This window comes from Duganella sp. CF402 (assembly GCF_900109645.1).
Taxonomy (GTDB): Bacteria; Pseudomonadota; Gammaproteobacteria; order Burkholderiales; family Burkholderiaceae_D; genus Rugamonas.
Window position 1 is genome coordinate 222935 of record NZ_FOBG01000001.1, and the last position, 55131, is coordinate 278065.

Here is a 55131-nt window from a genome sequence, read left to right on the forward strand (position 1 = left end):
ATATGCAGATCCTGTCGCCGTCGCTGTGCGAGGCCCTGAAGGGCAAGGCGATCAATATCCACCACTCGTTCCTGCCGAGCTTCAAGGGCGCCAAGCCATATGCGCAGGCGCACCACCGTGGCGTCAAGCTGATCGGCGCCACCGCCCACTTTGTCACCGGCGACCTGGACGAAGGCCCGATCATCGAGCAGGACGTCGAGCGCGTCGATCACTCGATGGATGCCGAGACCTTGTCCGCCATCGGCCGCGACGTCGAGTGCGTGGTGCTGGCGCGTGCCGTGAAGTGGTTTGTCGAACACCGCGTGTTGCAAAACGGCGCGAAAACCGTCGTATTCAAGTAAGAGATTTTTTAGATGGCCCTCAAAGCAACAATTTACAAAGCAGAACTCTCGATTGCGGACATGGACCGCAATTACTACGAAACCCACCAGCTGACGCTGGCGCGCCACCCGTCCGAGACCGACGAGCGCATGATGGTGCGCCTGATTGCATTCGCGATCCACGCCAACGACGCGCTGACCTTCACCAAGGGCTTGTTCGACGTCGAAGAACCGGACTTGTGGCACAAGGATTTGACCGGCGCCATCGAGCTGTCGATCGAGGTCGGCCAGCCGGACGAAAAGGTGATTCTGAAGGCCTGCGGCCGTTCCGAGCACGTCTATGTGTACAGCTACGCGGCCACCAGCCACATCTGGTGGAAAGGACTGGCCAACAAGGTCGAACGCTGCAAGAATCTGACTGTGGTGGACTTGAACGCGGAAGCCACCGAGCAGCTGGGCAAGATGGCACAGCGCACCATGCAGCTGCAATGCACCATCCAGGACGGCCAGATCTGGCTGACCGATGGCACGACCACCGTCGAAGTCGCGCGCGAGGTTTTGAAGTCCGAACGCTAATCCAGGAGTCAGTGATGAAAAAGTGTCTCACCGTGCTGGCGCTGCTGGGCGCCGTTGTTGCCACTGCCGCGCAAGCGCATGTCACCCTCGACCAGCCGACCGGCTACGTGGGCACTTATCAGAAACTGGCTTTCCGCGTTGGCCACGGCTGCGACGGCAAGGCCACCACCGGCCTCACCGTCACGCTGCCGGAAGGCGCGTCGCACGCCAAGCCCATGCCCAAGGCGGGCTGGAAAATTTCGGTGACCGATAACGGCGCGCTGCATGAGATCAGCTGGAAGGGCGGCTCGCTGCCCGATGCTTATTTCGACGAGTTCGTCATGCAGGTCAAGCTGACTGGCGAGCCGGGCAAGCTGTACTTCCGTATCGTGCAGGAGTGCGGCAAGGTCAGCGTGGCGTGGGATGAAATCGCCGGCGAAAAAATGAAGGCGCCCGCGCCGGTGCTGGAAGTCTTGCCTGCACCGGCCGGTACGCCGCATCATACCCACTGATTATTTTACGACCGCGCCGCCTTTCATTACCCACTGGACTTGCTCCAGTGTCTTCACATCCTTCAGCGGCTCGCCATCCACGGCGATGAGGTCGGCGTACTTGCCGGCCTCGATGCTGCCCACCTTGTCGCTCCAGCCCAGCAGATCGGCCGCGTTGACGGTGGCGGTGCGGATCGCCTGCGCCGGCGTCATGCCCAGCTTGACCAGCACGCCGAACTCGCGCGCGTTCAGGCCGTGCGGATAGACGGCGGCATCGGTGCCGAAAGCGATCGGCACACCGGCCTTGATGGCCTTGCCGATGTTGACGCGCGCGGTCGGCAGTACCACCTTGGCTTTTTCCAGCAGTGGTTTCGGCAGCTTGATCGCTTCGGCGTTTTCAATCAGCCAGTCGCCCAGGTAGAGCGTCGGCACCAGATAGGTCTTGTGCTCCTTCATCAGCTTGATGCCTTCCTCGTCGATGTAGGAACCGTGCTCGATCGAATCGACGCCGGCCAGCACCGACAGCTTGATGCCATCGCCGCCGTGGGCGTGGGCGGCGGTTTTGCGGCCGAGGCGGTGGGCGTCGCTGATGATGGCCTTCAATTCTTCCAGCGTGTATTGCGAGGTGCGCGGATCGTCGCCGAAGGACAGCACGCCGCCGGTGGCGCAAATCTTGATGACGTCGGCGCCGTACTTGATGTTGCGGCGCGTGACCTTCATCGCCTCATCGGCGCCGTCGGCCACGCCAAGCGCAGTGAGCTTGTACTCGGGCGCGTGCATGGTGTCGTCGCAGTGGCCGCCGGTGATGCTGAGCGGCGGGCCGGAGGCGAGGATGCGCGGGCCGGGCACGTCGCCGTCGTTGATGGCGTCGCGCAGGCCGATGTCGGTGTAGTTGTCGGCGCCGACGTCGCGGATGGTGGTGAAGCCGGCGCGCAGCGTGACCAGCGCATTCTTCGCGCCCTGCAGCGTCATGCGCGGCACCGACTTGGCGATCAGGCTGTAGCCGGCGTCTTCCGGCGCGCCGGTGATGTGGGTGTGGCTGTCGATCAGGCCGGGCAGCAGGGTCTTGTTGCCGAGGTCGATGACCTGGGCGCCGGCCGGGATGGCCAGCTTGCTGCCGGCGGCGGTGATGCGGTCGCCGCTGATCAGCACCACGGCGTTGTCGACCAGCGTGCCGTTGCGCACGTCGACCATGTGGGCGGCCTTGACGGCAATGGTGGCGGGATCTGCAGCATAAGCGGCGGCGCAGGCCAGCATCAGAATAGACGAGGTAATCGCTTTCAAATAATTCTCCTTGCAGTTTTATTGAGGAGAGCCAAACCCAGCTCGTCACCTAGCGTACTCGGCAATGACACTGGCCGCTACAATATTTTTTCATGAACTCCCGTGGCGACACCATCTACAAGCAACTGTTCTCCCACCCGGAACTCGTGCGCGACCTGGTGGCGAGCGCGCTGCCGGCCGGCTGGGCGCAGGCACTGGAAGTGGAGGCGTTCGAGCGGGTCAACGCCAGCTATGCCAGCGAGCAGGGCAAGGCGCGGCACGAGGACGTGGTGTGGCGTGCGCGCATCGGCGGCGAATGGGTGTATGTGTACATCCTGCTGGAATTCCAGTCGCGGTCGGACAAGTGGATGGCGCTGCGGATGCAGGTCTACATTGGCTTGCTGTATCAGGACCTGATCGCGCAGCACAAGCTGAGCAAGCGTGGCAAGCTGCCGCCGTTGCTGCCGATCGTCTTCTACCACGGTCGTCGCCGGTGGCACGCCGCCACAGAATTGGCTGAGTTGATGCTGCCGTCACCCGATGGGCTGGCACAGTTCCAGGCGCGGCAACGCTACCTGCTGATCGACCAGCACCATGACTGTGAGCGAGGCAATATCGTCGCGCTGTTGCTTCGCTTGCTGGCCGCAGATACCCGGGTTGCCGCGGATGCCGCTGGCGCGGCATTTTCCGCGCGCATCAAACAGCCGGACCTGGCGTCTGCACGCGCGAGTCTGGAGCAGTGGTTCCTGCTCACCTTGCGTGACGACTTTGACGACACTAGTATGAGTGATGAGGAGGACCCAATTATGCGAACGGAAAAAAAGCCACGGCTAGGCGAACTTTTTACTCCCGAACTTATTCACCGGATGCTGCAACCGCATGAGGAGAGTCTGCAGGAGGGTATAGAGCAAGGAATGCAGCAAGGAATGCAGCAAGGAATGCAGCAAGGAATGCAGCAAGGAATGCAGCAAGGAATGCAGCAAGGAATGCAGCAAGGAATGCAGCAAGGGGAACTGCTGGCGCTGCGCGATGTGTTGAATGATTTGCTGCTTGGCGAGGTGCCGGTGGAAGCTGCGCCCAAAATCGCGGAGGCTGACAGTGGTCAGCTCCGCGCCTGGATCAAGTCCTTGGCTACCGGCGCCAGCCCCCGGCAACTGTTTGCCGAGGGCTGAGCAGCGCTTACACGCCCACCATCGATACTGCCTTGGTGTTGAGGTAGGCTTCCAGCGCTTCCGGACCGCCCTCCGAACCGTAGCCCGAATCCTTCACGCCGCCAAACGGCAACTCGGCGCTTGGCGTGGCGGGCTGGTTTATCCACAGCATGCCGACTTCCACATTGTGCATCAGCTGGTGCGCGTTCTTGATCGAACGGGTGAAGGCATAGCCGGCCAGGCCAAATGGCAGGCGGTTGGACTCGGCAATCGCCTCATCCAGCGTATCGAAGCCGCGAATCGCCGCCACCGGGCCGAACGGCTCGTCATTGAACACGCTGGCATTCAGCGGCACATCGGCCAGAATGGTCGGGGCGAAGAAGTTGCCCTCGCTGCCCACGCGCAGGCCGCCGGTCGCCACCTGGGCGCCCTTGGCGCGTGCATCTTCCACGAACTGCGTCATGGCCGCCACGCGGCGCGGATTGGCCAGCGGCCCCAGCGTCGTGCCTTCGACCAGGCCATTGCCCAGTTGCAGACGCTCGGCATGCGCCACCATCGCGCGGGTGAATTCGTCCTTGATGCTGTTGTGCACCAGGAAGCGGGTCGGCGAAATGCACACCTGGCCGGCGTTGCGGAACTTGGCCGCGCCCGCCGCTTCCACCGCCAGGTTCACATCGGCGTCTTCCGCCACGATCACCGGCGCGTGGCCGCCCAGCTCCATCGTCACGCGCTTCATGTGCGCGCCAGCCAGCGCAGCCAGCTGCTTGCCGACCGGGGTCGAGCCGGTGAAGGTCACCTTGCGGATCACCGGATGCGGAATCAGGTAGTTGGAAATCTCGGCCGGATCGCCGAACACCAGGCCCACCGTACCGGCCGGCACGCCGGCGTCGATGAAGCACTGGAACAGCGCGGCCGGCGAGGCCGGGGTTTCTTCCGGCGCCTTGCACAGGAAAGAGCAGCCAGTGGTCAGCGCCGCCGCCAGCTTGCGCACGATCTGGTTGATCGGGAAGTTCCACGGCGTGAACGCCGCCACCGGACCGACCGGTTCTTTCAACACCAGCTGCTGTGCCGCCGGATTACGCGACGGCACGATGCGGCCGTACACGCGCATGCCTTCGGCGGCAAACCAGTCGATGATGTCGGCGCCGGCCAGCGCTTCCATGCGGGCCTGGGCCAGCGGCTTGCCTTGCTCCTGGGTCAGCAGGCGGCCAATCTCGTCGGCGCGTTCACGCAGCAGGGCGGCGGCGCGGCGCAGCGTGGCGGTGCGCTCGAACGCCGATACCTTGCGCCAGGCGTCGAAGCCTTTCTGGGCCGCAGCCAGCGCGCGGTCCAGGTCGGCGATGCTGGCGTGCGCCACGGTGCCGATCTCCTTGCCGGTGGCTGGATTGATAACCGGGATGGTCTTGCCGCCGGTGGCGTCGGTCCATTCATTGCCGATCAGGAGGCGGACGTGAGGGTAGGTGATGTTGGTCATGCGAAGTCTCCGTTCATAAACACCGCTACTTTGCCAGAAATTCGCCAACTCGGTCGGCGGCTGGAAAATTTCCGCCTTGCAATGATATGATGTTGGTTATTTGATATGCATAAATAAGAACAAATGAAACCGATCATCCGTCGTATTGTGTCAGGCTGGCTGTTGTTCTGCGTGGCGGCAGGGGCGAGAGCGCAGTTGCCGCCGGTCGAAGATTTTTTTGAAAACAGCGCTTTTGGCGGCGCCACGCTGTCGCCGACCGGCCGCCAACTGGCGATCCGCGTCGGCCTGAAAGGGCAGCGCGATGTCCTTGCCGTGGTCGAGCTCGAGAGCAGGACGGCAAAAGTGGTTGCCGCCTATTCGGACGCGGACATCGGCAATTTTCAGTGGGTCAATGAGAGCCGCCTGGTCTACGATTTGCGCGACGCCATCCAGGCGCCGGGCGACCAGGAACTCGGGCCGGGCCTGTACGCGGTGGACAAGGATGGCAGCCGGCGCTTGCAGCTTGCCGACCGCAATTGGCGGCGTCTGTCGCCGCAGCCGTGGAACACGTTTCTGTTAAGCCAAGCCGGCAGCCAGGACTCGGACTGGATTTACGTTCAGCGCCCCCTGTACGACAGCAGCGACGATTATGTGGGCACGCGGCTGCGCCGTCTCAACACGGTGACCGGCCAGGCGGAGCTGGTCTCGGAACAGGATATTTCAGCCAGCAGCTTCATGTTGGACTTCCAGGGCGAGCCGCGGCTGGCATATTTCCGCGGTGACGTCGATACGCGTCTGCTGTACCTTGATCCGGCCACCGGCAAGTGGCGCCAGTTGCTCAGCTACGCACACTATTCGGACGCCCGCAGCGCCATCAATCCTTTGGGGTTCGGCCCCGGCGGCAACTTGTTTGTCAGCGCCTACGCCGGCGCAGACACGACCACCATGCGCAGCCTCGATCTCCAAACTGGCGCGGTGAGCAAGGAGGCGATAGTCGAGAGCCCCGGTTACGACTTCGACGGCAGCCTGATCGGCAGCAGCAAGCTGTTGGGCGTGCGACTGACTACGGACGCGGTCACCAACGTCTGGTTCGATCCGGCCATGCAGGCGATCCAGAAAGCCGTGGACCAGGTGCTGCCGCATACTAACAACCTGATCAGCGTACCGAAAAAATCCGAGGTGCCGTGGGTGCTGGTGGAGTCGTATTCCGATATTCAGCCGTCCCAGTTTTTCCTGTTCGATGCCAAAACCGGGGTGCTCGACCGTGTCGGTGAGACCTATCCGAAAATCCGTAGCGCCGGCATGGGGCAACAGGAGGCGGTGCGCTACAAGGCACGTGATGGACTGGAGATCCCTGGCTTGCTGACCCTGCCGGCGGGCGGCGGGCGTAAGAATTTGCCGATGGTGGTGCTGGTGCACGGCGGCCCGTGGGTGCGCGGCGCCAGCTGGGGCTGGAATCCGCAGGCGCAATTCCTGGCGTCGCGGGGGTATGCGGTGCTGGAAGTGGAGTTCCGTGGCAGCACCGGCTTTGGCCTCAAGCACTTTGAAGCGGGCATGAAGCAGTGGGGCCTGGCCATGCAAGACGATATCGCGGACGGCACCCGTTGGGCCATCGCCCAGGGGATTGCCGATCCCCGGCGCATCTGCATTGCCGGCGCCAGCTATGGTGGTTATGCCGCGCTGATGGGGCTGGTCAATGATCCTGAACTGTACCGCTGCGCCTTCGAGTGGCTGGGCGTGACGGATATCGAGTTGATGTACACCGGCACATGGTTCTCCAAGTCGGACGCGTCCGAGGCTTACCTGCGCTACGGTATGCCGCTGATGATTGGCGACCGCGACAAGGATGCCAAGCAGCTGAAAGCCACCTCGCCGATCAGGCAGGCGGCGCGCATACGCCAGCCGCTGCTGCTGGCGTATGGCAGCGACGACAAGCGCGTCCCGCTCTATCACGGCAAAAAGTTTTACTCTGCGGTTACCGATACCAATCAGCAGGTCGAGTGGGTCGTGTACGACGGGGAGAAGCACGGCTGGTCGCTGGCGAAGAATCGCATCGACTTTTGGAAGCGGGTGGAACGCTTCCTCGGCAAGCACATCGGCCAGCCCTCGCCGAAGTAGCGTTATTGCGGCGCGCTGCCCAGGCGTTTGATAGTGCCGGAGCCCATCACGCTCTTGCTGATTTGCGGATCGCCGTAGTAGTTGATGTCGCCCGAACCGGCCACGCTGAGGTTCAGCGATTTTTTGGCCCAGACGGTGGCCTGGCCGGAGCCGCCGATGCTGACCACGGCGTCGCGCGCCTGCAGCTGGCCGGCTTGCACCCGGCCCGAGCCGCCGATCGAGATTTGCAGGCGTTCGGTGTTGCCGGCCGCCTTCAGGCTGCCGCTGCCGCCCAGCGCGATCGCCACCGATTCGCCTTCCAGCTGGCCGACGTTGATGCTGCCGGAGCCGCCGACGTCGATGGTCAGATTTTCGCCGCGCAGCTTGTCGGCGGTGACGTTGCCGGAACCGCCGATCGACAGCCGTTCCAGCGTGCGCGCCTGCACCACGATCTTCATGTTGCGGGTATCCAGCTTGAGGTTGTTGCGCAGCGGACGGATGCGCAGTGTGCCGTTTTCCACCACTGTCTCGATGGCCGACTGGATGTTGTCGTCGGTCTCCACCATCACGCCTTCAGTGTTGCCGAGGCGGATATCGACATCGCCGCTGACGCCGACCGACAGCGCACTGAAATGCCCGACTTCGCGGTTCTGCTTGACGATTTTGCCATTGCCTTGCACGTGCTCGGCGCCGCTCAGCCAGCTCAATGGGCCAGCGTGGGCTGTCAGCACGCCGGCGGACAGGAACAGGGTTAAGGCGAGGCGGCGAGTGGTCATGATGTTCTCCTGAGTGGTCTTGATGCTTGCATGCTACGGGCTCGGCCCGCCATCCGACAGGGCGCTGCGACAGACTGCATCCTGCGCGGCGCAGAATGCGCTGGGCCGGGAATGGCCGGCGCATGAGGTATCATTCGTCCATGCTTACCATTACCATTAAACAGGGCAAGGAAAAACGCCTGCTGGCCGGCGACATCCTGATCTACGCCACCGCCATCGAGCGCGTCGACGGTCGCCCGAATGAAAAAAACAAACCCGGCGCCACCGCCGTTATCCAAACGTCATCGCGCCAGTTTTTGGCGCGCGCGGCCTGGAACCCGAATTCCGAGATTCGCGCCCGCGTCTGGAGCTACAAGGAAGACGAGCCGGTCGACCACGCCATGATGAAACGCCGCGTGCGCGCCGCCATCGCCAAGCGTGCCGCCGCCGTGCGCACCGCCTTGCCGACCGACCTGGTGCCGGTGATCCGGGGCGACGAGGACGGCTTGCCGGGCCTGCTGGTCGACAGCTGGGGCGGCACCGCCGGCTACCTGATCTGCCAGTTCCAGTCGGCCGGCGTCGACGCCTGGAAAGTGCCGATCGTGCAAGCGCTGCTGGCCGACACCGGCTGCCCGAACGTGTTCGAGCGCTGCGACGAACTGATTCGCAAATCCGAAGGCTTGCCGGTGTTTTACCGCGCCCTGGCCGGCGAAGAACCGCCCGACCACGTGCTGGTCACCGAAAAGGGCAGCCGCTGCAGCATGGATTTGCGCACCGGTTTCAAATACCCGAAATTGCGCAGCTGAAAAGTTTCGACTTTGCAAGTTTTTCTCTTATAATCGTTCGGGACCCACCGGAGACCTGAACAGAGATGGAACACTACCAGTCGTCGCAAATCCGCACCCTGAGCTACATTGAGAACGAAGACCATCCGGTCTTCGGCACTCTCGTCGAGCAGATCCTGCACCTGCTGAATACCAAGCTGATTTTCAGCGACATCCTGATCCACCAGAACAGTCCATTGATGCTGCGCCAGCCGAAAGGGCTGGTGGCGGTCTCCGATTCGCCGATCACGCGCGAGGAATTGCAGGAATTCTTCGAGGTGGTCGAGCCCAACTGGGCCGAGCGCATCCAGGACCGCGCGTTCGACCGGGCGGTCGACCTGCATACCGCCCGCATCCGCGCCAACTGCTTCAGCTTCCAGGGCCGCAAGCGCCTCGGCTGCGTGATCCGCCGCTTCCCGAAAGAGCCGATGCAGCTGTCCAAGCTGGGCCTGGGCATGCACGAACAGAACTTCGCCAAGCTGACTTCCGGCCTGGTGTTGATTATTGGCGACACTTGCCAGGGCAAGTCGACCACCATCGCCTCCATGCTGGACGAGATCAACAAGCACCGCTCCGGCCACATCATCACGATTGAAGATCCGGTCGAGACCTTGATTCCGCAGCGCCAGTGCGTGATTACCCAGCGCGAAGTGGGCTTCGACGGCGACGTTGAAAGCTTCTACCTCGGCGCGCTTGACGCGCTGCGCGAGCGGCCGGATGTGATCTGCATCGGCGAAATCCGCGATGCGCAAACGGCGCAGGAAGCGCTGGCGCTGGCCGAAGCCGGCCCGCTGGTGCTGGCCTCGCTGCACGCGCGTTCGACCGAGCTGGGCCTGCAAAAGATGATGCGCCTGCTGGGCAATACCGAGCCGCAGGCGCAGGCCTTGGCGCACGCCTTGCGTGGCGTGCTGTGCCAGGCGCTGCTGCCGGCCGTCAAGGGCGAGCGCTACTACCTGGCCACCGAGTGCCTGACCAATAATCCGGAAGTCACCGAGATGATTGCAGACGGCCAGATTTCCAACCTGCGCATCTGGATGGAAGACAAGCCGGGCGAGGGCTGTCACACCATGAACACCTCGCTGCGCGCGCTGCTGGCCGAGGGCAAGATCTCGGTGCAGGACGCGCGCAATGCGACTACCGACCGTATCGGCTTCGTCGAGCCGTAATCAATCGAGCGGCACGGCGCGGTAGCGGTTCACATCCGCGCCGTTGACCGGCGGCGCATTATTCCCCCACGTGCTGCGCAGGTAGGAGACCACCTGCGCAACTTCCGTATCGTTCAGCAGGTGGCCGAAAGGCGGCATGCTGTACGGACGCGGATTCCCCGCCGTGCCCGGCGCAAAGCCGCCGTTCAGCACGATACGGATCGGATTGACGGCGCTTTCCATTGTCAATGCGCGATTGCCTGCCAGTGGCGGGTAGGCCGGTGGCACGCCGGCGCCGCTGGCGCCGTGGCAGTCGATGCAATGCCGCTGGTACAGCTTGGCGCCGGCCGCCAGGAAGGCCATCGCTTCGGCGCCGCTATCGCGTTCGAAAGTGGATGGCGCGGCCTCGGGCGGCAAGGCCCGCAAGTAGCCGGCGATGGCGTTGATGTCGCTGTCGTTCAGGTATTGCAGGCTTTCCTTGACCACTTCCGACATCGGGCCGAAGACGGTGGCGCGTGGCGAGGCGCCGGTCTTGAGCAGTGCGACCAAATGGCCCTGTTGCCAGTCGCCGCGTGCGTTCAGGGCGGGCGCGTACCAGCCCAGTGACGGAATCAGGCCTCCGGACAGGCTGTCATCAGCTTGCGCGCCGAGCGGATTGCGCGCGCTGTGGCAGGCGCTGCAGTGGCCAAGGCCTTGCACCAGATAGGCGCCGCGATTCCATTCCACCGATTGCGCGCTGTCCGGCTGGAACACTTCCGGCTTGAAGTACAGCACGCGCCATGCGGCCAGCGCGATTTGCAGATTGTAGGGGAAGCGCAGCTGGTGCGGCTGGCTGGGCTGGCCGACGGCCGGCACGGTCTGGAAATAGGCGTACAGGGCGTCGGCGTCGTCGCGTGTGATGCGGGTGTAGTTGGGGTAGGGGAAGGCCGGATAGAGCAGGCGGCCGTCCCTGGATTTGCCGTGGTGGAGGGCGCGCCAGAAATCGTCGGCAGTCCAGGCGCCGATGCCATTGTTGCGGTCGGAAGTGATGTTGGGCGAGATGATGCCGCCGAATGGCGTTTGCAATGCGCGGCCGCCGGCGTAGGCTTCGCCGCCGCGCGCGGTGTGGCAGGCCATGCAGTCGCCGGCACGGGCGAGGTAGGCGCCGCGCGCGATGCGTTCGGCCGGCGCCAGAGCGGCGATGGCGGCCGAGGGCGGCGTGGTGTCGCCGGCCAGGAACTGTTGCGCCAGCAGGCCGGCGGCAACCAGCACGGCAGCCAGCAGGACGGCGGAAACGGTATAAACGATTTTCCTCATTTCGCACCTCCGACGGCTGCAGGGGCGCTGCCGCAGGACATAGGCAGCGGTGCGGGCAGGCTGGTGGCGGGGCGGGCGGCGGCGTCGGGCGGTTGCTGGCTTAGCCAGGCGGAGACGGCGGCGACGTCGGCCTCGCTCAGGCGGGCCGCGATGTCGGCCATGCAGTCGGGCGCGGCGGCGCGGCGGGTATGGCTTTTCCAGTTGCCGAACTGGGCGTTGATGTAGTCGCTGGGCAGGCCCAGCAAGCCGGGGATGGCCGGCTCCACGCCGCCCAGCGCCGCGCCGTGACAAGCCACGCAGGCCGGGACTTTTTTCACCGCATCGCCTTGCCGCACCAGCGCTTCGCCGCGCGCCAGTTGCGCCGCGCTGGCCTTGCTGCCGCTGCCGGCGGCGGCAGCAGCGTAGGGTGGATGCTGGGCCGCGAAGTAATCGGCAATCTCGCGCAGGTAGGCATCCGGCAGCGGCGTCACCATATAGGTCATCATCGGATAATGGCGGCGGCCGTCGCGGAAGTTGCGCAGTTGGTTGTACAGGTAGCCGGCCGGCTTGCCGGCGATGCGAGGGAAATAAGCGTCGCCACGTTCTTTCACGCTGTGGCAGGCCAGGCAGGCGGCGACGCGCTGTTCCAGCGTATCGGGCACGACGGTGGGCGTCGCGCTGAGTGCGGCGGCAAGACTGAATGCGGTAAAGATCGGCATACCCCTCCTGAGTTCAGGCGGCGCATGACGGCCGCACGCCTAGGATATACCGGTTTTGGCCGGTTTCGGCAGTTTGAACGGCTTGATCGTCGGCAGCTTGTTGCCGAGGTTGATCCAGTGGCGGTACACGCGCAGCGCCACCTGGGCATCGTCGGCCGCGTACAGGATCTGTTTTTCGTTCAGGCGCGGCAACGCCCAGTTGGTGGTGGAAATCTTCTTGGACTTTTGCAGCTTGAGGCCGAAGAACTTGGCCACCGCGGTCTTGGCGCCGAGGTCGTTGCGCTGGCCCGGCGCGCGCAGCACCACCGACATATCGACCACGCCGGCCGTGCGGATATCGAGCTTGGCGTACAGTCGCTTGACGTCGTCCGACAGGCCGAAGCCGATCTTCAGCGGCAGCGGACGCTCCAGGATGGCCAGCAGCACCGCGCGGATCTGTGGCTCGGTGCTGTCGCCGATCTGGAACAGCCAGGCCTTGTGCTCGGTGGCGAACTGAATCAGGTGCGGACCGGTGGAGGTTTCCCCGCGTGTGAAAGTGGGCTTGGACTCGGTATCGAAGCCGATGGCGTCGCAGGCCAGCAGGGCGTCGCGCGCGGCGGCGGCCTGTTCCGGCGTGACCACCATCTGCACGTCGGCCAGGCGGATGCCGATGTAGGGCGGCAGATTATCCTCTGCCGCCGTTTCGGCCGTTTCCGCCACGATGGGGCTATCCAACTCAGCCCTTTTTGGAGAACTTCGCGGCCAGCTGGTTCAGCTTGTCGGCGCGGACCTTGGCGGCTTCCTCGGCGGCCTTGGCGTCGCGCTCGGCCTTCTTGCGTTCCGCTTCCTTCTTGAAGCGTTCCTGCAGCACCTGGGTGGCGTGGGCGCGGTGGGTGTCGGTGACTTCGGCGCCGGGCTTGCCGTCCAGGTCGTAGCGGACCTTGGCTTTTTCCATGACTTTCAGATAGCGCAGCGAACCGGTATGGATGCCGAGCGCGGTGCGCATGGTCTTGCGGTCCAGCTCAGGCATCGCGGCCAGCAGTTGTTTATCGATACCGATAGACAGCGGCAGGAAATCGCGGAAGGCCGGGAATTGGGTTTGCAGTTGTTTCAGCAGGCTGCGCGGGGATGGCGCGGCCGGCGCCGGGGCGGAAGCAGCGGTGGCTGGCTCGGTGACCGGTGGCTGGGGGGTAAGACTAGTGTTCATCGACTTCATAGGTTAAGCAACAGCCGTCAGCATATCATGGGGATCGGCGGAATGCAGTGCATTTTAGGCCATTGTGTTGAATTGCTCATGCTTAGGATGGACTTAGGAGCGCGCAAAGACGTGCGTTGGCGGCCCAAAATGTGTATAATGTTCGACGCACTAACGCAACACAGTGTGATCTTCCCTGAAAAGAGAAACAAGCCCGTGGCTGGAAGCGGGCTTTTTTTATTCCGCAGATAATCGTCAGCTAAATTACAACATTTCCACCCAAGCGCACCTTCGCGGTCGGCGCGGGGTTAGCTTTTTTTGTAATTTTCGGCGAGTACGCTTGAGAGATTTTTAATGACCAAACCGAAAACTTTAACGCTGTCCGTCAAGAAGCCCACCCGTGCTAGCGCAGCGCCGCTGGTGGTGCCGAAGACCACGCTATCTTATGTCATCGATAACGAAGAGGCAGCGAGCAAAGTTATGGTCGTCAAAAAGAAAACCCGCCTGAGCGCCGCCGCCGAGGCGGCAGCCCAGGTGGAGGCGCCTGAGGCCGACATGGCCGAAGTGGAACCAGCCAAAGTCACCAAAGTGGCGCGCAAGAGCGCCGCCGAGGCGGAAGCGCCTGCCGTGGTGGTCAAGGCTGCGCCGAAATCCAAGCTGGTCAAGGCCAAGGCCGAGCCGGCGCCGGTGGTTGTCACCAGCGGCACCGCCGCCCCGGCCGTCAACCAGGTGACCGACGCCGCCACCCTGGCTGCGATCGACACCTCGGGCTACCAGTTGCCAGGCGTGAAAGTGCCAGGCCGCCGTGGCCGCAAGCCGTCGGAATTCACGCCGGAAAACGATGAGATCGCCGCGCTGAACGCGGTCGAGCGCGCGGAACTGAAAGCCGTGTCCAAGGCGCGCGAGCGCAAGGCCAAGGGCGGCGCCGACCTGATGGGCATGGATCCGAAAGCCTCGGCCGAGGAGCTGGAAAAACGCCGCCTGCAGATCAAGAACCTGATCAACAAGGGCCGCGAGCGCGGTTTCCTGACCTACGCCGAGATCAACGACCAGCTGCCGGAAAACATCATCGATCCGGAAGCGATCGAAGGCATCATCGCCACCTTCAACGACATGGGCATCGCCATCTACGAGCGTGCGCCGGATGCGGAAGCGCTGCTGCTGAGCGATAACGTGGCCACCGTGACCTCGGACGACGAAGTGGAAGCGGCGGCTGCCACCGCGCTGTCGACCGTCGATTCCGACTTCGGCCGCACCACCGACCCGGTCCGCATGTATATGCGTGAAATGGGCGCCGTGGCGCTGCTGACCCGCGAAGGCGAGATCGAGATCGCCAAGCGCATCGAAGAAGGCCTGAAGGACATGATCCAGGCGATTTCGGCCTGCCCGACCACCATCGCGGAAATCATCGCGCTGGCCGGCAAGATCGAATCGGACGAAATGAAAGTCGACGACGTGGTCGACGGTTTCGTCGATCCGAACGAAAGCGCCCCGGCGCCAGCCCCGGCTCATTCGGCTTCGGACGAAGACGATGATGAAGAAGACGACGAAGAGGAAGACGGCGATGTCGGTGGCGGTGCAGCCGGCTACTCGACCGAGCAACTGGCGCAGCTGAAAATCGCCGCGCTGGACAAGTTCGCGTTCATCGCGGCCCAGTTCGAAAAAATGCGCAAGGCCTCGGGCGGCTACGGCTCCAAGACCTACGTGGCGGCGCAGGAAGCGATTTCGGCAGAACTGCTGGGCATCCGCTTCACCGCCAAGGTCGTGGAAAAGCTGTGCGACACCCTGCGTGGCCAGATGGAAGAAGTGCGCCACATCGAGCGCGCCGTGCTGGAACTGTGCGTGAACCGTTGCGGCATGCCGCGCGCCCACTTCATCAAGGTCTTCCCGGGCAACGAGACGGACCTGGACTGGGTCGATGGCGAAGTCGACGCCGGCTATCCGTACAGCACCGTGCTGGGCCGTAACGTGCCGGCCGTGAAAGAGCTGCAGCGCAAGATGATCGACCTGCAGGCGCGTGTGGCGCTGCCGCTGGCCGACCTGCGCAAGATTAACAAGCAGATGGCCGCCGGCGAGAAGCGCGCCCGCCAGGCCAAGCGCGAAATGACCGTGGCCAACTTGCGTCTGGTGATCTCGATCGCCAAGAAGTACATCAACCGCGGCCTGCAATTCCTCGACCTGATCCAGGAAGGCAATATCGGCCTGCTGAAGGCGGTGGACAAGTTCGAATACCGTCGCGGCTACAAGTTCTCGACCTATGCGACGTGGTGGATCCGCCAGGCCATCACCCGTTCGATCGCCGACATGGCCCGTACCATCCGCGTGCCGGTACACATGATCGAGACCATCAACAAGATGAACCGCATCTCGCGCCAGATCATGCAGGAAACCGGCAGCGAGCCGGACCTGGCCACCCTGGCGGTGAAGATGGAAATGCCGGAAAACAAAGTCCGCGAAATCATGAAGATCGCCAAAGAGCCGATCTCGATGGAAACGCCGATGGGCGAGGACGGCGATTCGCAGCTGGGCGACTTCATCGAAGACAACACCACGCTGGCGCCGCTGGACGCCGCGCTGCACGCCTCGATGCGCAACGTCATCAAGGAAGTGCTGGACTCGCTGACCCCGCGCGAAGCGAAAGTGCTGCGCATGCGCTACGGCGTGGAAATGTCGAACGACCACACGCTGGAAGAAGTGGGCAAGCAGTTCGACGTGACCCGCGAGCGTATCCGCCAGATCGAAGCCAAGGCGATGAGCAAGCTGCGCCAGCCATCGCGTTCGGACAAGCTGAAGACGTTCCTGACGCAGAACTAAGCATCACATCAAAAAGGGAGGCCGACGCCTCCCTTTTTTTGCGCTAAAATATTAGTTCGACGATTCAACTAATTATAAGGATGGAGACATGAAGCGATATTGGGCGTGGATGCTGGTGCTGTTGTTGGGGGCGTCAGGCGGGGTGCAGGCGGCCAGCGCGGTCAGCGGCAAGTACCGGAATGTGTTCCGCGAATGGCGGCCGGAACTGACGGAGCACATGATCGACGCCAAAATCAATAGCTATTGGCAGTCGCTGTTCGAGGGCGACGCCGACAGCCGCATTTATTATCCGGCCGCGCCCACGGCGGACGGCCCGACCGCCTACATCAAGGACATCGGCAACGACGACGTGCGCAGCGAGGGCATGTCCTACGGCCTGATGATCGCCGTGCAGATGAACCGCAAGCCTGAGTTCGACGCACTGTGGAACTGGATGCACACGCACATGCGCTACCAGGACGGGCCGCGTCGCGGCTACTTCCGCTGGCAGTGCCGGCCGCCGGGCTGCCCCGGCGATGCCGTGCCGGCCTCCGACGGCGAAGAATACGTCGCCACCGCCTTGCTGATGGCCTCGGCCCGCTGGGGCAACGGCAAGGGAATTTACGATTACGGTCGCGAGGCCGACGACCTGCTCACCGTCATGCTGCACAAGCAAACCATCAACGGCGGCGTGGTCAACGAAGCGCGCTCGATCTTCTCGCCCAGCCAGCATCAGGTGGTGTTCGTGCCGGTCGGCACGGCGGCGGACTTTACCGATCCTTCCTACCACCTGCCGGCGTTCTACGAACTGTGGGCGCGGCGCGGCAGTGAGACAGACCGCGCGCAGTGGCGAAAGATCGCTGAAACCAGCCGCCACTACTTCCAGCTGGCGGCCCATCCGAAGACCGGCCTCACGCCGGAGTACGCCGAGTTCGACGGCCGGCCGCGCCGGCAGGAAGGGCATGGCGATTTCCGCTTCGACTCCTTCCGCACGGCGGTGAACTGGTCGGTGGACCAGGCGTGGTGGGGCCGCAATCCACAGGCGGCCGAACTGAGTACGCGACTGCTGGGCTTTTTCCAGCGCCAGGGCGACGGCCCCTATCCGGCGCAATACGCCATCGATGGCACCGTGCTGGACCGCGAAAGTTCCACCGGCCTGATCGCCTGCAACGCCGTCGCCACGCTGGCGCTGGACGGCCCGCCGCCCGCGCGCTTCGTGGCCGACCTGTGGAACCTGACGCCGCCCAAGGGCAAATGGCGCTACTATGATGGCCTGCTACAGTTCATGGCCATGCTGCACGTCTCGGGCCGCTTCATCGCCTATCAGTAAGATAGCTTGGGATACCAGTCGGTGCCGCGTCCGCCGGGAGTGAGGTCGAGGATATTCCACAGCGGCGTGGGGGCGGGCGCGCCGCGCGGGTCTTGCCCAGGGTCTTGCGTGCCGCCGAGTTCGCTGGCCCAGAAGTGGCGCACCTTGCCATCGCTGCGGGTCCAGACGTCCAGCGCCGGCCATTCGCTGCCGTCGGGCGCCAGGCCGCGATAGTCGCGCGGGAAATCGTCGCCGATGCACTGGTAAAACGGGAGGTTGTGCCAGCCGCGCTCGCGCGCGAAGGCGAGCTGGCGCGCGACCGGCGAGCGGCCGATGACCGCCACGGCGATGCGTTGCGTCAGGTCGCGCGACGGCGTGTCGAGCGCACCGAGGAAGGCAGTGCACATCGGGCAGGGCAGTTCGCGCTGCGGGCCGTACATCCAGAAATACGTTACCAGCGTGTCATGCCGGCCGAACAGGTCGGCCAGCTGGACGGTCTTGCCGTTCTCGTCGAGGAAATCGTAGCCGGGCGGTTCGCCGCCCGGCGGCAGCGCGCGGCGTTGCCCGGCGACGCGCTCGATGTGGCGGCGCAGTTCGATTTCTTCCGCCAGCAGCGCGACGCGGGCGGCGCGGTATTCCGGGCTATCATTGGGATATGGACGGCTGTTTTTAGCGGCCAGTTCGGCCGCCGGCGTTAGCGTGCTCATGGTGTCCTCGCAATCGGAATGAGTCTGCGATTACAGTCGTGCCGCACGGTCGCGTCTATGCGCCAGCACACATAAACCGAAGGGAGATACTGATGGGGGAGGCGGGATACCTGCATGGCAGCTGCCTGTGCGGCGGCATCCGTTACCGGGCCGCATTGCCGGTGGCGTATGCCAGTCACTGCTACTGCACCATGTGCCAGAAGCAGCATGGCGCTGCGGCGGGAAGCTACGCCAACGTTGCCAGCGCCGGTTTCGTGATCGAGCAGGGTGCGGCGCTGGTCACGGAATACGCCTCATCCGACGAGGGGCGGCGCGGTTTTTGCAGCGTGTGCGGTTCGACCCTGTTCTGGCGCAGTACTGAGGCCGAGGACCGTATCGCCATCACCCTGGGCACACTGGAACCGGCCTACACCGGTCCGGTCGACCACGAACTCCACCTCGACACCAAGCCGGTCTGGCTCCCCGTTAAATAGTGATTTGCAGGCTGCGCGCCGCGACGGCGAGTGTGCCGCCGAGGGTGGCGAGCCGTTCTTGCATGGCGTAGAGGGGCGTTGTGTCGCCCGTGCCGGCATGATCGCTGCTGAGCGTGATGGTGAGCCGTGCTGGTTGCAGGTCCAGCTCGACTTGTAGCTGGCTGGCGCCGGCGACCAGGTAGTGCAGGCCGGCTTGCACGACGTGGTACACGGCGCTGGTTTGTTGCTGGTCCAGCGTTGCGCTGTCGTGCGGGATCAGCAGGCGATATTGCAGTCCCTGCCGGCGCGCCATCTGCTGCAGCTGCCATTCGATCGCCGCCGACAGTCCCAGTTCCAGCGTGGCCGGATGCAGTTCGTTGATGATGTCGCGCACCGCGCTGATGCTGGCGTTGAGCGTTTCCATTGCCTGCGCCGCACGTTCATGCAGTAGCGGTTGTTGTTCGCCGGTGCGTGCGTGCAGCATGGTGATGTCGAGCTTGAGCGCCAGCAGGTTTTGCGCCAGGTTGTCCTGCGTGTCCAGCGCCAGCCGCCGATGCTGGCTTTCCATCGCATCGCGCTGCTGCGCCGCGACCTGCCGCGTTTGTTCCAGTGCTTGCTCGAGCGCGGCTTCCTTCTGCTTGCGCTCGGTGATATCGATTGCGCTGCAAATCAGCAGGTGTGGCGTGCCGTCGCGGCGGTAGGTCGGACGCTTGTAGGTCAGCAGCCAGCCCATGCCTTGGCGCACCTTGTTCCACACATAGGCTTCATCGATGCAGGTTCTGTTGCTGGCGAAGGCGTGCAGGTCGTGCTGGCGCAGCAGCTTGATTTGCTCCGGCGGCAAGTGGGCGCTGCCGTTGGTGCCCACGGCCTCGGCGGAACTCACGCCCCACAGCGCTTCGCAAGCCTGGTTCATCATGACCACTTGTGACTGGCTGTTCTTGATGAACAGCGGATGCGGCATCAGTGCGATGATGTCGCGCAGCTCGGTGTCGCTGCCCAGCAGCGGTTCGCCGGTCTCATCCTGCAGCCAGTCCATGACCTGGCTGATTTCAACATACGCGGGGAAGGCAAATGCATTGGTCATGATGTTCCGGGCAAATGGGCTCGGAACGATTGTAGTGTATTTTTGTTATTTATTGTGTTTTACGAAAGAAAAATCCCCGGCGTCCGAGAGGAGGCCGGGGATTTGGCTGGGGTTGCGCGAACTTAGCCGGTGTTGCGCAGGCCCGCCGCAACGCCGTTGATCGACAGGTGGATGCCGCGATGCACGCGTTCGTCCGCCTTGCTTTCGTTCGACAGCGCGCGGTGGCGCTTGATCAGCTCAACCTGCAAGTGGTTCAGCGGATCCAGATAGGCGAAGCGGTTCTGGATCGAGCGCGCCAGCAGCGGGTTGCCGGCCAGGCGCTCGCTGGCGCCGGTGATGCTTTGCAGGATGTCCAGCGTGTTCGCGTGCTCTTCGGTGATGCGCTTGAAGATGCGCTCGCGCAGTTCCTTGTCCTGCACCAGCTCGGCGTAGCGCGAGGCGATCGCCAGGTCGGTCTTGGCCAGCACCATGTCCATATTCGACAGCAGGGTGGCGAACAGCGGCCAGTGCTGGAACATGGATTGCAGTTGCGCCAGGCGCTCGGCCTTGTCGCCGTCGGCGATCCAGCCGCCGATGGCGCTGGCGAAACCGTACCAGCCCGGCAGCAGCAGGCGGCATTGGCCCCACGAGAAGCCCCACGGAATCGCACGCAAGTCTTCGATGCGCTTGGTCGACTTGCGCGAGGCCGGGCGCGAACCGAGGTTCAGCTCGGCGATCTCGGCGATCGGCGTGGCGGCGAAGAAGTAGTCGGTGAAGCCCGGGGTCTCGTACACCAGGTTGCGGTAGGCCTTGTAGGCGCGGTCCGAAATCTCGGCCATCACCGCTTCGAAGCTGCGCAGCTGTTTCTGGTGCGCTTCGTCTTCCGAGGCCGGCATCAGGCTCGCTTCCAGCGTGGCCGCCACCAGCAGTTCCAGGTTGCGGCGGCCGATGTCCTTGTTGGAGAACTTCGACGCGATGATCTCACCCTGTTCGGTCAGGCGGATCTGGCCGTTCACGGTGCCGTGCGGCTGGGCCAGGATCGCTTCGTACGACGGACCACCGCCACGGCCGACCGTACCGCCACGGCCGTGGAACAGGCGCAGCTTGACGCCGGCTTTCTCGAACACTTTGACCAGATGGGTTTCGGCCTTGTACAGCTCCCAGTTGGAGGTCAGGAAGCCGCCGTCCTTGTTGGAGTCCGAGTAGCCCAGCATGACTTCCTGGATCTGGCCCTGCTTGGCGATCAGTTCCTTCACCAGCGGGATCGCCATCACGGCTTCCATGATGCCGGCCGCGCGCTGCAAGTCGGGGATGGTCTCGAACAGTGGGATCACCATCAGGTCCAGCTCTTTTTCGGCGATGCGCAGCAGGCCCAGCTCTTTTTGCAGCAGCAGCACTTCCAGCAGGTCGGACACGGTCTCGGTGTGCGAGATGATGTAGTTGCGGATCGCGCGCGCACCGTAGCGGGCACGGATCTCGCGCGCCGCGCGCAGCACGCCCAGTTCGGACACGGTCTCGGCCGAGTAGCTCACGTACGGCGAATTCAGCAGGCGCGGTTGCGCCAGCTCGTTCAGCAGCAGCTTGACCTTGGCATCCTCGTCCAGCGCGGCGTAGTCGGCTTGCACGCCGGACTTGGCGAACAGCTCGCCCAGCACGCGTTCGTGGATGTCCGACGACTGGCGCATGTCCAGCGAGGCCAGGTGGAAGCCGAAGATATCGGCTGCGCGCTTCAGCGTGGCCAGGCGCGGTTGCACCAGCACGCCGCCGTGGTTGGCGTTGAGCGACTCGATCAGCACTTGCAGGTCGGCCGAGAACTCGGCGGCGTCGGCGTACGGCTCGGCGTGGCCGACTTCCTTGCGCAGGATGTTGGTCGCGCCCAGCGCGCGCGCGGTCGAGGCCAGGCGGGCGTAGATGCCGATCAGGGCGCGGCGGTATGGCTCGTCGGCGCGGTGGTCGGAGGTGTCCGGCGACTGGTCGGCCAGCGCTTGCAGCTGCGGCGAGCAGGCGATCATCAGGGTCGAGATCGACAGTTCGGCGCCCAGCGTGTGCGCTTCCTCGAGGTAGAAGTCGAGGATGGTGGTGGCTTGGCGCGTCAGCGCGTGCGACATGGTGTTGCCGTTCACATTCGGATTGCCGTCGCGGTCGCCGCCAATCCAGCTGCCCATCTGTACGTAAGGCGCGTTGATCTCCGCGCTCTCGCCGTAGTGGTGGGCGATGTCCTGCTCGATGTCATCGTACAACCCTGGCAGTTCGCGCAGGAAGGTGATGCGGTAGTAGGACAGGGCGTTTTCAATCTCGTCGGCCACGGTCAGCTTGGAGTAGCGCAGCATGCGGGTCTGCCACAGGGTGGCGATGCGCGCGCGCAGCAGGTGCAGGTTGGCGGCGCGTTCCTTCGGCGTCAGCGGCAGGTCGCGCTCGGCCAGCAGGCGCGCGATATCGTGCTCGGCATCGAGGATGGATTTGCGCTGCACCTCGGTCGGGTGGGCGGTCAGCACCGGCGAAATCAGCGCCTCCTTGAAGAAGGTCGACACCGTGTCGGCCTTCACGCCGGCCTCTTTCAGCTTGCACAGCGCGAAGTTGACGCTGCCTTGCTGCGGGTTCGAGCCGGCCAGCAGGTGGGCGCGGCGGCGACGGATATGGTGCTGGTCTTCCGCAATATTGGCCAGATGCGAGAAGTAGGAGAAGGCACGCACCACGGAAATCGTCTGTTCCTTGGTGAGGATCTTCAGCATGCCGTCCAGTTCCTTGGCGGCGCCGGCGTCGGCCTCGCGGCGGAAGCGCACGGCGGTTTGCCGGATGGTTTCGACCACGGCGTAGACTTCTTCGCCTTCCTGGTCGCGCAGTACGTCGCCCAGCAGGCGACCTAATAAGCGAATGTCTTCTTTCAGAGGCGCGTCTTTGTCTACGCCCGGTTGTTCAGCAGTGAGATGCGTTGCACTAGATTGGTTTGCCATGTGTTAAGCCACAAAGAGATAAATGTCGGTGCATGGGCTTGTGGCCCGGTTCTGCGAGAAGGTGAGCGTGCTAAAATTTGTGATCTTAAACACGCGCGTATTACTGGCTTGCGCCGGTCAGCGTCAGCTACAGCGAAAGAACTGGTTTTGAAAACATCCGAATTGGTACAAAATCCCCCGTCCAGATTGGTGATCGCCTCGCGCGAGAGCCGCCTTGCCATGTGGCAGGCGGAACATGTCCGCGAACGCTTGACAATATTATATCCGCAGTGCGATGTCAAAATTGTCGGAATGACGACCCGAGGCGATCAAATTCTGGATCGCACCTTGTCCAAAGTGGGCGGAAAAGGCCTGTTTGTTAAAGAACTTGAAGTGGCAATGGCCGAGGGGCGCGCCGATCTGGCGGTGCATTCGCTCAAGGATGTGCCGATGGAATTGCCGGAGGGCTTTGCGCTGGCCGCTGTACTGGAGCGCGAAGATCCGCGCGATGCGTTTGTCTCCAACGATTATGCTTCGCTGGGTGAGCTGCCGGCCGGCGCCGTGGTCGGCACCAGCAGCCTGCGTCGCCAAGCCTTGATCGCGGCGCGCTACCCGCATCTCGTCATCAAACCGCTGCGTGGTAATCTGGATACACGTCTGGGCAAGTTGGACCGTGGCGACTATGCCGCCATCATCCTGGCCGCCGCCGGTCTCAAGCGCCTGGGGCTGCCGCAGCGCATCCGCGCCTTGCTCGATCCTGCCGACAGCTTGCCTGCCGCAGGGCAGGGCGCGATGGCAATTGAAATCGCCGAACGCAATGATGGCGTCGACCTGATGGCCATTCTCGCGCCGCTGAACCACGAAGCCACCGCGCAAGCCGTTACCGCCGAGCGCAAAGTCTCCAAAGTATTTGGCGGCAGCTGCCAGGTGCCGCTGGCGGCGTTCGCCACGACCGATGCCGGCAGCATGCACCTGCGCGCGATGGTCGCCACGCCGGACGGCACGCGCATCGCCAGCGCCGAAGTGCGCGGCGCCGCCGCCGACGCCGAAGCGCTGGGCGCGCAAGTGGCCGAGCTGCTGCGCGCGCAAGATGCGGAAGACATCCTGTCGTCCTGCCTGAGCGAAGCCGCCCAGGCCGAAGCCGACGCCCGCTCGGCCTCGCTGGCCGCCGACGCTGCCGCTGCTGCTGGCTCCGCTGCCGCTGGCGCCGCATCCGCCAAGCCGGCCGCCTGACACCGGGATGACCGGCGCCGTCGTCATCACCCGTCCATTGGCGCAAGCCGCGCCGCTGGCGGAGCGCGTTGCCGCGCTGGGCCGCACGGTGGAAGTGCTGCCGCTGCTGGAGATCTCGCCGCTGCCCGACCAGTCGGCATTGCTGGCCGCGCTGGCCAAGCTGGACCAGTACGCGCTGGTCGCCTTCGTCTCGCCCAACGCCATCGACGCGGCCTTCGCCCACATCACTGAATGGCCGGCTGGCGTAACGGCCGCCGTAGTAGGCGAGGGCAGCCGCGCCGCACTGGCCGCGCACGGCGTGCCGCACATCGTCAGTCCAGGAGACGCCGCCCAAAGCGACTCCGAACACCTGCTGCAAACGCTGGACCTGCAAGCCTTGAGCGGCAAGCCAGTCCTCATCATTCGTGGCGACAGTGGCCGCGAGCTGATGGCCGACGGCCTGCGTGCCGCCGGCGCGCTGGTCGACGTGGTGCCGGCCTACCGCCGCGCCGTGCCCGAGCTGACGCCCGGACTGGCCGCCACCCTGCGCCGTTTGCTGGCGCAGCAAAACGACTGGATCATCACCAGTTCCGAAGCGCTGCGTGGCTTGTGCGGCCTCCTGCGTCAGTTGGACTTGCAACACCCTGACGCGATGCAGCACAATAGCGTTGTAGTCATGCAACAGCAGCACTTGATTGTGCCGCATGCCCGTATTGCCGAAACGGCAAATAATTTAGGATTTTCCAAGCTAACGCTGACAGGATCAGGCGACGAACGCCTGCTGGCCGCGTTACAATCATGCCTATGAACGATTTGCCTACCTTACCTGATCCAGCGGTTTCGTCCGCGAAGCCCGCCGAGACCCCGCCAGCGTCGCCGCCTGCGCCGCCAGCGACGCCTGAACCGAGTTTGCTCGAAACTCTGCAGCAGCCGCAAATGCTGCTGGTGGGGGTAATCGTGCTGACCATCCTGCTGGCCGGCCAGACCTGGTCGTCGCACGCGCGCGTCAACAAGCTGCGCGAGGAAATGGCGCTGCGCCTGCAGAAAGGCGACGCCACCAATGCCGACACCGGCAACCTGGTGCGCAGCGTGCAGGAGAGCACCAAGGAGCTGCAAGCCAAGGTCGCCCTGCTGGAAAGCAAGCAGCAGGAAGCGCAGAGCCAGCAACTGGCGCTGGAACAGCTGTACCAGGATCTGTCCAAGAACCGCGATGAGTGGGCGCTGACCGAGATCGAACAAGTGCTGTCGACCGCCTCGCAGCAGCTGCAACTGGCTGGCAACGTGCCGGGCGCGCTGATCGCGTTGCAAAACGCCGACCGCAGCCTGTCGCGTTCGGACAAGCCGCAATTCATCACCATCCGTCGTGCCATCGCGCGTGACACCGACAAGCTGAAAGCGCTGCCTAGCGTAGATTCGGTCGGCGTCGCCCTGCGCCTCGACAACGCCATCGCGCAAATCGACACGCTGCCGATGCTGGCTGATGAGAAGCCGACCCTGCCGGCGCCGCCAGAGAAGAAAGCCAAGGCCAAGGTCGTCCACGGCAAGGATGGCAAACCGGTCAAGCAAGAAGAAACCACCAGTCCGTGGCTGCAAGCATTGCAAGACGGCTGGAACAGCTGGAGCAGCGAGATGTGGACCGACGTGCGCCAGTTGATCCGCGTGCGCAATGTCGATACGCCGGACGCGCTGATGCTGTCGCCGACGCAGGCCTACTTCCTGCGCGAGAACCTCAAGCTGCGCCTGCTGAATGCGCGCATGGCGCTGCTGTCGCGTAACGAAGGCGCCTTCCGTGCCGACCTGATCGCGGCGCAGGAAGCGCTGGTCAAATACTTCGACACGCGCGCCCGTTCCACCCAGACCGTGCAGGCGCTGCTGCGCCAGGTCCAGAGCAGCAACCTCGCGATCGAGATGCCGACCCTGTCCGACAGCCTGAACGCTGTGCGCAATTACAAAGCGAAGCCATAGTATGCGTTTATTCCTCTGGTTAGTCGCCATGATGGCCGCCGCCATCGGCATTGCCGTGACGGCGCGCTTCAATCCGGGCAATGTGGTGCTGTTCTATCCGCCGCACCGCATCGACCTGTCGCTGAACTTCTTCGTGGTGCTGGAAGTGGCGTTGTTCGCCTTCCTGTACGTGCTGATCCGCGCCTTCCGCGCCACCATCAAGATGCCGGGCAAAGTGGCCGCGTATCGCCAGCACAAGCGCGAGCGCGATGGCAACAAGGGCCTGCGTGAAGCGCTGAAAGCCCTGTTCGAAGGCCGCTTCGGCCACGCTGAAAAAGCCGCGCTGCGGGCCTCGGAACTGCCGGAAAACGTCGGCGTGGCCGCGCTGATCGGCGCCCGCGCCGCGCACCGCATGCGCCAGGCGACACGCCGCGACCAGTGGCTGAACAAGCTGGTCGGCGACAACAGCATGAAGACCGCGCGCCTGATGACCACCACCGAACTGCTGGTCGACGACCATCAGCCGGAGCAGGCGCTGGAAGCCGTGCGCGAGCTGAACACCAGTGGCACGCGCCACATCCACGCCTTGCAGATGTCCTTGAAAGCGCAGCAGCAAGCCAAGAACTGGCCGGAAGTGCTGCGCCTGGTGCGCTCGCTGGACAAGCACCGCGCGCTGCATCCGGCCCTGTCGTCGCGCCTGCGCGAGCTGGCCTATGACGATATGCTGTCGGACGCCAGCCACGATGCCGAGTCGCTGCTGCGCGTGTGGTCGACCGTGCCGAATGCCGACCGCATCAAGCCGTACGTGGCGTGCCGCGCCGCGACCGCGCTGAACGCGCGCGGCCTGCATGATGAAGCCCGTGTGGTGGCGGAAGAATCGCTGGCCGCCGACTGGGACGACCGCGTGGTGCGCGCCTACCGCGAAGCTGCCGCACCGGCCGGTTCGCAAGCGCTGCTGATGCAGATCGAGCATTGCGAGAACTGGGCCAACGCCCGCCCGACCGACGCCGAACTGGCGCTGACTTTGGGTTCGCTGTGCCTGAAACAGAAACTGTGGGGCAAGGCCCAGCGCTACCTGGAGCAAGCGCTGTCGGACGCTTCCGATCCACGCATGGTGCGCGAATCCCACCTGAAGCTGGCGCAGATGCACGAAGCGCTGGGGCAGGACGCCGAAGCCGCCAACCACTACCGCCAGTGCGCACTGGCGACGATCCTCTAATCAGCAGGCCGGTCTTTACCGGCCTGTGTTCTGTCAGGATGGTTTTTCTTCATGTAGCGCTTCACCAAAAAAATTGTCACTGCACAGGTGATGAGATGGACCACTCCAACGAGGTAGACATAGATATCCAAGGGCTTCATTCAGGCCTCCGTCCCGCAATTTGGAATAGCAGCAAGCCAAGTACTCCCGACGCAATACAAAGCACTATGCTTGTTGATAAGACGGCCGGAACCTTAATTAGTTCCGTATTTCGTTCACCGAGAATGATGAGAGTGTAGAGTACCCCGTAGCACATGATGAACAAGCTAGTTACGCTGTTAAGGAGAGCCCGAAGTGCTTGCTCTGGTATTAGCAAGTGCTCGGTCTCGTTGAGGATAGAGACGTGAATTACCAGTCCAAGCGTAATGAAATCGGGTGCGGCAAGGGGATGGACCTCGCCACTGGAGGTGGTGGCCCACATCAATAGTCGGGCAAGTACAGGGATCAGGCCGACCAGCAAAGTTTGGATCAGCCATTTGTTGTTTGAGGAAATCATGAGCGGGTCTCCGCGCGCAGTGCTAAATCTTCAGTGTAGGTTTGGCACTATGCGAGATGTTGAGGCCGCTCAACGGTGCACGCACTGCTCAAGGCCGTAGTTGCCTCCTTTGAATTCGGGTTCGTAGTAGTACTTGTTGAAGGTCCACTTGCCGCCGCGGTTTATCACGAAGGTGGCGAGGCCGGTGCCGTAGTCTTTGGTCGACTGGTCGGCCAGTGCGAAGTGGATCGCCATCTGATTGCCGCTCGCCGCCGCCTGGCCCGAATACACGCCGTAGCCCGGCACTTCCAGTTTGAAGCTGTAGGCGTTGTGCGATTTGATGCTTTGCTCTTGCACCAGCTGCAGTGTGACGGTGCCGGTGTATTTGCCTTCGTGATGGTCGTCGCCGGTGCAGTCGTAGACGCCGCTGTAGTCAGGCTGGGCGGCGTGCGCGCCGCCGGCGGCCAGCGCGAGCGCCAGCACGGTCAATAATTTTTTCAAGTGATGCTCCCGTAGTTTTTACGCAGGGTCGGATTCTACAGGGAAGCCTTCGAGTTTCCAGCGCAGCATGCCGCCGGCGAGGTTGGCTACTTTGCTGAAGCCGGCTTTGGTCAGCAGCACGCTGGCTTGCGCCGAGCGTACGCCGGAGCGGCAGACTGCCACGATCGGCTGTTCCTTGTCGAACTCGCCCATGCGTTCGGTCAGTTGCGACAGTGGCACCAGCGTGGCGCCGCGCACGTGGCCAAGGCGGTCGATGAATTCCGGCGCTTCACGCACGTCCACCACTTGTACCTTGCCGTGCAGCTCCAGCAAAGCCATCGGCTCGATTTCCCACACGCCGCTGAAACGCAAGGTCAGCGGCGCCCAATCCGGCGTGTCGGTCGGCGCGTCGCCTTCCGGCTGACCGCTGCGCAGGTTGGCCGGCACCGCCACCGCCATCAATTTCGGATGCGGCAGGTTGAGGTTGTTCATGTGGCCGGTGAAATCGCCCACGTCGACATCGCCGCCCAGGCGCGGGTTGTAGCGCCGTTCTTCCGCCACGCTGGTCACGGTGATGCCGCGATAATCATGCGCCGGATACAGCAGGCACGCAGGCGGCAAGCTCAGGATCTGTTCATGCACCGAGGCGAACAACTGCTGCGGGCTGCCTTGCTGGAAATCGGTGCGGCCGCAGCCGCGAATCAGCAGGCTGTCGCCGGTGAAGGCCATGCTCTCGTCATCCAGCACATAGGTCAGGCAGCCGCTGGTATGGCCCGGGGTGGCGCGCACACCGAGCGTGCGGCCGCCGAAGCGGACCGAGTCGCCATGCCGCAGCGGCGTGTCGACGCCGCTGGCGCCGGCCACCGCCGACAGCGCGATCTTGCTGCCGCAGCGCTGTTGCAAGCGCCAGGCGCCGGTTACGTGGTCGGCATGCACGTGGGTGTCCAGCGCCGCCACCAGCTTCAGGCCCAGCTCCTGCAACAGCGCCAGGTCGCGCGGCACTTGTTCGTAGACCGGGTCGATCAGCACCGCCTCGCCGCCGTCACCGAGCAGGTAGGTGTAGGTGGAGGAGGTTGGATCGAACAGTTGGCGGAAGATCATAATTCGTTTTCTGAATAAGGCAATGCCTCATCATAACAAATGTTCACGGGTGTTGCGCCGCACAAGCAGGCTGTAGTTCGTTATAATATTGCGGTTAAACACCGCCTGCATATAAGGAAATCCCATGAGCTTGAACAAAGTATCTTCCGGCAAAGACCTGCCGAACGATTTCAACGTCATCATCGAAATCCCGATGAATGCCGACCCGATCAAATACGAAGTCGACAAGGAATCGGGCGCGATCTTCGTTGACCGCTTCATGGGTACCGCCATGCACTACCCATGCAACTACGGCTACGTGCCGAACACCCTGTCGCTGGACGGTGATCCGGTCGACGTGCTGGTCATCACCCCATTCCCGCTGATCCCAGGCGTGGTGGTGCGCTGCCGTCCTATCGGCGTGCTGAAAATGACCGACGAATCCGGTGAAGACGCCAAAGTGCTGGCCGTGCCGGTCGACAAAGTACTGTCGATCTACAGCCACTGGCAGAAGCCGGAAGACCTGAACGAACTGCGCCTGCGCCAGATCCAGCACTTCTTCGAGCACTACAAGGATCTGGAAAAAGGCAAATGGGTCAAGATCGACGGCTGGTACGGTCCGGAAGAAGCCAAGAAGGAAATCCTGGACGGCGTCGCCCTGTACGAGAAAGACGCAGCAGGTAAATAATGCTGAAAGCCCCGCAAGGGGCTTTTTTTTTATGCCGCGCGTCGTGGTTCGCCGGTCGCCGCTTCGGCCTCGCGGCGCAGGCGCGACATGTACTGCGGCGTGATGCCGAGGTAGGATGCCACTGCGCGCTGCGAGATGCGCGCTTCCAGGCCCGGATACTCTTCGCGGAAGGCCGCCAGCCGTTCCTGCGCCGAGGTCTCGCCATTGCTGTAGGCGTGTTGGGCCAGCGTCTGCAGGCCGTGCATGGCGATGTTCAGGTGGTACTGCTGCATGCCTTCGTCCTTAGAACGTAGTTCGGACGCCAGCTTCCAGTCGAAGGTGAAGCCGTGGATCGGCGTTTCCGCGATCAGGAACTGTACCGCCGGCTGGCCGGTCTCGCCGTTGATCAGGTCGGTCAGGGTGGTGGCCGATTCGCCCTCGCGGTAGAAGCGCAGGGTCACCTCCACGCCATCGCGGTTGAAGAAGCCGCTGCGCACCACGCCGCTGGCCACCCAGTACACCTGCGTGGCCGGCACGCCGGCGCGCTGCAGGTATTCGCCTTTGCGCACATGGAACGGTTTGGCGATGGTCGCCAGGATGTTCGTGACGTTGTTGTAGGACTCTTCGCTGACGTCGATCCGCTTCATCGTGGCGGATTTGAAGCGGTTACGTTGTTTTATAAAATCTGCATTCATGCTCTTTATGCCACATTCTCCCAAAGAAACAGGAGTATTGTAACCCCATACGGGTTTCCCTTACTGTTTTTTGAAAGGAATATGCTCGGCAAGTTCCTCTAGATATTCATCCATGGCCGCCGTTTCCTGCGTCAGGAAGTCGCCGATGGCGTCCGCAAAGCGGGGATCGGCCACCCAGTGGGCCGACCAGGTCGCCGTCGGCACCAGCCCGCGCGACATTTTGTGGATGCCCTGCGCGCCGCCCTCGAAGCGCGCCAGGCCGTGGCGGATGCAGTAGGCGATCGATTGCACGTAGCAGGTTTCAAAGTGCAGGCCGGAGACAAATTCCTGCGTGCCCCAGTAGCGGCCGTACATGACGTTGCCGCCGACCAGATTGAGCGCCACCGCCACCGGCGTCTCGCCGCGCTTGGCCAGCACCATCATCAGGCTGTCTGGCGTTTCCGTGAGCAGGCGCTGGAAGAAGGCCAGCGACAGATAGGGCCGGGAGTAGTGCGCCTCGTAGGTCGAGACGTAGCACTGGTAGAAGAAACGCAGCACTTCCTCGGTGATCGCGCTGCCGGCCAGGTGCTCAAAATGGATGCCGGCGTCTTCCACACGCTTGCGGTCCTGGCGCAGCTTCTTGCGCTTTTCCATCTTCATGCTGGCGAGGAAAGCGTCGAAATCGGCGTAATCCTGATTCTCCCAGTGGAACTGCACGCCTTCGCGCAGCATGTAGCCGGCCTCGGCCAGCGCCTGCCGGTCTTCATCGGCGGGGAACAGTATGTGCAGCGAGGACGTGCCCAGCTGCTGCGCCACTTGCAGCGCGGCCTGCGCCAGCAATGCGCGGTCTTCGGCCGTGCGCGCCAGCAGCCGGCTGCCGGTCACCGGCGTGAACGGCACCGCCGACAGCAGCTTGGGGTAGTAGGGGATGCCGTTGCGATGGAAGGCGTCGGCCCATCCCTGGTCGAACACGTACTCGCCCCGGCTATGCGCTTTCAGGTACAGCGGCATGGCCGCATGCAACTGGCCGTCGCGCTGCAGGATCAGGTAGCGCGGCGACCAGCCGGTGTTGGGCGCGGCGCATCCCGTCTCGTGCAGCGCATGCAGGAAGGTGTAGCTGAGCGTGGGATGGTCGCCGGCCAGCGCCTGCCACTGGGCCGGATCGATGTCCGCCAAGGTATCGATGATCGTAAACTCTGCTGCCGCCACACTGCCTCCATGCTGAATGTTGTGCCAGTCTAGCGCATGCGGCGCGGCTTTGCCCGTGCGATAATTTGATTTTGCGATCGCTAAAGAGCTGACATGGCCTCGAACTTCTTCAATCTGTACACCCACGACTTCGCCCGCGTCGCCATTGCCGCGCCGGTGTGCCGCATTGCCGATCCCGCCTACAACGCCGAGCAGACCATCTTGCTGGCCGAACAGGCGGCGGCGCAGGGCGCAGCGCTGGTGGCGTTCCCGGAACTGGGCCTGTCGGCCTACACCTGCGACGACCTGTTCCACCAGCGCGCCTTGCTGGACGGCGTGCTGGACGGTCTGGCCGCCATCCTCGACGCATCGCTGCAATGGAAGATGGCTATCGTGGTCGGCGCGCCGCTGCGCGTGGAGCACCAGCTGTACAACTGCGCGGTGGTGATCGCCAACGGCCAGATCCAGGGCGTGGTGCCGAAAAGCTACCTGCCCAACTACGGCGAGTTCTACGAGGCGCGCCAGTTCAGCAGCGGCGACTACGCCACCGCCACCGAGATCGACCTGCTCGGCGAGCGCGTGCAGTTCGGTTCCGGCCTGCTGTTTGAAGTGGGCGACCTGCCGATGTTCAAATTCCACGTCGAGATTTGCGAGGACGTGTGGGTGCCGATTCCACCGTCGTCGTTTGCGGCGCTGGCCGGTGCGACTGTGCTGGTCAACCTGTCGGCCTCGAATGCGCTGGTGGGCAAGGCCAATTACCGCAACCAGCTGGTGGGCCAGCAGTCGGCGCGCTGCATCGCCGCCTACCTGTACACATCGGCCGGCGGCGGCGAGTCGAGCACCGACATGGCGTGGGACGGGCAGGGCGTGATCTACGAGAACGGCGAGCTGTTGGCCGAGCCGAAACGCTTCATCGACGAGTCGACCCTGACCTTTGCCGATATCGACCTCGAACGCCTGTCGCGCGAACGCATGCGCATGAATACGTTCGCGCAATCGGTGCAGCGCCATGCGGCCGAAGTGGGCAAGTTCCGCACCGTGTTCTTCCATCTCGAAATCGAACGCGAGCAGCCGCTGGCGCTGAAGCGCTGCGTTGAGCGCTTCCCTTACGTGCCGGCCGATGCGCGCCGCCGCGACGACCGCTGCAACGAGGTTTATAACATCCAGGTGCAGGCGCTGGCGCAGCGCCTGACCAACAGCGGCCTGAAAAAAGTGGTGATCGGCGTCTCGGGCGGCCTCGACTCGACCCATGCGCTGCTGGTATGCGCGCGCGTGATGGACAAGCTCAAACTGCCGCGTACCAATATCCTGGCCTACACCATGCCGGGCTTCGCCACCAGCGAGCGCACGCTCAAGCAAGCGCATGCTTTGATGAAGCTGGTCGGCTGCACCTCACAGGAAATCGATATCCGCCCAAGCTGCCTGCAGATGCTGAAAGACCTCGGCCATCCGTACGCCGAAGGCAAGGAGCAGTACGACATCACGTTTGAAAACGTGCAGGCCGGCGAACGCACCAATCACCTGTTCCGCCTGGCGAACCACAACGCTGCGCTGGTGATCGGTACCGGCGACCTGAGCGAACTGGCGCTGGGCTGGTGCACCTACGGCGTGGGCGATCACATGTCGCACTACAACGTCAACGCCAGCGTGCCGAAGACGCTGATCTCGCACCTGGTGCGCTGGGTCGCCGAGTCCGGCGTGATCGGCCGCAACGATGCGCAAGTGCTGCTCGATATCCTCGGCACCGAGATCAGCCCCGAGCTGGTGCCGGGCACCGCCGACGGCCAGCCGGAGCAGCGCACCGAAAGCACCATCGGCCCGTACGAGCTGCAGGACTTCAACCTGTACTACGTGCTGCGCTTCGGCTTCAACCCGTCCAAGGTGGCGTTCCTGTCGCACACGGCGTGGAAGGACAAGGAGCAGGGCCGCTGGCCGGACGGCGATCACGTCACGCGCAACCAGTACGATTTGAAAGCCATCAAGAAGAACCTCGGCATCTTCCTCGACCGCTTCTTCCGCACCAGTCAGTTCAAGCGCAGCTGCGTGCCGAACGCGCCGAAGGTAGGCAGCGGTGGTTCGCTGTCGCCGCGTGGCGACTGGCGCGCGCCCAGCGATGCCCAAAGCGTTGTATGGTTGGAGGAATTAAGCGCCATTCCGGTGCAAGAGTAAATGAATAAGCTTATGCGAATGGACAGCGCGCGCCTGTCGATTACAATAAACCTTTAGTTCACAGGAGAAGTCATGAAACAGATCACCGCTGTAATCAAGCCGTTCAAACTGGATGAAGTGCGCGAAGCGCTGGCGGAAGTCAATGTCACCGGCCTGACCGTCACCGAAGTCAAAGGCTTTGGCCGCCAGAAGGGCCATACCGAACTGTATCGCGGCGCTGAATACGTGGTCGACTTCCTGCCGAAAGTGAAAGTGGAAGTGGTGGTCGACGATGGCGTGGCCGAGCAAGTGGTGGACGCCATCATCAAGGCTGCGCGCACCGGCAAAATCGGCGACGGCAAAATCTTCGTGCAGAACGTTGAGCAAGTCATCCGTATTCGTACCGGTGAAACTGGCGCCGACGCTGTCTAAGCTAAGTCGTTTTTCGCCTTACTCAAAAATGCCGGTTTATCCGGCATTTTTTTTATATCCTTGCTTGGTTATATTAGTTCGCAGTTTGTAGGTCGTTTCGTAATATAGACACACTGTCCATTCCGTGAGAGCTGTGTCATGACCCAAACCAAGAAGATCGTCGCACTGTCCCTGCTGTCCCTGGCCGCCAACTTGAGCGCGGCGCCTAGTGTCTATCCAACCGGCGTGACGCGCTACGATACCGCCACCGCCTACAACAGCTACACGCTCTTCAGCGGACAGGACAAGAAGACCCATCTCATCGACATGAACGGCAACGAGGTGCATCGCTGGGACGCCGAAGGCTTCCCGCCGGTGCTGCTCGATCCGGCCCTGACCGGCGGCCAGCGCGGCAATGTGCTGGTGCAGCTGTCCAGCGTGGCCGGCACCTCCAACGAAGGCAATGGCCTGCGCAATCAAGCGATTGGTGAGCTGGACTGGAACAGCAATGTGGTGTGGCAGTGGGGTGCCGCCGGTAGTGCGCAAGACGCCTACGCCGCGCCGGTAGAGGGCAAGGCCAACGCGCAAGTGCCGGGCGGCAGCGCCAAGCAGCACCACGACTGGCGCCGCCTCCCGAACGGCAATACGCTGGTGCTGGCCAACCTGGTGCATCCGGTAGCGGGCTTCGCCGCGCCGCAAGTGCTGGATGATGTGATCTATGAAGTTAACAAGAAGGGCGATATCGTCTGGAAGTGGGTGGCGTCCGAGCACCTCAATGAATTCGGCTTCACGCCGGCCTCGCTCAAGCTGGTGAAGGAGGGCCTTTCGCCACGCGGCAAGAGCGCGCCGTTCGACTACCTGCACGTCAACAATATGTCCGTACTGGGTCCTAACAAGTGGTTCGATGCAGGCGATCAGCGCTTCCATCCGGATAACGTCCTGATCGACTCGCGCGAAGCCAATTTCATCGTCATCATCGACAAGAAGACTGGCAAGGTGGTGTGGAATCTCGGCCCTGATTATCCGGCGCAAGTGCGTGGTCCGCGTGTGCTGCCGCGCGCGGTGGATCAGATCGTCGGCCAGCATGATGCGCATTTGATCGAGCCGGGCCTGCCCGGCGCTGGCAACATCCTGGTGTTCGACAACCAGGGCGAGGCCGGCTATCCGCGCGTCAGCGTCGGCGTGCAGCCGCGTTCACGCGTGCTGGAGATCGATCCGATCAAGAAGCAGATTGTCTGGGAATACACCGGCGGCGATTCCAACGGGCCGGAGTGGGGCTTCTACAGCTCTTTCATCAGCAGCGCCCGCCGCCTCCCTAACGGCAATACCCTGATCGATGAAGGCATGAACGGCCGCATCTTCCAGGTCACGAACAAAGGCGATATCGCCTGGGAATACATCAGCCCGTACTTTGCAGCGACGCCAGTGGCCGGCGCCGGCAAACCGGTGCTGAGCAATTGGTTGTACCGCGCCCAACCGGTGCCGTACAACTGGGTGCCGGAAGGCACACCACGTTCCGAAAAAGCGGTGACCCCGCCGGAACCAGGCAAGTTCCGCGTCGCCACGAACTAAACGCTCACGCCTCTTAAAACTATAAAACGCGCCGGCCTCCAAGCCGGCGTGCGGGATCCCTTACACTTTTTTTCGGACAAATCATGCAACAGAAAAAACTCGCAGTCGCCATCGCAGCGGCTTACGGCATCGCCTTCGCTTATGCGCCGTCGGCGCACGCGCAAAACGCCGCCGCGCTGGCCGTGGCCGCTATTTCCGATACCGCAGTTGGCGCCGCTTCGGCGGCCGCGCCGGTTGCCGCCGCAGCCGCCGCTGCGTCGGGCGCTGAGCTCGCCGCCGAGGCCGCACAAGAGGGAGCCGGCTCGGCCGCTGTCGCCGCCGACGTGTCGCAAGTAATCGCCAGCGTTACCGTGTCGACCCGCCGCCGCAACGAGACTTCGCAAAGCGTCCCAACCAGCATGAGCGTGCTGGATGATAAATCGCTGGAAAACAACCGCGTCTACCGCGTGCAGGATTTGCAGCAACTGCTGCCTAGCACCACCGTCAACTTCGTGCACGCCCGCCAGCTGAGCTTTGCTGTGCGCGGCCTCGGCAACAACACCGCCAGCGACGGCCTCGAAGGCAGCGTCGGCCTGTACCTCGATAACGTCTACCTGGCCCGTCCCGGCATGGCCGCGTTCGATGCGCTGGACGTGCAGCAGTTGGAATTGCTGCGTGGCCCGCAAGGCACGCTGTTCGGCAAGAACACCACCGCCGGCGTGTTGAACATCACCACCAAGCAACCGACCTTCCGCAGCGAGAACAGCGCGTCGCTGTCGGTGGGGCAGGATAAATACGTGCAGGGCAAGGCCAGCATTTCGGGCGCGTTCTCGGACACGCTGGCGGGCCGTTTGTCGGTGTACAAGACGCACGAAGGCGGCTATATCAAGAACGTCTACAACGGCAAGGACGTGCAGGGCGGCGACCGCCAAGGCGTGCGCGCACAACTGCTGTGGGAGCCTAACGACAAGGTCAGCGCCCGCGTCATCGCCGACTACAACGAGGAAGATTCCAACAACGGCACGATGGTGTTGTACAGCGTCGGTCCGACCGGCAAATGGCTGACGCAAGCCGCTGCCGTCGGCGCGCACGCGATCTACAATCCGGGCGCTTACCAGGTCAGCCTCGACAGCGGTTCGCACGTCAGCGTGCACCAGGGCGGCCTGTCGACCGAAGTCAACTGGAAGCTCGACAACGACTACAAGTTCACCTCGATCAGCGCGTTCCGCTTCTGGAACTTCACCCCGCGCAACGATGACGGCCTCGACGTGCCGATCATCCTGAACATCGGCGCGCTGGCGCGCCATCGCCAGTTCACGCAAGAGCTGCGCCTGGCCACGCCGCAAGGCCGCGAACTGGAATCGGTGGTCGGCGCGTACTACTACTATCAGAACCTCGACAACACCAACTTCAGCTACAACGGCCCGCTGACCGACAAGTTCAACGGCACGCCGAACGGCGCGTGGGCCAACCTGACCAGCTTTGCCGATGGTCACCTGCGCGTCAACAGCTATGCCTTGTTCGGCCAGTCGATCTGGCATATCGATCCGAAGTGGGATCTGACCGCCGGCCTGCGCGCCACCTATGAAGACAAGCGCGCCTTCGAAATCCGTTACGCTCCAACCGGCGGCGTGCCCGTCACCGGCGCAGCGCTGGCTTCGCGTAACGCCCGCTACGGCGCCTTCAACTCCGGCGATATCAAGCTGAACAACCTGAGCCCATCCGGCCTGGTAACGCTGGCCTACAAGATCGACACCGACGTGCTGGGCTACGCCACCTTGTCGCACGGCGAAAAATCGGGCGGCATCAACCTGACTGTGCCGGGCGCGGCCGGCGTCGCCTCGCTGAAGATCGACAACGAAAAAGCCAACAACGCCGAACTCGGCATCAAGAGCAACTTCTGGGAGCGCCGTGCGCAGATCAACGCCAGCGTGTTCGCCAACGTGGTGCGCGGCTACCAGAACAACGCTTACGATCCATCCACGCTGTCGTCCTACATCACCAACGCTGGCGACGTGCGCAGCCGTGGCGCGGAACTGGAGACGACGTTCGTGCTCGCACGCGGCTTCTCGCTGGGCGCCAACACCGCTTTCAACGACGTGAAATACCTGAAGTACGCCAACGCGCCATGCCCGCCTGAAATCACCGCGACCTCGTGCAACCTGTCGGGCCGTGCCGCGCTGGTCAACGCGCCGCGCTGGACCAGCAGTCTGAACGCACAGTACGCCACCGCCGTGGCCGATGGCGTGGAAGGCTACTTTAACGCCAACACCTCGTACCGCACCGAAGTGTTCGGCACGCTGGACGCCTCCAAATACGCCAAGATCCCGGCGTATGCGCTGACCAACCTGTCGGCTGGCGCGCGCTTCAAGGCTGGTGGCGCCAAATGGGATGTATCGTTGTGGGCCAAGAACGCGTTCGACAAGCTGTACTACACCAGTCTGTGGAACAGCAGCTTCGGCGCTTACAACGCCGTGATCGGCACGCCGCGCACCGTGGGCCTGACCGCCAAAGCAGATTTCTAAACAGGAGACAGATAGCATGACCAATACCAATCGCCGCCGCATTCTTCAGTCGCTACCCGCGCTGGCGCTGGCCAACTATTTGCCGTCGGCGCTAGCGGCCGGCAAGCAGCAGCCGAACATCATCTTCATCCTGGCCGACGACATGGGCCACGCCGACCTCGGCGTGTATGGCCAGACCGATTACAAAACGCCGCACCTCGACAAGCTGGCCAAGCAGGGCATCCGCTTCAACCAGGCCTACGCGAATTCGGCGGTGTGCTCAGCCACGCGTTTCGCGCTGATTACCGGCCGCTACCAGTACCGCCTGCGCGGCGGGCTGGAAGAGCCGATTGCCGGCGCATCGGACACCATCGGCCTGCCGCCGTCGCATCCGACGCTGCCGTCGCTGCTCAAGCAGCAGGGCTACGGCACCGCGCTGATCGGCAAGTGGCACCTGGGCTACCTGCCGACCTTCGGCCCGTTGAAGAGCGGCTATGACAGCTTCTTCGGCAACTACGGCGGCGCCATCGATTACTTCACCCACAAGCCGGGCGTCGGCCCCAATGTGAAGGAAGACTTGTACGAAGGCGAAGTGCCGGTGCAGCAGATCGGCTACTACACCGACCTGCTGGGCGCGCGCGCGGTCGATTTCGTCAACAAGCAGCAAGCCGGCAAACCGTTCCTGCTGTCGCTGCACTACACCGCGCCGCACTGGCCGTGGGAAGGTCCGGGCGACGAAGCCATCTCGCGCGACATCGACAACATCTTCCACTACGACGGCGGCGACCTGGCGACCTACGGCCGCATGGTCGAATCGCTGGACGCTTCGATCGGCCGCGTGCTGGCGGCGCTGGAGAAAAAAGGCTTGGCGGAGAACACCATCGTCATCTTCACCAGCGACAACGGCGGCGAGCGCTTCTCGAAAACCTGGCCGCTGACCGGCCAGAAGACCGAGCTGCTGGAAGGCGGCATCCGCGTGCCGGCCATCGTGCGCTGGCCGGCCAAGGTGAAGGCGGGGCAGGTGAGTGAGCAGGTGGCGATCTCGATGGACTGGCTGCCGACCTTGCTGGCTGCGGCCGGCGGCGCGCCTGATCCGCAATACCCGACCGATGGCCAGAACCTGCTGCCGGTCCTGACCGGACAAGCGCCCAACAACGAGCGCACGCTGCTGTGGCGCTACAAGGCCAACGCTCAGCGCGCCATCCGTTCCGGTAACTGGAAATACCTGAAGATCGGCAAGAATGAATTCCTGTTCGACGTGGTGAAGGACGCGCGCGAACGCGCCAACCTCGCCAAGCGCCATCCTGAAGTGTTTGAGAAGCTGAAGGCGCAGTGGGAAGCGTGGGACAAGGACATGCTGCCGATCACCGCTGATGTCCGCACCCACGGCGTCAGCGGCAAAGTCCAGGCCGACCGCTACGGCGTCGACTAAATCACGAAAGAGCAATCATTTGGTTGCTCTTTTTCGTTTTTACGCCTAAGATGATCTTGCAACCATTTGGTTGCATTAACCGCGAGGAGATCATCATGCAGCATTTCCAGCATTCCATCCTGATTGAAGCCAGTCCCGCCACCGTGTATGCCGCGCTCACCACGCTTGAAGGCTTGCGTGGCTGGTGGAGCGAAGACAGCGATATCGACGGCGACACCATCCACATGCGCTTCGGCGACATTCATAAAGACCTGCATGTCGAGTCTGCCCAGCCGGGCCGCGAGGTGCGTTGGCTGTGCTCGTCCACACCGGGCGGGGCCCGCTGCACCGACGAGTGGATCGGTACCCAGCCATCCTTCCGCCTGCGTGGCGAAGGCGAGGGCACGCGCCTCGATTTCGAACACCTCGGCCTGACGCCCACGCTGTCCTGCTACGCCATGTGCGATGATGGCTGGCGCCATTATCTGGAAAGCCTGCGACAATACGCGGCAACGGGGCGCGGCACACCCTATCAACTCGCCACAGCGGAGGCATGAAGCATGAGCACGGATCAAATTGAACGCAGTATCGTCATCAAGGCTTCGGCCGAGCGTGTCTGGCGCGCGCTGTCCAGTCCGCAGGAATTCGGCGCGTGGTTCGGTGTCAAGCTGGACGGCGGGCCGTTTGCGCCGGGCCAGCATACGAAGGGGCCGATCACAATCGCCGGCTTTGAGCACGTCATCTTCAACGCGTGGATCGAGCGGGTGGAGCCGCCGTCGCTGTTGTCCTACCGCTGGCATCCGTATGCTATCGAGCCGGGAGTGGACTACTCGGGCGAGGAATGCACGCTGGTCACCTTCACCCTGCAGCCCAGCGGTGACGGCGGCACCTTGCTGACCGTGGTCGAATCCGGCTTCGACAAAGTGCCGGCCCACCGCCGCGCCGACGCCTTCCACATGAACAGCAAAGGCTGGGAAGGCCAACTGCAAAACATCGGCCGCTATGTCACCCAATAAAGCACTGGTTTCAGAAAAAATGGCCGCCATCTTTGCCGCGCTGGGCGACCCCACGCGGCTCAAGCTGGTGGCCGTACTATGCGCCGGCGGCGCCTTCTCCATCGCCCAGCTGACGGCCGGCACCGACATCAGCCGCCAGGCCGTCACCAAGCACTTGCAAGTGCTGGCCGAGGCCGGCGTCGTCGGCGACATCAAGCAAGGCCGTGAGCGCCTGTGGCAACTGGAACCCGACGCCATCGCCGAAGCCCAGCAAGCGCTGGCGCGCATCGGCCAGGAGTGGGAGCGCCGTCTGGGCAGGCTCAAAGCCTTGGTGGAGAACGCGCCGGATTAGTGGTGGCTACGGAGGTGAAGTTCGAATTTCCAGGTCACCAGCCGCAGGATGGTGATGAAGGCGGCGCTGGTCCACAGTGCGAAGTCGTCGGAGACGTCGGTGTATTGCAGGCCGATGTAGAGCCAGGCGCCGAAGAAGGCGCAGATGGCGTAGGGTTTGCCGTCGCGGAAGACCATCGGCACTTCGTTGCAGACGATGTCGCGCAGCACGCCGCCAAAAATACCGGTGATGACACCCATCATGGAGGCGATGAATACCGGCATATGCGCCGCCTGCGCCTGCGCAACGCCAGCCACGGCGAACAGGCCGAGGCCGATGGCGTCCGCAACCACAATCACACGTTCGGAAATGATTTGTTTGACGGTGCGCATCAGCGGCGTGGCCAACAAGGCCAGCACGAAAATCAGGATGGCATATTCCTGGTGCGCCACCCAGAACAGCGGCCGCTTGTCGAGCAGGATGTCGCGCAGCGTGCCGCCGCCGAATGCGGCGATGAAGGCGACGGTGAAGACGCCGACGATGTCCATGCGCTTGCGGCGCGCTTCCACGAAGCCCGATAGCGCACCGACCAGTATCGCGACCACTTCAATGACGGTGATCAGGGAGACATGCGGAATCGGAACGCTCTTCATGTAGTTGTATGGACAAGGTGGCAATGTCCATAGGTTAACATGACCGCCGCCCGGCGGGTAGGGGGATTAACGCGACGGTTGCAGGGCGGCGCGCAGCAGCACGATCAGCGCGCCTTCGCCGCCTTCGTTGTTGCGGGCCTGGCAGAACGCCACCACGCCTTTTTGCACCAGCCAGCTGTGCACCATCGACTTCAGCACCGGCTCTTGGCCGCGCGAGCCGAAGCCTCGGCCGTGGATCACGCACACGCAGCGGTGGTTGCGCAGTTGCGATTTGGTCAGGAAGTCGCCCAGCGCATCGCGCGCCTGGTCGCGGTTCATGCCGTGCAGGTCCAGTTCGTCCTGCACCGGCCAGTGGCCCTTGCGCATTTTCTTCATCACATCCGGACCGACGCCCGGCGCGGAATAATTCAGCGCCGGATCGTCTTCCAGATAATGGTCGACTTCAAACAGGTCGGACAGCGATTCGCGCAGCACGGCCGCATCGTCCTCGGCCTGCGTCAGCTTGCGCTTGGGCGCAGTCTCCAGCGCGACCGGCTTCGGCACGCTCGGCGGCACGTAGCGGTCCGACGCCGGCATGCGCTTCACGCCGCCCAGCGCGGTCTGGAAGATGTTGGCTTCCACCACCTGCTTCTTCACCTGTTGCGCGCGCTCCTTCTCGGCGACGGCGCGCGTCTCAGCCTGTTCCCGAAGCTGCTTGCCCAGGGCTTTCAGGTCTGCGAAGTCTTTCATTGCAATTACTCCTGACCTTCCAGGTAGCGCTGCGCATCCAGTGCGGCCATGCAGCCGGTGCCGGCGCTGGTGATCGCCTGACGGTAGATGTGGTCTTGCACGTCGCCTGCGGCAAACACGCCCGGTACGCTGGTGGCGGTGGCCATGCCTTCGGTGCCGGTTTTGGTCTTGATGTAGCCGTTGTGCATTTCCAGCTGGCCTTCGAAGATGCCGGTGTTCGGCTTGTGGCCGATCGCCACGAACAGGCCGTGCACGCTCACGTCGGTGATGGCGCCGGTTTCGGTCGACTGGATCTTGATGCCGGTCACGCCGCCGTCGTCGCCCACCACTTCGTGCAGGGTGTGGTTGTATTTGATCTCGATTTTGCCTTCGGCGACCTTGGCGTTCAGGCGGTCGATCAGGATGGCTTCGGCGCGGAACTTGTCGCGGCGGTGGATCAGGGTGACCTTGGTGGCGATGTTCGACAGGTACAGCGCTTCCTCGACAGCGGTGTTGCCGCCGCCGACCACGGCCACTTGCTGGCCACGGTAGAAGAAGCCGTCGCAAGTGGCGCAAGCCGACACGCCTTTGCCCATGAACGCCTGTTCCGACGGCAGGCCCAGGTACTGTGCCGAGGCGCCGGTGGCGATGATCAGGGTGTCGCAGGTGTATTCGTGGCTGTCGCCGATCAGGCGGATCGGTTTTTCTTGCAGTTTGACGGTATGGATGTGGTCAAACACGATCTCGGTGTTGAAACGCTCGGCGTGCTGCAGGAAACGCTGCATCAGGTCCGGGCCTTGCACGCCCATCGGGTCGGCTGGCCAGTTTTCCACGTCGGTGGTGGTCATCAGCTGACCGCCTTGCTCGACGCCGGTCACCAGCATCGGCTTCAGGTTGGCGCGGGCGGCGTAGATGGCGGCGCTGTAGCCGGCAGGACCGGAGCCGAGGATCAATACGCGGGCGTGTTTAGGAGTCGTCATGGCAGATTTCTGTGTAATGTTGGATTAATCCGAATGTGGGGGCGCAAGCAAGGGCGACAAGGTATGCCGCTATTGCAATCACGCAAGCAATACAAGATTATAGTGCAAGCAGGGAATCAGGACGAATCGTCGGGCCGGATGTCGCCCTTATGCCTTAGAATACCGTACCGGGAATATTTCCTGACCGCCAACATTGCAACACCTTAATACCTATGAGTAGTAAAAAAGTTCAGGAACGCGTGCCGAAAGCCGCTGCATCCGCCTCGTCCGGCTACACCCGCACCCCGACCGAGCGCCAGCCCCTGCCGAACCGGCTGGTGCGGCTGCTGTCGGAGGCGCGGTGGCTGGCGCTGGCCGTGCTTGGCCTGTATTTCGTGCTGATCCTGGCCAGCTACGACAAGATGGATCCGGGCTGGTCGCACGGCACGCTGGTGCCGTCGGTCCACAACTTGGGCGGCCGCGCGGGGGCCTGGCTGTCGGACCTGCTGCTGTACATTTTCGGCATTTCCGCCTGGTGGTGGGCGTTTTGCCTGTTGCGCGTGGTGTGGAAGGGCTATCGCCGCCTCACGCATAAATATGTGCTGTCGACCGAGCCGGAGCCTGAGCACGCGCAGGAAGGCCTGATCCGCGGTATTGGCTTTGTGCTGCTGTTTATTGGCAGCGTCGGGCTGGAATTCCTGCGCCTGCGCACCCTGACCAGTCATGTCCAGCTGCCACGCAGCTCGGGCGGCGTGCTGGGCGAGCTGATCGGCCATTCGACCCATGTGGCGTTCGGCTTCACCGGCGCTACTTTGCTGCTGTTGCTGCTGTTCGGGCTGGGCTTCAGCCTGTTCTTCCATGTGTCGTGGATGGCGGTGGCCGAGCGCATCGGCGGCGGCATCGAGAATGCGATCGACTGGTTCGTGCAGCGCTACCAGTATCGGGAAGACCGCCGCCAGGGTGAAGTGGCGGCCGTCAAGCGCGAGGAAGTGGTCGTGCACGAGCGCGCCAAGCACGTCGAGAAGCATCCGGTGGCCGCGCCGGTGATCAAGGTCGAGCCGCAGGTGACGACGGTGGTCAAGTCCGAGCGCGTCGAGAAGGAACGCCAGGCCAGCCTGTTCACCGACCTGCCGCGTGCCAGCGGCGACGAGGCGCTGCCGGCGCTGTCGCTGCTGGATGAAGCGGCCGAGGTGCTGGAAACCGTGTCCATCGAAACGCTGGAATTCACCAGCCGCCTGATCGAGAAGAAGCTGTCCGACTTTGGTGTCGAAGCCAAGGTGGTGGCGGCCTATCCGGGCCCGGTGGTGACGCGCTACGAGATCGAGCCGGCGACTGGCGTCAAGGGCAGCCAGATCGTCAACCTGGCGCGCGACCTGGCGCGTTCGCTGTCGCTGACCTCGATCCGCGTGGTTGAAACCATCCCCGGCAAGAACTACATGGCGCTGGAACTGCCGAATCAGAAGCGCCAGATCGTGCGCCTGAGCGAGATTGTCGGCTCCAAGGTCTACAACGACAACGCCTCGCCGCTGACCGTGGCGCTGGGCAAGGACATCGCCGGCAAGCCGGTGGTGGCCGATCTGGCCAAGATGCCGCACTTGCTGGTGGCGGGTACCACCGGCTCCGGTAAATCGGTGGGTATCAACGCCACCATCCTGTCGCTGCTGTACAAGTCCGATCCTAAAGATGTGCGCATGATCCTGATCGATCCGAAGATGCTGGAGATGTCGGTGTACGAAGGCATCCCGCACCTGCTGGCGCCGGTGGTGACCGACATGCGCCAGGCCGGCCACGCGCTGAACTGGGCGGTCAACGAGATGGAGCGCCGCTACAAGCTGATGTCCAAGCTGGGCGTGCGTAACCTGGCCGGCTACAACGCCAAGATTGCCGAAGCCAAGAAGCGCGAGGAGCACATACCGAATCCGTTCAGCCTGACGCCGGATTCGCCGGAGCCGCTGGAAAAGCTGCCAACCATCGTCATCATCATCGACGAGCTGGCCGACCTGATGATGGTGGTCGGCAAGAAGGTGGAAGAGCTGATCGCCCGTATCGCGCAGAAAGCCCGTGCGGCTGGCCTGCACTTGATTCTGGCAACCCAGCGTCCATCGGTGGACGTGATTACCGGCCTGATCAAGGCCAACATCCCGACCCGTATCGCGTTCCAGGTGTCGTCGAAAATTGACTCGCGTACCATTCTGGACCAGATGGGCGCGGAAACCCTGCTTGGCATGGGTGACATGCTGTACATGCCGCCGGGCACCGGCCTGCCAGTGCGCGTGCACGGTGCATTCGTGTCGGACGACGAGGTGCACCGCGTGGTGAAGCACCTGAAATCGACCGGCGAACCGGACTACATCGACGGCATCCTCGAAGGCGGCACGCTCGAAGGCGAGGGCGGCGGTGCTGATGGTGCGCCTGCAGGCGAAGGCGGCGGCGAGGCCGACCCGATGTACGATCAGGCGGTGCAGGTGGTGCTGAAAAACCGCCGTGCCTCGATCTCGCTGGTGCAGCGCCATCTGCGCATCGGCTACAACCGCGCGGCACGCCTGCTGGAACAAATGGAAAATAGCGGCGTGGTCTCCGCCATGCAATCGAACGGCAACCGCGACATTCTGGTCCCGGCTGCCAGCGCAGAATAAAAGGAATGTTATGAATCGTTTTAAGTCGCTGGCCGCATTGACGGCTGGCCTGTTACTGGCGGGCGCAGCCCATGCCAGCGCATTGGAGCAGTTCAAGAGCTTCGTCTCGACCACCAAGGCGGCCAAGGGCGAATTCACCCAGCGCCAGGTGAAGAACACCAACGGCGAGAAGCCGAAGGTGTCGGCGCCGTCCACCGGCACCTTTGTGTTTGCCCGTCCCGGCAAATTCATCTGGACCTACACCAAGCCGTACGAGCAGGTGCTGCAGGCCGATGGCGACAAGCTCTACATCTTCGACAAGGACCTGAACCAGGTTACCGTCAAGAAGCTGGGCGATGCGCTGGGTTCGTCGCCGGCCGCCATCCTGTTTGGCAGCAATGATCTGGAAAAGAACTTCACACTGAGCGAAGTCGGCGCCAAGGATGGTGCTGAACTGCTGCGCGCGGTGCCGAAGAACAAGGACACCTCGTTTGAGGAAATCATCATTGGCCTGAAAGACGGCACTCTGGTGTCGATGGAGCTGAAGGACAGCTTTGGCCAGTCGTCGGTGCTGTCGTTCAAGGGCATCGAAAAAAATCCGGCGCTGAATGCGGCGAGTTTTAAATTTGTCATGCCGAAGGGCGCGGACGTATTCAATAATTGATGCTCTGAGTTCTCCGCTCGTCATTCCAAGTTATGGCAGATTTATTTTCCACCGAACCGCGCCAGCCGCTGGCGGAAGCCCTGCGCCCGAAGACGCTGGATGAAGTGATCGGCCAGCGCCACTTGCTGGGGCCGGGCAAGCCGCTGCGCCTGGCGTTCGAGTCGGGCCAGCCGCATTCCATGATTTTGTGGGGCCCGCCGGGTACGGGCAAGACCACGCTGGCGCGCCTGACCGCCAAGGCCTACGACTGCGAGTTCATCGCCTTGTCGGCCGTGTTCTCGGGCGTGAAGGACATCCGCGCCGCGATGGAGCAGGCCCAGCACAACCTCGACATGGGCAAGCACACCATCTTGTTCGTCGACGAGATCCACCGTTTCAACAAATCGCAGCAGGATGCGCTGTTGCCGTATGCCGAATCCGGCCTGGTGACGCTGATTGGCGCCACCACCGAGAACCCTTCGTTCGAGGTCAACTCGGCGCTGCTGTCGCGCGCGCAAGTCTACGTGCTGAAGTCGTTCGATGAGAGCGAGCTGCGCCAGATGGTCGACCGCGCCCGCGACAAGGTGCTGACCCAGCTGGAATTCGAAGAAGCCGCCATCGACACCCTGATCGGCTACGCCGACGGCGACGGCCGCCGCCTGCTCAACCTGCTGGAAGTGACGCAGACCGCCGCCAACGCGGCCAAGACCAACAAGGTCACCACCGAGTTCATCCAGAACGCGCTGACCCTGAACGCGCGCCGCTTCGACAAGGGCGGCGACAACTTCTACGACCAGATCTCGGCCCTGCACAAATCGGTGCGCGGCTCGAATCCGGACGCGGCTTTGTACTGGCTGTGCCGCATGCTGGACGGCGGCGCCGATGCGCGCTACTTGTCGCGCCGCATCGTGCGCATGGCGTGGGAGGACATCGGCCTGGCCGACCCGCGCGCCATGCAGATCGCCAACGACGCTGCCACCACCTTCGAGCGCCTCGGCTCGCCGGAAGGCGAGTTGGCGCTGGGGCAGGCGGTGATCTACCTGGCCATCGCCGCCAAGAGCAACGCCGGCTACAACGCCTTCAACGAAGCGATGGCCTTCGTCCGCAAGGACAAATCCCGCGAAGTGCCGGTCCACCTGCGCAACGCGCCGACCAAGCTGATGAAGGAGCTCGGCTACGGCCACGAATACCGCTACGCCCACGACGAGCCGCACGCCTACGCCGCCGGCGAAACCTACTTCCCGGACGACATGCGCGAGCCGGGCTGGTATCAGCCGGTGCCACGCGGCCTCGAAAGCAAAATCGCCGACAAGATGGCCTTCCTGCGCCAACTGGACGAGGACGCCGGCAAGCACTGAGCCGCGATTAACTGCCGGCGCACTCCGCCCGGTCCAGCGTCGCCACGGCGATGGCTTCCTGCATGTTCAACAGGGGTGCCGTGTTGGTCGGGTTGATGACAAGGTGGGCTTTTTCCCTGGCGTTGTAGGTGAACACACTGCCGTTCAGCGAGCTGACCTTGGTACCATCCTTGGTGTAGAAGCCGCCCACCACCGTCAACATGCTGCAGGTCTTGGGATAGATTATATCCAGCCCGACATTGATGGTCATGCCGGCGCTGTAGATCCTGGCGTTCTCGATCTTGGCCTGTTTGGTGAGCTCCGGAGAGATCTTGAGTTCCGTGTCCTGGAAGTTGTTCAGGATTTTGGCGCGGTACTGGTCGAACTGGCCGCCGGTGGCGCAGGCGCTCAGCGAGAGCGCGAGCAGGATGGCGCTAGCGGTGCGGGTGGTTTGCATGTGTGGCTCCTTATTGTTGTTTGGTCAGCTTGCCCATCGGCGTCTGCAGGCTGCCGTCGTCCTGCAGCACGTAAATCATGCTGCCTTGCGGCGTTTCCAGGATGACGTTCTTGTCTTCCAGCTTGTACTTCATGCGTACTTGCATGCCCATTGCAAGCTGGTCGACCGTGCCATCGGAGTGAAAGTCGTAGCGCACCATGTCGTTGCCGTATTTTCCGCTAACCTTGCTGCCGCAGGCGGTCAGCAGCAAGGCGATAAGTGAGGTTGCGAGTAGTTTTTTCATTGCGTGATCCTTGGGGTGGGTTGCGATACGTGATGTGTGTGTTACGCCGGCTGATTTAATCGGCCAGCCAGGGCGGTCTTGTTGCTAATGCCGAGCTTGGTGTAAATGCGGTGTAATTGGTTGCGTACGGTTGCCGGCGACAGGTGCAGTTCGGCAGCGATTTGCTTGTACGTGGCGCCGGTGACGGCCAGCCGGGCGATTGACAGCTCCGCCGGCGTCAGTTGCGCGGACGGTGAACGGCGCTCCAGCAGAATGTGTACGTGCCGGCCGTGCACGCTGATGCTGGCGGCCAGTGTGCGCCCGGTGTAATGTCCGTTACTGCTGTCGCGCAGGCTGCGGAAGAAGGCTGGCGGCAGTTCGGGCGGCGTCCATTGTGGCCACTCGGTTTGCAGCATGCGGTTGGCACCGTCGTCGGAAAACTGCAGGCAACCTTGCAGGTCGCTGATCAACAGCAGGGCTTGGTGCTGGCGCTGCGCGCTGCTGGCCAGTCGGTTGTTGATGCGGCGTGCCTGGAAGATGTGCGGCATGATCATGTCGGCCAGCGCCAGGTCAGCCTGGGTGTAGGGGCGTCGCGTGTCGGCGCGCCAGAACACGATCAAGCCTGGCTCCTGTGCCGGTGCGGCGGCGGGAATGTAGACCAGGCTCTGCTCGACTTCATATTTGCGGGCGTAGGTAATGACCTCGTGGTGCTTGTGCTGGTCCATGCCATCCACAGCAACGCAGATGCTGCGGCCGCGCTGGTTGAATGCCTTGACCAGGATAGGATCTGGTTCGGTCAACCCGGAGCGGTCGCGCAGCTTGTCCAGCGGCTGGTTGAAGGCCAGCATGGAGCGCACCACCATCTGGCCGCCGTCGGCAAACTCGGCTTGCACGGAGGCGCCGGAATCGAATGGCAGCACACGCTGCATCAGGTGCATGGTGTGTTCGCTGAACTCGCCGGGGGTGCATTCCTGCGCGCTGCCGTACAGTTCCAGGATGGCGCGCGTATAGCCTTCCATCTGCATTCTCAGGCCGCGAGCCTGGCCAGTTGCTGGTTGATTTCCTGCAGGATGGCGTCCGCCAGCGACTGCGGAATATCGCGCGTGAGCTTGACCTCGGTGCCGCCGGCGTAGGCGTAGACATGGCAGGTTTCAAAATATTGACCGTTGTGGTTGGCGGTTTTCTTTTTGAAGCCCAGGTTGGCAATGTCGGCATACGGCAGTTGACTGGTCATCGGGCCGTAGGCGAAGCGTGGAAAGATCATGCCCTCCGGCGTCAGCACCAGCGTGTAGGTACGGGCCAGCAGGTGGCGTGTTATCAAGGCAGTGGAGGTGAGGCCGAAAATCAGGCTGAAAATGGCTCCGGCTGTACTTTGTTTGGAGACTACTGGGCTCAGGATGAGCACGCTGAGCGAGGTCATGGCGCAGAATAGCCCGATGACCGCAAATACGAGAAGGCCAATCAACCCCGCGTGATGGGCGTTAAAGACGTGTGTGCGATATGCCAGCGTGATCGTGCCGTCCGCCGCGACGCGGCGCTGGTAGGTGTTTTTGATGGTGCTTTTCATTATTCACTCCACTATGTTTCCTTAAGTGAAATTTTAGAAAAGCCGTCGCAGCGTGCCTATGGAACAGATGTTCTATGGTGCAACAATCATCAGCAAGGCGGCTGACAGCTGGGTCTTGTTTTCCACGCCGAGCTTGGCATAGACGCTGTGCAGCTGATTGCGCACCGTAGCCGGCGAATTACCCAGTTCGCGGGCGATTTCCTTGTAGCTCATACCATCGGCCGCCAGCTTGGCCACATTCCATTCGGCGCCGGTGAGGCGGGCGGTGGCCGGTTGCGGCGCGATCTGCAAGTGCAGCGTCTGGCCCAGAACATCGGCCTTGACCACGATGTGGCGGCCGCTGTAGCGGCGCGACGGGTCGGCGCTGAGTCCGTGTATCAGCGCTGTCGGCAGGAACGGCGGCGCCCACTCGCGCCATTCGCTTTGCAGCAGCGCGATCGCGTCGCGCGGAGCGAAATGCAGGCAGCCGGCCAGGTTGGCCAGCAGCGAAACCCGCAGCGCCGGGTGCGCCTCCTGGTTGGCAAACAGGCGGCGGTTGATCTGGCCGGACTGGAAGAAATGCGGCAGCATTAGGCTGCTGGCCAGGCTGTCGTCGGTGGAAAAATGCCGGTCGGGATGGGCGCGCCACAGCGAGATCAGGTCATGGTTATTGGGTGTGGTCTCGGGCGGGATCAGGATCAGGGTGTGGGCGATGTCGTAGCGGTCGCAATAATCCATGAAATCGGCATGGCGGCCGAAGGTATCGCGGCTGCTGCGGGCCAGCGCGACGCCGCGCCGCTGCAAGGCCTCATTCAGCACGTAGTCTGGCGTGTCCAGCTGATCCCACGCCAGCAACTGGTCGGGCGGCTGGTTGGACAAATGCATGCTGCGCACCGCCATCTCGCCATCCGTCTGGGTGTCGATATTCAAAACCACGGCCGAATCGAAGGCCACCGCGCGCTTTAATTGCAGCAGGGCGTACTCGCTGAATTCGGTGGGAGTACATTCCTGGGCCGCCCCATACAGGTCCAGGATCAGATGATTATGTGTTTCCACGTGGGGATAATTGTTATTTTGGTACTTGATACTACGTATTACAATTTCTTTTGTCCAGAGGGTATCTCGAAAATCGTTGCTATTAATGGCATCATGGCGGATGGCGAAGAAAATGCATTGGGAGCAGGGATGAGTAAGCAGTTGGTGGTGGATGGGGTCGATATTTACATAGAGGGCGAGGGTACGGAAACCATCGTGATGATCCACGGCTGGCCCGATACCTATCGCGTGTGGGATGCGCAGGTGGCTGAGCTGAAAAGCCGCTACCGCTGCGTGCGTTTCACGCTGCCGGGCTTCGATATCGAGAAACCGCGCCGCTCCTACACGCTCAACGCCATGATCCGCATCCTGCTGCACATTGTGAACAGTGTCAGCCAGAAGCAGAAAGTCATCCTGATGCTGCACGACTGGGGTTGTGTGTTCGGCTACGAGTTTTATATGCGTAACAAGGCGCTGGTGTCGGCCATTGTCGGCGTCGATATCGGCGATGCGCAATCGAAGGCCACTGGCCGCTCGCGCTCGGTCGGCCAGAAGATGATGGTGGCCAGCTACCAGAGCACGCTGGCGCTGGGCTGGGCAATGGGCGGCCCGGTCGGCAATATGATGACCAAGGCAATGGCCCGCATGCTGGGCGCGCCGTCGCCGCGCGAGTACATTTACTCGGGCATGAACTACCCTTACTACATCCTCACCGCCGGCGCGGCCGGTTCGTACAACTCGCTGGTGCCGTTCGTGCCGAAAGTGCCGATGCTGTACATCTACGGCACCAACAAGCCCTTCATGTTCCACTCGCCGCAATGGACCGAAACCCTGGCCGCCACGCCGGGCTGCAAGGTGGCAGCGCTGGAAACCGACCACTGGCCGATGCTGCGCGCCCCGGAGCGGTTCAACGACATCGTCATCAAGTGGCTGGAAAAGCCTGCCCAGCAGAACGACGATGCAAGCTCCGAGGAAGAGGATGCAGCCTGAGTCGGTTGCTTAGCGCAGGCGGATCGGCTTCTGGTAGGGGGCGAACGGCGGCGGCGGCAGCTGCGCCGAGGCGTAGGCCTGGCGGAAGCACTCGGCTTTCTTGCCTTCGACGTCGGTAGTGGTACGCATGACCTTGCCGGCCGCATCCAGCGTCAGCACGATGATGACTGGGTGCTTGGCGATATCGTGGCAGTTGCCGCGCTCATCCAGCTTTTTCGCGTTGTTGTAGTTGAGCGAAATGTCTTCGTACTTGGTCGCCTTCTCGTTCGGGAACTGGGCGTTGAACTTGTTCATCTCGACGGCGAAGTTCGGATTGGCTGGCGGCGGCGGCTCATCGTTTTGCCACGACGACCCGCTCATGGTCGAGCAGCCGGTTGCCATCATCAATGCGGCGCTGGCCGCAGCAATTTTCAGGGTATTGGTCTTCATATCTTCTCCTTGGAGGCTGTACTGTTGACTCCATCGTACAAATTCCCAAGAGTTTGTGGCGCACGATTAGTTGCGTAGGAGAAATCCTACAGCGCGCTCCAGCGGCCTGCGCAGCGCCGCCGGCTCCTTCTTTTTGCATTTCAGGCGCCGATTCCGGCGCTTCATCGCATCCCCGTCGCAAGCCAGAACGCCTTTAGGTACAGTACAACCATACCGCAGCACTTACTGAAGCAACCACCAAGGAGAGCATCATGAACATCGCTAAACACATGGAAGTCATCTTCGTTGCCGCCACCATCATCGCCGGCGCCACCAGCTTCGCTACCGCTGCCGATGACCGCGCCGACTTTGCGATCCCGGCCGACAAAGTGGTGGCCGTCGCCAAAGCCGACACCGCCATGCCAAGCGTGACCGTGAGCGCCAAGCGCCTGACCGCCGCCGAAAAAGCCGCGCTGTAATGGCGGCAGCCGGCGGGCTGCGCAAAACTCGCAAGGAAGTGGCTTCAACTTGGTACAATTGACGTTTTCGATACAAACGGCACCTTGTTCCCATGATTGATATCCAACTTCTCCGTAAAGACATCGCCACCGTCGCCGAGCGCCTGGCCGCCCGCAAGTTCAAGCTCGATGTGGACGCGTTCAACGCTCTCGAGTCGGAACGCAAGGCGCTCCAGCTGCGCACCGAAGAGCTGCAGGGCAAGCGTAACTCGCAGTCCAAGCTGATCGGCATGATGAAGGGCAAGGGCGAAGACACCACCGCCCTGATGGCGGAAGTGGCCGGCCTGGGCGACGAGCTCAAGGCCAACGAAGTGAAGCTGGCTGACCTGCAGGGCAAGCTTGCCGACTTCCTGCAAACCATTCCGAACCTGCCGCACGAATCGGTGCCGGTGGGCACGGACGAAACCGGCAATGTGGAAGTGCGCAAAGTCGGCACCCCGCGCACCTTCGATTTCGAGATCAAGGACCACGTCGACGTCGGCGCCCCGCTGGGCCTGGACTTCGACACCGCGACCAAGCTGACCGGCTCGCGCTTCTCGGTCATGAAAGGCGGCATCGCCCGTCTGCACCGCGCACTGGCGCAGTTCATGCTGAACACCCACACCGACGAGCACGGCTACACCGAGTGCTACACCCCGTACATGGTCAACGCCGATTCGCTGCGCGGCACCGGCCAGCTGCCGAAATTCGAAGCCGACCTGTTCTCGGTGAAAAAAGGCGGCGCGGAAGGCGAGGGCGAGAACTTCTACCTGATCCCGACCTCGGAAGTGTCGCTGACCAACATCGTGCGCGACGAGATCGTGGCGGCCGACGTGCTGCCGCTGAAAATGACCGCCCACACCCCATGCTTCCGTTCGGAAGCGGGCAGCTACGGCCGCGACACGCGCGGCATGATCCGCCAGCACCAGTTCGACAAAGTCGAGATGGTGCAGGTGGTGCATCCGGATAATTCGTACGCTGCGCTGGAAGAAATGGTCGGCCACGCCGAGACTATTTTGAAACGCCTGGGCCTGCCGTACCGCGTGATGTCGCTCTGCACCGGCGACATGGGCTTCGGCGCCACCAAGACCTACGACCTGGAAGTGTGGCTGCCGGCGCAGAACACCTACCGCGAAATCTCGTCGCTGTCGAACTGCGAAGCGTTCCAGGCGCGCCGCATGCAGGCACGCTTCCGCAACGCCCAGGGCAAGCCGGAACTGCTGCACACCCTGAATGGCTCGGGCCTGGCCGTGGGCCGCACCCTGGTCGCGGTGTTGGAAAATTACCAGCAGGCCGATGGCTCGGTGGAGATCCCGGAAGTACTGCGTCCATACATGGGCGGACAAACTTCGTTGAAAGTATAAATTTGTCCTTCCATTTTCCTTTGCACCTGCTATAATCTTGCCTTCTCGCAGCAGCAGGTGGGAAAACGGAGAGGTGGCAGAGTGGTCGAATGTACTTGACTCGAAATCAAGCGTAGGGGCGACCCTACCGTGGGTTCGAATCCCACCCTCTCCGCCATTTGTTTGGATGTGAGAAAAATGTAGTAAATGCGTCACCAGGAGAGGTGGCAGAGTGGTCGAATGTACTTGACTCGAAATCAAGCGTAGGGGCGACCCTACCGTGGGTTCGAATCCCACCCTCTCCGCCAATATTCAGTAAAAAAGCCTCCTTCGGGAGGCTTTTTTATATCCCAATGTAGACAAAATTGTCTACATCAAGAATAATGCGTTTTCTTCAACTACGGAAGCAGACCATGTTCAAGCCACTCGTTGTTGCCTTAGCCCTTGTCTTGTTGCCGTTTGCCGCGCAGGCATCCAACCTGCCGGACTATCCGTTCATCCACACCACGGGCGAGGGCTTTGCCATGATCGCGCCCGACATGGGCGAGATCGATTTCGACATCACCGCCTACAACGCCGATCCGGCGGCGGCAGCGGCGGCGGTGGCCGAGCGCGCCGCGCAAGTGCAGGCGCTGATGGTGGAAGGCGAGTCGAGCGCAAGCCTGCGCGACACGCGCAAGGAGATGCGGACTGCCGAAGCCGATTACGCTGTCCGCAGCTCGGTCCACATCGTGGTGCGCGAGCTGGGCAAATGGCGTCCATTGATGCAGGCGTTGCTGGCGCTGCCCAATGTCGATCACCTGTCGACCACCTTTGGCCGCAAGGACCGGGAGAAAGTCGAGCAGGAGCTGACCGCCAGCGCCGTCAAAG

Annotated in this window: 54 protein-coding genes and 2 tRNA genes (2 of these 56 only partly in view); 32 read left to right on the forward strand and 24 right to left on the reverse strand. The window is 62.8% G+C overall.

The features are described 5' to 3' along the window. The 3 genes in view from purU to BMZ70_RS01080 are tightly spaced (at most 14 nt apart) and all read left to right on the forward strand, a layout consistent with a single transcriptional unit that may run on beyond the window. Positions 1-341: the end of a formyltetrahydrofolate deformylase gene (gene purU, locus BMZ70_RS01070; RefSeq protein ID WP_092268860.1), read on the forward strand. 529 nt of this gene lie to the left of the window's left edge; only the last 341 of its 870 coding nucleotides appear in the window; its start codon lies off the left edge, out of view; it ends in the stop codon at positions 339-341. 12 nt (positions 342-353) lie between these two features. Next, positions 354-896 carry a YaeQ family protein gene (locus tag BMZ70_RS01075; protein ID WP_092268862.1) on the forward strand — a complete coding sequence of 181 codons (543 nt, stop codon included), beginning with the start codon at positions 354-356 and terminating at the stop codon, positions 894-896. Between the two features lie 14 nt (positions 897-910). Beyond that, the gene (locus BMZ70_RS01080; protein WP_092268863.1) at positions 911-1387 is read left to right on the forward strand and encodes a YcnI family copper-binding membrane protein; all 477 of its coding nucleotides are present in this window, start codon (positions 911-913) and stop codon (positions 1385-1387) included. Here the strand turns inward: BMZ70_RS01080 and BMZ70_RS01085 are convergent, their stop codons facing one another. Continuing rightward, positions 1388-2650, reverse strand: a complete 1263-nt coding sequence (locus tag BMZ70_RS01085; protein WP_229205240.1) for a Xaa-Pro dipeptidase — start codon at positions 2648-2650, stop codon at positions 1388-1390. A gap of 92 nt (positions 2651-2742) precedes the next feature. On the opposite strand from BMZ70_RS01085, the gene BMZ70_RS01090 reads away from it, so the two are divergent. Beyond that, positions 2743-3801 (forward strand): Rpn family recombination-promoting nuclease/putative transposase, encoded by a 1059-nt coding sequence (locus tag BMZ70_RS01090; RefSeq protein ID WP_092268867.1) that lies wholly within the window; start codon positions 2743-2745, stop codon positions 3799-3801. A 7-nt stretch (positions 3802-3808) separates the two neighbouring features. On the opposite strand, the gene BMZ70_RS01095 is transcribed toward BMZ70_RS01090, so the two are convergent. Beyond that, the gene (locus tag BMZ70_RS01095) at positions 3809-5254 is read right to left on the reverse strand and encodes an NAD-dependent succinate-semialdehyde dehydrogenase (protein WP_092268869.1); all 1446 of its coding nucleotides are present in this window, start codon (positions 5252-5254) and stop codon (positions 3809-3811) included. Between the two features lie 123 nt (positions 5255-5377). Between BMZ70_RS01095 and BMZ70_RS01100 the strand changes: the two genes are divergently transcribed. Next, complete coding sequence (locus tag BMZ70_RS01100) at positions 5378-7351, forward strand: S9 family peptidase (protein ID WP_092268871.1); 1974 nt, start codon at positions 5378-5380, stop codon at positions 7349-7351. A 2-nt stretch (positions 7352-7353) separates the two neighbouring features. Here BMZ70_RS01100 and BMZ70_RS01105 read toward each other — a convergent pair whose 3' ends face one another. Next, positions 7354-8106: a head GIN domain-containing protein gene (locus BMZ70_RS01105; protein ID WP_092268872.1), complete on the reverse strand. Its 753-nt coding sequence runs from the start codon at positions 8104-8106 to the stop codon at positions 7354-7356. A 140-nt stretch (positions 8107-8246) separates the two neighbouring features. Here BMZ70_RS01105 and BMZ70_RS01110 point away from each other — a divergent pair, with 140 nt between their 5' ends. Continuing rightward, complete coding sequence (locus tag BMZ70_RS01110; RefSeq protein WP_092268874.1) at positions 8247-8891, forward strand: class I SAM-dependent rRNA methyltransferase; 645 nt, start codon at positions 8247-8249, stop codon at positions 8889-8891. Between the two features lie 65 nt (positions 8892-8956). After that, positions 8957-10075 carry a type IV pilus twitching motility protein PilT gene (locus BMZ70_RS01115; RefSeq protein ID WP_092268876.1) on the forward strand — a complete coding sequence of 373 codons (1119 nt, stop codon included), beginning with the start codon at positions 8957-8959 and terminating at the stop codon, positions 10073-10075. Here the strand turns inward: BMZ70_RS01115 and BMZ70_RS01120 are convergent, their stop codons facing one another. From BMZ70_RS01120 to BMZ70_RS01135, 4 genes are all read right to left on the reverse strand, one after another. Then, positions 10076-11350 (reverse strand): cytochrome c, encoded by a 1275-nt coding sequence (locus BMZ70_RS01120; RefSeq protein ID WP_092268878.1) that lies wholly within the window; start codon positions 11348-11350, stop codon positions 10076-10078. Beyond that, positions 11347-12048 carry a c-type cytochrome gene (locus tag BMZ70_RS01125; RefSeq protein ID WP_092268880.1) on the reverse strand — a complete coding sequence of 234 codons (702 nt, stop codon included), beginning with the start codon at positions 12046-12048 and terminating at the stop codon, positions 11347-11349. The genes BMZ70_RS01120 and BMZ70_RS01125 overlap by 4 nt, the downstream gene beginning before the upstream one ends. A 39-nt stretch (positions 12049-12087) precedes the next feature. Then, the gene (locus BMZ70_RS01130) at positions 12088-12672 is read right to left on the reverse strand and encodes a 3'-5' exonuclease (RefSeq protein ID WP_092277386.1); all 585 of its coding nucleotides are present in this window, start codon (positions 12670-12672) and stop codon (positions 12088-12090) included. Positions 12673-12763: 91 nt separating this feature from the next. Beyond that, complete coding sequence (locus tag BMZ70_RS01135) at positions 12764-13243, reverse strand: ProQ/FINO family protein (protein ID WP_092268881.1); 480 nt, start codon at positions 13241-13243, stop codon at positions 12764-12766. 333 nt (positions 13244-13576) lie between these two features. On the opposite strand from BMZ70_RS01135, the gene rpoD reads away from it, so the two are divergent. Beyond that, on the forward strand, positions 13577-16036 hold the full coding sequence (gene rpoD / locus BMZ70_RS01140) for an RNA polymerase sigma factor RpoD (protein WP_092268883.1): 2460 nt from the start codon (positions 13577-13579) through the stop codon (positions 16034-16036). Between the two features lie 88 nt (positions 16037-16124). Next, entirely contained in the window at positions 16125-17345 is a 1221-nt protein-coding gene (locus BMZ70_RS01145; protein WP_092268884.1) for a family 8 glycosyl hydrolase, read from the forward strand. On the opposite strand, the gene BMZ70_RS01150 is transcribed toward BMZ70_RS01145, so the two are convergent. Continuing rightward, on the reverse strand, positions 17339-18031 hold the full coding sequence (locus BMZ70_RS01150; RefSeq protein ID WP_092268886.1) for a DUF899 family protein: 693 nt from the start codon (positions 18029-18031) through the stop codon (positions 17339-17341). The genes BMZ70_RS01145 and BMZ70_RS01150 overlap by 7 nt on opposite strands. A 92-nt stretch (positions 18032-18123) precedes the next feature. Between BMZ70_RS01150 and BMZ70_RS01155 the strand changes: the two genes are divergently transcribed. Then, on the forward strand, positions 18124-18504 hold the full coding sequence (locus BMZ70_RS01155; RefSeq protein WP_092268887.1) for a GFA family protein: 381 nt from the start codon (positions 18124-18126) through the stop codon (positions 18502-18504). Here the strand turns inward: BMZ70_RS01155 and BMZ70_RS01160 are convergent. Next, positions 18497-19567 carry a PAS domain-containing sensor histidine kinase gene (locus BMZ70_RS01160; protein WP_092268889.1) on the reverse strand — a complete coding sequence of 357 codons (1071 nt, stop codon included), beginning with the start codon at positions 19565-19567 and terminating at the stop codon, positions 18497-18499. The two genes, BMZ70_RS01155 and BMZ70_RS01160, sit on opposite strands and share 8 nt — an antisense overlap. Before the next feature lie 122 nt (positions 19568-19689). After that, positions 19690-22500, reverse strand: coding sequence for a phosphoenolpyruvate carboxylase (gene ppc / locus BMZ70_RS01165; protein ID WP_092268891.1), 2811 nt, complete (start codon positions 22498-22500; stop codon positions 19690-19692). Between the two features lie 162 nt (positions 22501-22662). Between ppc and hemC the strand changes: the two genes are divergently transcribed. From hemC to BMZ70_RS01185, 4 genes are read left to right on the forward strand one after another with little or no spacing between them, the layout of a single operon-like run. After that, positions 22663-23712, forward strand: coding sequence for a hydroxymethylbilane synthase (gene hemC / locus BMZ70_RS01170; RefSeq protein ID WP_092268893.1), 1050 nt, complete (start codon positions 22663-22665; stop codon positions 23710-23712). Positions 23713-23719: 7 nt separating this feature from the next. Beyond that, positions 23720-24499: a uroporphyrinogen-III synthase gene (locus tag BMZ70_RS01175; RefSeq protein WP_092268895.1), complete on the forward strand. Its 780-nt coding sequence runs from the start codon at positions 23720-23722 to the stop codon at positions 24497-24499. After that, complete coding sequence (locus BMZ70_RS01180) at positions 24496-25656, forward strand: uroporphyrinogen-III C-methyltransferase (RefSeq protein ID WP_092268897.1); 1161 nt, start codon at positions 24496-24498, stop codon at positions 25654-25656. Before BMZ70_RS01175 ends, BMZ70_RS01180 begins: the two co-directional genes overlap by 4 nt. Position 25657: 1 nt before the next feature. Further along, positions 25658-26854 carry a heme biosynthesis protein HemY gene (locus BMZ70_RS01185; RefSeq protein WP_092268899.1) on the forward strand — a complete coding sequence of 399 codons (1197 nt, stop codon included), beginning with the start codon at positions 25658-25660 and terminating at the stop codon, positions 26852-26854. A 136-nt stretch (positions 26855-26990) separates the two neighbouring features. Here BMZ70_RS01185 and BMZ70_RS28240 read toward each other — a convergent pair whose 3' ends face one another. From BMZ70_RS28240 to BMZ70_RS01200, 3 genes are all read right to left on the reverse strand, one after another. Continuing rightward, a complete protein-coding gene (locus BMZ70_RS28240) occupies positions 26991-27389 on the reverse strand; it encodes a hypothetical protein (RefSeq protein WP_092268900.1) in 399 nt (132 codons plus the stop codon). Positions 27390-27458: 69 nt separating this feature from the next. Continuing rightward, the gene (locus BMZ70_RS01195; protein WP_175500745.1) at positions 27459-27869 is read right to left on the reverse strand and encodes a hypothetical protein; all 411 of its coding nucleotides are present in this window, start codon (positions 27867-27869) and stop codon (positions 27459-27461) included. An 18-nt stretch (positions 27870-27887) separates the two neighbouring features. After that, positions 27888-28949: an MBL fold metallo-hydrolase gene (locus BMZ70_RS01200; protein WP_092268904.1), complete on the reverse strand. Its 1062-nt coding sequence runs from the start codon at positions 28947-28949 to the stop codon at positions 27888-27890. 124 nt (positions 28950-29073) lie between these two features. On the opposite strand from BMZ70_RS01200, the gene ppa reads away from it, so the two are divergent. After that, positions 29074-29616 (forward strand): inorganic diphosphatase, encoded by a 543-nt coding sequence (ppa, locus tag BMZ70_RS01205; RefSeq protein ID WP_092268906.1) that lies wholly within the window; start codon positions 29074-29076, stop codon positions 29614-29616. A 29-nt stretch (positions 29617-29645) separates the two neighbouring features. Here the strand turns inward: ppa and BMZ70_RS01210 are convergent, their stop codons facing one another. Then, a complete protein-coding gene (locus BMZ70_RS01210) occupies positions 29646-30290 on the reverse strand; it encodes a Crp/Fnr family transcriptional regulator (protein WP_229205241.1) in 645 nt (214 codons plus the stop codon). A gap of 60 nt (positions 30291-30350) precedes the next feature. Next, complete coding sequence (locus BMZ70_RS01215) at positions 30351-31478, reverse strand: GNAT family N-acetyltransferase (RefSeq protein WP_092268908.1); 1128 nt, start codon at positions 31476-31478, stop codon at positions 30351-30353. A gap of 93 nt (positions 31479-31571) precedes the next feature. On the opposite strand from BMZ70_RS01215, the gene BMZ70_RS01220 reads away from it, so the two are divergent. From BMZ70_RS01220 to BMZ70_RS01255, 8 genes are all read left to right on the forward strand, one after another. Further along, the gene (locus tag BMZ70_RS01220) at positions 31572-33626 is read left to right on the forward strand and encodes an NAD(+) synthase (RefSeq protein ID WP_092268909.1); all 2055 of its coding nucleotides are present in this window, start codon (positions 31572-31574) and stop codon (positions 33624-33626) included. A 72-nt stretch (positions 33627-33698) separates the two neighbouring features. After that, on the forward strand, positions 33699-34037 hold the full coding sequence (locus tag BMZ70_RS01225; protein ID WP_008447011.1) for a P-II family nitrogen regulator: 339 nt from the start codon (positions 33699-33701) through the stop codon (positions 34035-34037). 138 nt (positions 34038-34175) lie between these two features. After that, positions 34176-35588 carry an aryl-sulfate sulfotransferase gene (locus tag BMZ70_RS01230; RefSeq protein WP_092268911.1) on the forward strand — a complete coding sequence of 471 codons (1413 nt, stop codon included), beginning with the start codon at positions 34176-34178 and terminating at the stop codon, positions 35586-35588. Positions 35589-35671: 83 nt separating this feature from the next. After that, entirely contained in the window at positions 35672-38092 is a 2421-nt protein-coding gene (locus BMZ70_RS01235) for a TonB-dependent receptor (protein WP_130300952.1), read from the forward strand. Between the two features lie 16 nt (positions 38093-38108). Further along, positions 38109-39503, forward strand: a complete 1395-nt coding sequence (locus BMZ70_RS01240; RefSeq protein WP_092268912.1) for a sulfatase family protein — start codon at positions 38109-38111, stop codon at positions 39501-39503. Between the two features lie 50 nt (positions 39504-39553). Further along, a complete protein-coding gene (locus tag BMZ70_RS01245) occupies positions 39554-40039 on the forward strand; it encodes an SRPBCC family protein (RefSeq protein ID WP_092268914.1) in 486 nt (161 codons plus the stop codon). A gap of 3 nt (positions 40040-40042) precedes the next feature. Then, entirely contained in the window at positions 40043-40498 is a 456-nt protein-coding gene (locus BMZ70_RS01250) for an SRPBCC family protein (protein ID WP_092268915.1), read from the forward strand. 19 nt (positions 40499-40517) lie between these two features. After that, positions 40518-40829 carry an ArsR/SmtB family transcription factor gene (locus BMZ70_RS01255; RefSeq protein WP_229205242.1) on the forward strand — a complete coding sequence of 104 codons (312 nt, stop codon included), beginning with the start codon at positions 40518-40520 and terminating at the stop codon, positions 40827-40829. On the opposite strand, the gene BMZ70_RS01260 is transcribed toward BMZ70_RS01255, so the two are convergent. The 3 genes from BMZ70_RS01260 to trxB all read right to left on the reverse strand — a co-directional run bounded on the left by BMZ70_RS01260 (position 40826) and on the right by trxB (position 43149). After that, a complete protein-coding gene (locus tag BMZ70_RS01260) occupies positions 40826-41461 on the reverse strand; it encodes a trimeric intracellular cation channel family protein (protein WP_092268919.1) in 636 nt (211 codons plus the stop codon). The genes BMZ70_RS01255 and BMZ70_RS01260 overlap by 4 nt on opposite strands. 66 nt (positions 41462-41527) lie before the next feature. Next, complete coding sequence (locus BMZ70_RS01265) at positions 41528-42190, reverse strand: Smr/MutS family protein (protein ID WP_092268921.1); 663 nt, start codon at positions 42188-42190, stop codon at positions 41528-41530. Positions 42191-42195: 5 nt separating this feature from the next. Beyond that, positions 42196-43149, reverse strand: a complete 954-nt coding sequence (gene trxB / locus BMZ70_RS01270) for a thioredoxin-disulfide reductase (protein ID WP_092268922.1) — start codon at positions 43147-43149, stop codon at positions 42196-42198. A 212-nt stretch (positions 43150-43361) separates the two neighbouring features. Between trxB and BMZ70_RS01275 the strand changes: the two genes are divergently transcribed. Genes BMZ70_RS01275 through BMZ70_RS01285 form a run of 3 tightly spaced genes read left to right on the forward strand, consistent with a single transcriptional unit; the run spans position 43362 to position 47744 of the window. After that, the gene (locus BMZ70_RS01275) at positions 43362-45764 is read left to right on the forward strand and encodes a DNA translocase FtsK (protein ID WP_229205243.1); all 2403 of its coding nucleotides are present in this window, start codon (positions 43362-43364) and stop codon (positions 45762-45764) included. Positions 45765-45774: 10 nt separating this feature from the next. Beyond that, a complete protein-coding gene (gene lolA / locus BMZ70_RS01280; protein ID WP_092268926.1) occupies positions 45775-46407 on the forward strand; it encodes an outer membrane lipoprotein chaperone LolA in 633 nt (210 codons plus the stop codon). Positions 46408-46439: 32 nt separating this feature from the next. Next, positions 46440-47744 carry a replication-associated recombination protein A gene (locus tag BMZ70_RS01285; protein ID WP_092268928.1) on the forward strand — a complete coding sequence of 435 codons (1305 nt, stop codon included), beginning with the start codon at positions 46440-46442 and terminating at the stop codon, positions 47742-47744. A 7-nt stretch (positions 47745-47751) separates the two neighbouring features. Here the strand turns inward: BMZ70_RS01285 and BMZ70_RS01290 are convergent, their stop codons facing one another. The 5 genes from BMZ70_RS01290 to BMZ70_RS01310 all read right to left on the reverse strand — a co-directional run bounded on the left by BMZ70_RS01290 (position 47752) and on the right by BMZ70_RS01310 (position 51044). Next, positions 47752-48180 (reverse strand): hypothetical protein, encoded by a 429-nt coding sequence (locus BMZ70_RS01290; RefSeq protein ID WP_092268930.1) that lies wholly within the window; start codon positions 48178-48180, stop codon positions 47752-47754. 10 nt (positions 48181-48190) lie between these two features. Beyond that, positions 48191-48463 carry a hypothetical protein gene (locus BMZ70_RS01295; RefSeq protein WP_130300950.1) on the reverse strand — a complete coding sequence of 91 codons (273 nt, stop codon included), beginning with the start codon at positions 48461-48463 and terminating at the stop codon, positions 48191-48193. A gap of 41 nt (positions 48464-48504) precedes the next feature. After that, on the reverse strand, positions 48505-49461 hold the full coding sequence (locus BMZ70_RS01300; RefSeq protein ID WP_165403546.1) for a helix-turn-helix transcriptional regulator: 957 nt from the start codon (positions 49459-49461) through the stop codon (positions 48505-48507). Positions 49462-49469: 8 nt separating this feature from the next. Next, positions 49470-50009, reverse strand: a complete 540-nt coding sequence (locus BMZ70_RS01305) for a hypothetical protein (protein WP_092268936.1) — start codon at positions 50007-50009, stop codon at positions 49470-49472. 72 nt (positions 50010-50081) lie between these two features. Then, positions 50082-51044: a helix-turn-helix transcriptional regulator gene (locus tag BMZ70_RS01310; RefSeq protein ID WP_092268937.1), complete on the reverse strand. Its 963-nt coding sequence runs from the start codon at positions 51042-51044 to the stop codon at positions 50082-50084. A gap of 129 nt (positions 51045-51173) precedes the next feature. Here BMZ70_RS01310 and BMZ70_RS01315 point away from each other — a divergent pair, with 129 nt between their 5' ends. Further along, positions 51174-52013 carry an alpha/beta fold hydrolase gene (locus tag BMZ70_RS01315; RefSeq protein WP_092268939.1) on the forward strand — a complete coding sequence of 280 codons (840 nt, stop codon included), beginning with the start codon at positions 51174-51176 and terminating at the stop codon, positions 52011-52013. A 9-nt stretch (positions 52014-52022) separates the two neighbouring features. On the opposite strand, the gene BMZ70_RS01320 is transcribed toward BMZ70_RS01315, so the two are convergent. Continuing rightward, a complete protein-coding gene (locus BMZ70_RS01320; RefSeq protein ID WP_092268941.1) occupies positions 52023-52442 on the reverse strand; it encodes a hypothetical protein in 420 nt (139 codons plus the stop codon). Between the two features lie 251 nt (positions 52443-52693). Here BMZ70_RS01320 and BMZ70_RS01325 point away from each other — a divergent pair, with 251 nt between their 5' ends. The 5 genes from BMZ70_RS01325 to BMZ70_RS01345 form a co-directional block, all read left to right on the forward strand. Next, entirely contained in the window at positions 52694-52900 is a 207-nt protein-coding gene (locus BMZ70_RS01325) for a hypothetical protein (protein ID WP_092268942.1), read from the forward strand. A 92-nt stretch (positions 52901-52992) separates the two neighbouring features. Continuing rightward, positions 52993-54282, forward strand: coding sequence for a serine--tRNA ligase (gene serS, locus BMZ70_RS01330; RefSeq protein ID WP_092268944.1), 1290 nt, complete (start codon positions 52993-52995; stop codon positions 54280-54282). Between the two features lie 67 nt (positions 54283-54349). Continuing rightward, a tRNA-Ser gene (locus BMZ70_RS01335) sits at positions 54350-54439 on the forward strand. A gap of 40 nt (positions 54440-54479) precedes the next feature. Next, positions 54480-54569: transfer RNA gene (locus tag BMZ70_RS01340), tRNA-Ser, on the forward strand. A 105-nt stretch (positions 54570-54674) separates the two neighbouring features. Continuing rightward, on the forward strand, positions 54675-55131 hold the 5' portion of the coding sequence (locus BMZ70_RS01345; protein WP_092268946.1) for an SIMPL domain-containing protein. It continues 236 nt past the right edge of the window; only the first 457 of its 693 coding nucleotides appear in the window; its start codon is at positions 54675-54677; its stop codon lies beyond the right edge, outside the window.

Excerpts from the sequence above, each read along its gene's own strand:
- BMZ70_RS01185 (WP_092268899.1), top strand. The coding sequence starts at position 25,658 with ATGCGTTTATTCCTCTGGTTAGTCGCCATGATGGCCGCCGCCATCGGC.
- BMZ70_RS01260 (WP_092268919.1), bottom strand. The coding sequence starts at position 41,461 with ATGAAGAGCGTTCCGATTCCGCATGTCTCCCTGATCACCGTCATTGAA.
- ppc (WP_092268891.1), bottom strand. The coding sequence starts at position 22,500 with ATGGCAAACCAATCTAGTGCAACGCATCTCACTGCTGAACAACCGGGC.
- BMZ70_RS01175 (WP_092268895.1), top strand. The coding sequence starts at position 23,720 with ATGACCGGCGCCGTCGTCATCACCCGTCCATTGGCGCAAGCCGCGCCG.
- BMZ70_RS01325 (WP_092268942.1), top strand. The coding sequence starts at position 52,694 with ATGAACATCGCTAAACACATGGAAGTCATCTTCGTTGCCGCCACCATC.
- BMZ70_RS01295 (WP_130300950.1), bottom strand. The coding sequence starts at position 48,463 with ATGAAAAAACTACTCGCAACCTCACTTATCGCCTTGCTGCTGACCGCC.
- BMZ70_RS01090 (WP_092268867.1), top strand. The coding sequence starts at position 2,743 with ATGAACTCCCGTGGCGACACCATCTACAAGCAACTGTTCTCCCACCCG.
- BMZ70_RS01245 (WP_092268914.1), top strand. The coding sequence starts at position 39,554 with ATGATCTTGCAACCATTTGGTTGCATTAACCGCGAGGAGATCATCATG.
- BMZ70_RS01125 (WP_092268880.1), bottom strand. The coding sequence starts at position 12,048 with ATGCCGATCTTTACCGCATTCAGTCTTGCCGCCGCACTCAGCGCGACG.
- BMZ70_RS01150 (WP_092268886.1), bottom strand. The coding sequence starts at position 18,031 with ATGAGCACGCTAACGCCGGCGGCCGAACTGGCCGCTAAAAACAGCCGT.
- BMZ70_RS01230 (WP_092268911.1), top strand. The coding sequence starts at position 34,176 with ATGACCCAAACCAAGAAGATCGTCGCACTGTCCCTGCTGTCCCTGGCC.
- BMZ70_RS01075 (WP_092268862.1), top strand. The coding sequence starts at position 354 with ATGGCCCTCAAAGCAACAATTTACAAAGCAGAACTCTCGATTGCGGAC.
- BMZ70_RS01255 (WP_229205242.1), top strand. The coding sequence starts at position 40,518 with ATGGCCGCCATCTTTGCCGCGCTGGGCGACCCCACGCGGCTCAAGCTG.
- BMZ70_RS01290 (WP_092268930.1), bottom strand. The coding sequence starts at position 48,180 with ATGCAAACCACCCGCACCGCTAGCGCCATCCTGCTCGCGCTCTCGCTG.
- BMZ70_RS01320 (WP_092268941.1), bottom strand. The coding sequence starts at position 52,442 with ATGAAGACCAATACCCTGAAAATTGCTGCGGCCAGCGCCGCATTGATG.
- BMZ70_RS01285 (WP_092268928.1), top strand. The coding sequence starts at position 46,440 with ATGGCAGATTTATTTTCCACCGAACCGCGCCAGCCGCTGGCGGAAGCC.
- BMZ70_RS01160 (WP_092268889.1), bottom strand. The coding sequence starts at position 19,567 with ATGACCAATGCATTTGCCTTCCCCGCGTATGTTGAAATCAGCCAGGTC.
- BMZ70_RS01145 (WP_092268884.1), top strand. The coding sequence starts at position 16,125 with ATGAAGCGATATTGGGCGTGGATGCTGGTGCTGTTGTTGGGGGCGTCA.
- BMZ70_RS01110 (WP_092268874.1), top strand. The coding sequence starts at position 8,247 with ATGCTTACCATTACCATTAAACAGGGCAAGGAAAAACGCCTGCTGGCC.
- BMZ70_RS01225 (WP_008447011.1), top strand. The coding sequence starts at position 33,699 with ATGAAACAGATCACCGCTGTAATCAAGCCGTTCAAACTGGATGAAGTG.
- BMZ70_RS01305 (WP_092268936.1), bottom strand. The coding sequence starts at position 50,009 with ATGAAAAGCACCATCAAAAACACCTACCAGCGCCGCGTCGCGGCGGAC.
- BMZ70_RS01130 (WP_092277386.1), bottom strand. The coding sequence starts at position 12,672 with ATGGTGGTCACGCCGGAACAGGCCGCCGCCGCGCGCGACGCCCTGCTG.
- BMZ70_RS01105 (WP_092268872.1), bottom strand. The coding sequence starts at position 8,106 with ATGACCACTCGCCGCCTCGCCTTAACCCTGTTCCTGTCCGCCGGCGTG.
- BMZ70_RS01120 (WP_092268878.1), bottom strand. The coding sequence starts at position 11,350 with ATGAGGAAAATCGTTTATACCGTTTCCGCCGTCCTGCTGGCTGCCGTG.
- ppa (WP_092268906.1), top strand. The coding sequence starts at position 29,074 with ATGAGCTTGAACAAAGTATCTTCCGGCAAAGACCTGCCGAACGATTTC.
- rpoD (WP_092268883.1), top strand. The coding sequence starts at position 13,577 with ATGACCAAACCGAAAACTTTAACGCTGTCCGTCAAGAAGCCCACCCGT.
- BMZ70_RS01200 (WP_092268904.1), bottom strand. The coding sequence starts at position 28,949 with ATGATCTTCCGCCAACTGTTCGATCCAACCTCCTCCACCTACACCTAC.
- BMZ70_RS01265 (WP_092268921.1), bottom strand. The coding sequence starts at position 42,190 with ATGAAAGACTTCGCAGACCTGAAAGCCCTGGGCAAGCAGCTTCGGGAA.
- BMZ70_RS01300 (WP_165403546.1), bottom strand. The coding sequence starts at position 49,461 with ATGGAAGGCTATACGCGCGCCATCCTGGAACTGTACGGCAGCGCGCAG.
- BMZ70_RS01210 (WP_229205241.1), bottom strand. The coding sequence starts at position 30,290 with ATGAATGCAGATTTTATAAAACAACGTAACCGCTTCAAATCCGCCACG.
- BMZ70_RS01180 (WP_092268897.1), top strand. The coding sequence starts at position 24,496 with ATGAACGATTTGCCTACCTTACCTGATCCAGCGGTTTCGTCCGCGAAG.
- BMZ70_RS01315 (WP_092268939.1), top strand. The coding sequence starts at position 51,174 with ATGAGTAAGCAGTTGGTGGTGGATGGGGTCGATATTTACATAGAGGGC.
- trxB (WP_092268922.1), bottom strand. The coding sequence starts at position 43,149 with ATGACGACTCCTAAACACGCCCGCGTATTGATCCTCGGCTCCGGTCCT.
- BMZ70_RS01275 (WP_229205243.1), top strand. The coding sequence starts at position 43,362 with ATGAGTAGTAAAAAAGTTCAGGAACGCGTGCCGAAAGCCGCTGCATCC.
- BMZ70_RS01115 (WP_092268876.1), top strand. The coding sequence starts at position 8,957 with ATGGAACACTACCAGTCGTCGCAAATCCGCACCCTGAGCTACATTGAG.
- BMZ70_RS01135 (WP_092268881.1), bottom strand. The coding sequence starts at position 13,243 with ATGAAGTCGATGAACACTAGTCTTACCCCCCAGCCACCGGTCACCGAG.
- BMZ70_RS01095 (WP_092268869.1), bottom strand. The coding sequence starts at position 5,254 with ATGACCAACATCACCTACCCTCACGTCCGCCTCCTGATCGGCAATGAA.
- serS (WP_092268944.1), top strand. The coding sequence starts at position 52,993 with ATGATTGATATCCAACTTCTCCGTAAAGACATCGCCACCGTCGCCGAG.
- BMZ70_RS01155 (WP_092268887.1), top strand. The coding sequence starts at position 18,124 with ATGGGGGAGGCGGGATACCTGCATGGCAGCTGCCTGTGCGGCGGCATC.
- BMZ70_RS01250 (WP_092268915.1), top strand. The coding sequence starts at position 40,043 with ATGAGCACGGATCAAATTGAACGCAGTATCGTCATCAAGGCTTCGGCC.
- BMZ70_RS01240 (WP_092268912.1), top strand. The coding sequence starts at position 38,109 with ATGACCAATACCAATCGCCGCCGCATTCTTCAGTCGCTACCCGCGCTG.
- BMZ70_RS01235 (WP_130300952.1), top strand. The coding sequence starts at position 35,672 with ATGCAACAGAAAAAACTCGCAGTCGCCATCGCAGCGGCTTACGGCATC.
- BMZ70_RS28240 (WP_092268900.1), bottom strand. The coding sequence starts at position 27,389 with ATGATTTCCTCAAACAACAAATGGCTGATCCAAACTTTGCTGGTCGGC.
- lolA (WP_092268926.1), top strand. The coding sequence starts at position 45,775 with ATGAATCGTTTTAAGTCGCTGGCCGCATTGACGGCTGGCCTGTTACTG.
- BMZ70_RS01080 (WP_092268863.1), top strand. The coding sequence starts at position 911 with ATGAAAAAGTGTCTCACCGTGCTGGCGCTGCTGGGCGCCGTTGTTGCC.
- BMZ70_RS01100 (WP_092268871.1), top strand. The coding sequence starts at position 5,378 with ATGAAACCGATCATCCGTCGTATTGTGTCAGGCTGGCTGTTGTTCTGC.
- BMZ70_RS01220 (WP_092268909.1), top strand. The coding sequence starts at position 31,572 with ATGGCCTCGAACTTCTTCAATCTGTACACCCACGACTTCGCCCGCGTC.